Source organism: Anabaena azotica FACHB-119, assembly GCF_014697625.1.
Taxonomy (GTDB): Bacteria; Cyanobacteriota; Cyanobacteriia; order Cyanobacteriales; family Nostocaceae; genus Trichormus; species Trichormus azoticus_A.
Genome location: NZ_JACJSG010000050.1, coordinates 1 through 55,302, shown reverse-complemented (window position 1 = coordinate 55,302; position 55,302 = coordinate 1). Strand labels below are relative to the sequence as shown.

The window sequence follows — 55,302 nt, the reverse complement described above, 5'->3', positions numbered from 1 at the left end:
TTGCTTGGATTTAATCACCTAATTTCTACCATGAACCAATTTAAACCTTTTTTCTCTTCTGGCTAATTTCAGTTATTTACTACTTGCTTATTTCGGAAAGTGACAGAAGAGGGCTAAAGTCCTTACTACAAACAATTATTTATCAGATTCCTGCTCAACTTCACGCATCACCCGCTTCACAGCATCTGTCCATTCAACGTGTTGCTTACCTTCTTTTGCTGATTTTTCTTTTGATTGTTCAGCTTCTTGTTTTTCTTTCTCACTCAGTCGTTCCCACACTTCTTTGGGTAGATAACGTTTAGTTACTTTACCATCACGGGCGCGTGTTTCTCCTTCTTCAGTTTGCCAATCTTGCTCAGACCATTTTTCTAAAGATTTGGCAGAATCATCTTTTTCTGAGTCTTTATAACCGCCACCTTGTTTTTCATATTCTCGCACTAACATCTGACTTTTCCGCGCCGACCATTGTCCGGGTTTACCGCCTTTATCTGATTCTTTGATTTCTTCTTTTATTTCTTCACGTAATTCTGGGTCGGTGTATTTTTCTTCCGGTTTTTTCTTCGTCATCTGCTATTTTCCCTCTAAATGTTGTAGGTGATTGGCAATTTATCAACACTTTTTCAAGGTAGAGGCTTTTACTAATACTTCCGTCTGTCAATTGGCAGAATTAGGTTATATAGCATATTTTGGGTAGATGAGGTACAAGCGTAAAACCCAAAACCATGTAGAGACGTTACATGTAACGTCTCTACAGTATTTCACGAATAGCGAAACTACTGTGTATAGGATTGATATTTAATTAGGACTGACGCAACTGGCATATTTTTTCTGTAGGGTGTGTGACGCTGCGAAAATATCTGAACGTAGTCACCAGACTTGTAGCGTCACGCACCAACCACCAATTGTGACACTTGCCTAAGTCCTGTTAATTTGCCAATATCAGTATTTTTGGTGCTGCACTGTCCACCCTACATTTAAGTAAATCTAATTTTCATGAAATTGCAAAATCTGTCATTTTTCTACCTTCCGATGATTTGAATGCTAAGACAATATGGTCTTTAGGAATGCCTTCAGCAACTAGCTCATCGGCAATTCCTTCTTCTGTACCATCATGCTGTATCCAAAGCTTATTATTAATTATATCAATGTGTAATAATGTGCCGTAGATGCGATAACCATTCTGCCAACCAGCTTCTACTAATAAATAATGATGATGCTCCCTATCAAACACAAGTTCAACATCAACTTGGTCGTCATTGTTGATAAAATCGGCATATTCTTTTAATTTTCTCTCAACAACATTACGATAATTTATAATTATTGAATCCATTTGACAACTTTTTACTTATTAAGGTAATAATAGCTAAAAGATGTAATCTTCATTCAATAGAGTTCATCGGCTTTTTGTTCAAACACTATTTTTCGCCTATCTTCACAAATCAAGACTGAACCTTTACACTTTTTTAAAAAGCTTAACATTATGTCAACTTTGGAAGAAATATTAAATCAATACTGTAAACAAGATAATTCTGGACTGCTTCTCTTAAGTATGCCTACTGGTTTTGGTAAAACATATAGTGTTATAAACTTTATAAATTCTAATTATAAGGAATTTGCCAAACAAAAGAGAAAGATTTTATTTATTACCAATCTCAAGAAAAACCTACCTATTGACGAACTCAAAAAACGTTTCATCGAAAATGGGAATGAGGAGGATTTTGAAAGATATGTTCTTTTTATTGACTCTAATGCGGATACAGTTATTAACAATCTACTAAATATAGATGACCAAATCCCTGATAAGTTTAAAAAAGAAACATATTTACAGCTTAAAAAAGATATAGAACTACTTCAAAACTATGAAATTCCTAGCACTTTTAAAGAAAGAATTAAAATAGATATTCGTAAAAGTCTTGAACCAGCATTCCGAGATTTGATAAAAAAAACATTAGCGGCAGAGTTTTCAACAAAAAAAGCACGTCTATCGGCTATAAAGACTAATCAAGATTATCAATGGATTGAAAAACTTTATCCCGCAGTCTTCACAGATGAAAAAACTATCTTATTTCTTAGTGTAGATAAGTTCCTTGGTCAAAATACAACGCTTGTAGAATCATCATATTACTTTTATGAGCGACTGATAAATGAATCAGTGATTTTTATTGATGAGTTTGATACTACCAAAAACGCTGTACTCGAAAATATTATTGAGTCGGGATTACGGCATCGAGTAGATATTATTGATTTATTTTTGAATATCCATAATCATCTGATGCAAACGGAATGTCCTGAATTACTTGTTCAAGAATCAAACTGGCGAAAGAAAAACTCTTCAGGCAAAAATTGTCCATCTCTACGAGAGCAGATTGAATCATTGCGGGACAAGGCTAATTATATATTCAAAAAGTATGAATTACAGCATATTTGTAAATCTCACAAAGACTTTTCAACTAAAGAAAGAAACTTTCTCTTTTATGATTACAAATTTCATAATGTGCTGGATCGTCATCAACGTGTGGAGATTATAGGAGATATCAATAGCCGTACTAATTGGATTAAAGCTTTTGAAATTAAACAGGAAAAGACAGGCATTGACATACAGGAAATGCTGAGGGAAATTACAGGTTATTTATCTTATTTTCAGAACAGGATTAAGTTTTTTGCAAATAACTATCGCCATTTAAAAGATGAAGATAAAGGGGGTCAAGAAAATTTTCCACTTAAATTAGCTATTCAGACAGTTCTTAATAATTTTCACCTTAAGGATGTCGATTTTTTAACCAATAAAATTCTTGAAGATGATTTACCTTATGGCTTGCAACCTTATCAAGGTACAATCCAAAGTCAGAATTTTTATGATACAGGCTTTCGTTACTATGATATCGTCGATAGTGATGAGCATGATACATTATCAAAAATATATATGTTCAACTTCAGCCGTACACCAGAATCCTTTTTGGCTGGAGTTTGTTCAAAGGCTCTGGTAGTGGGGATTTCAGCTACCGCAGGGCTTCCTACAAATATTGGCAACTATGACCTTGATTATCTAAAATCACGTCTAGGAGATTCATTTATACGTCTTAAAGACGATGCTATTGTTAAACTGAAAAACGAATATAATGAAACAACTCAGCGATACAATCAAGTCTCTATAAAAACTAAGTTTGTTGGGGCAAATTCACAGGAAGAAGCAGTCAAACAGCTTGAAGAGCTTTTGAATGATAGAGAAGCAGCCCAGGCTTTATGGAATGAGCTTTGTCATAAAATTACGGATGATGATGAGAAAAGTATTGAATTTTCATTTTGTCGTTATGTAAGAGCTTTAACAGCATGGAAATATTTCCTAGATAATCCTGATTGTCATGGGTTCCTTTGTTTCTTCAATAAACTACCAAAGCCCTCAGATCCAAAATTCGACCTGCATATATTGCATAAGTATGCAGAAATGTTATTGGATGATAATAAAGGTAATATTGATGATTCCGTAGCTGATACATTCTTTGTACTTAGTGGAAATAGCTTTGAGGAAAATAAAGATAAACTTCTAAATGACTTAAAAAATAATAAACGCCGATTTATTATTTCTGCATACCAAACGATTGGAGTTGGACAAAATTTACAATTTCCTATTCCTTCTGGTATGGAACCAATACATATTAATAGCTTTACCAAGCATTCAAATATGGATATTAATGGGATATATTTAGATAACCCAACGAATATTATTGTTAATATCTTTAGTAACAATATAGATGATGATGAGTTTATAAAATATATTTTTCAATTGGAATTCATTCGGGAAAATGGAAATTTTTCCCTAAACCAGTTTAAGAGTAAGTTGGATGAAGCTTTTCATAGATATATAGGAAGATATAGACCGAGACGAAAAGCTAATGACTTCATCAACGCATACGATACAAAGGCTTACTCACTCTACTTAAATAAAATCATTATTCAAGCATTAGGGCGAATATGTCGTACAAATATGAAGGCTCCAACAATTCATATTCTGGCTGACGCTTCTATCCGAAAACATTTAACAGGGTTTTCTCTACCAAAAGATGTAATTCCTATTCGAGAGTATGCTGCTCTCCTTGAATCAGCAGGTGAATCTAAGCAGTCTGATGATTTAATAGAAGCACAAAATCGTGCATCCCATAAAAGTAATCAAACTGCTGCTTCCATACGTCGTCAACTGAGTACGCCTTGGACGAATCAAAGTGTAAAGAAGTGGCAAGAACTAAGGGAACAGGTTCTTCAGCAACCTGCGATCGCAAAAGATTCAGAATGCAATCTAAACTGGAATAATATTTACCTGCATTTGCCACAACCTGCTGATTCATATCATTTTTCACATGAAAATGACTATAATGAAATCGAAATTTTCTTTACTGATGACTATGGTAAAAGAGAAGTTCAAGAAGTAAGTGAAAGAACTGCTCGTCTATCAGAGTTGATGAAAATCGACAAGTTTTATAAATTGTTTACTGATTCTGGCTGGGCAACAACATTTCCTAAATCTCAACTGATGTTAACTCCTCCCATGTTCAACAATATTTATAAAGGTGCATTAGGTGAAGTATGTGGAAAATATATTTTTCAAAACATCTTAAAGATTCCTTTATTAGAATTGAATGTGGATGAGTTTGAACGCTTTGACTTTAAAACAGAGCAAAATATTTATATAGACTTCAAGTTATGGAATGATCGGGTTGCAGTAAAAGCTGATGAAATAATTGAGAAAATCTGTGAGAAAATGGCGGTTGTTGGAGCAGAAAGGGTTTTTGTGATCAACATTCTCGGTAGCTCCAACACTACCTTTCGTCCGATTTCATCATTTGATGGACAAATTGTAGAGGTTCCCTATCTGTGTAAAAATGATAAAATCGATGACTCAGCACTTAATTTTATTGTTGAAAAATTTATAACATGAGCATTCTGACAAATCGGCTGAAGATAAATTTTCATATTGACGCTATTGAACGAGACTTTACTTTTATCCGCTTAAAGCGAGACAATAATTGCAAGTGGTGGGGGGCTGAAGAACTAGATCGTATTATAGGCGAAGATTATAAAGCCATGTCTGTTGGATATGCTCAATACGCCTATGCTATGTTTGATAAAAAATCAAACGATACTTACGCATTACGTCAAAAACTGGGAACAGATCCTAAATTTGAGACTGTATCTGCAGTTGAGGTAAAACCCCAGGCTTTTTATACTGGCGATGATGAATGTATATGTGAGGTAACACTTGCCCGCTTATTAATAAATTCTCTGGGTTCATCACGATCTAGATTTAAACAGCTACATTTTTCAAATCTGACTGGAGCATTACTTAAAGTCCCTTCATTGACAAATAAGCTCTATGATACGATTGGTGTTGCTGAAATAACTCTTAGCCGTGATGAGAGGCAAAAAAATGAGTTTTTATTGGATGTTCGTGTAACCTCTTATCGAAAAAAGGTTTCTATACTAGCAGAATATCAAGGCACACCAGAATTAAAAAAGATTCTTAAAAGACCTGAATATGTGTTTCATAGCGGCACAGGGACTTTAAGAAGGTGGCTTCCATCTGACGGTGAAAAATCAGACCCTACACAATCTTACATACAATGCGGTCAACCAGGTAAAAAGATTCATACTAATTTCCTTGAGTTTGGTAGTATAAAGGATTTTGAGAAGAGCAGAGCAGGTATTTTGTATCAAGTTTGCAATAGTATTCAAGAGTATTTATCTGAATACATGAGCGTTAGTTTTTCTACTGTTGAAATTGACGATAGCGTTGAACTCAAAAACACTATACTTACAACTCCAAAACAACTCCACGCCAAACTTGATAATCAGGCAATAAATATAGTAGATAGAGTTAATGATGAAGACTCTGATAATTTAGTAACTACCCTGAAAAACTTTCTTCTTCCTTATATTACTGATGTAAATCTAATTACTGTTGGTAAACGTGATAAACAAGGCGCTCTAAATTTTAGAATTATACATGATGCCGAATTTTATGAAAAAACGGGGCAAAAAGACGAATATCTGCCTTCGACAGATAAATTCCAGCGACAACATTTAACAATTGAATCAACTAGAAGTGTTTCTAAGCCTATTGTGAAAACAATTATCAAGGAACAGCTTATCAAGCGTGATATTAGTTCTGGAAGATTGAGTTTGTTTGATTGGGGTAAACTTCAACTGAAAGGAATTTGGACTTTTGCTGCTTGGGATGAGGATAAAAGTCATGTAATTTTTATGGAAATTCAACCAGATGGTAGTTTTAAATTTTACGAAATAGATGGTGAAGATATATTATTTAACTGGCAAAAGTTTGAAAAATATAGCAAGTATATGACAGAGATTCGCTCTGGAGATAAAATCAAGACATTGGAAGGTCTTGTTGTTTCTGATGCTGGTGATATAAATCAGATATTCCTAACCAATGAAAGAAGCATTCCTGACCTTTCTAAGATAGAAGCTATTCTGAGGGAAGTTGAAACTGAACTTCCTGAAAACAAGCGAAGTGGAAATGCACTGGCTGATCTATTAGAAGAATTTTTGCAAGAACCATCTGAACTTGATATTGAAAAATTTCAATCATTATCATCGGAACTGAGGAAAATTGGTAAACAAATTATATCAAAAGGAGATTTGAAGTCTTTAATAGCACAATATTTAGGAACAAAAAGGAAGAACGGAGACAAGATCATTGATGTTAGTACCACAAGTGAGGCTATTCGTTTTAGAGATTATCTTCTTGATAAACATCAAATTCGTTTGAAGTTACCCCAAGATAACCAAAGCAAAGAAGATTTATTTGACGCTTCTCTCAATATAAAATATTTTGGTGAAACCGAAAAAGAAGCTTATTACTTTGTTGGCGACCGAAGAGAAAATGTACAATGGCATTTCAAAGATGCTTGTCTTATCCGTAAAATTGTTGCGGTGGATAAATCTAAATTAATATTTAGACAACTTCTTAAAACTATGGATGTTGATTTTGTCCGCACTGGACAAAGTACGGTAATTCCTTTTCCTTTTAAATACATTAGAGAGTATAAGAAATTTAGTGATGCTAAGTGATGAAATGAATTGATTCTAATAATAAAATTCAAAAAATGACTAACATCAAACTCATCAGTGAATATAAAAGCTTTGAGGGAAAACTCGGCTTTTATTCTCATGCTTCTTCTAGTTGTAACGGTGATATGCGCTTCGCTGTTTATCAACCACCACAAGCAGCAGAAAAACCTGTACCCGTGCTTTATTTTCTCTCTGGGTTGACTTGTACGGAAGAGAACTTCATGGTGAAAGCTGGGGCGCAGCGTTACGCGGCTGAGTACGGGTTAATGTTGGTTGCGCCTGATACTAGCCCGCGTAATACTGGTATTCTAGGGGAAGATGATGAGTGGGACTTTGGGACGGGTGCGGGTTTTTATGTGGATGCGACGGTGGAACCTTGGCGATCGCACTACCAAATGTATAGTTATATTGTGCAAGAATTGCCTGCGTTGATAACCGCTAATTTTCCCATACAACCAGACAAACAAGGTATTTTCGGTCATTCTATGGGTGGACATGGGGCGCTGGTATGTGCTATGCGAAACCCCCATCTTTTTAAATCTGTTTCGGCTTTTGCACCTATTGTTGCACCTATACGTTGTCCTTGGGGTCAAAAAGCTTTTAGTCGTTATTTAGGTAATAATCAAGCAAGTTGGCGTGATTATGATGCTAGTGAATTAGTGCAGAAGTTGGGTTATCACAGTCAAATTCTCATTGATCAAGGTACGGATGATCAGTTTTTGGCTGACCAATTGTTCACAGATATATTCGCGCAAGCCTGTACAGCAGTTAACCAACCGCTTAACTTACGTTATCAAATAGGCTATGACCACAGCTATTATTTTATTGCCAGTTTTGTAGAAGACCACATTCGCCATCATGCGATCGCGCTTGCTGCTAATTCGTAATATGGCGTTGCTGAATCAAGATATGAATTTGTCTCACGCAAAGGCGCAAAGGCACAAAGTTACAAAGAACAAGGAAGTTCATTTTACCATTTCATATCCAATTCAGCAACGCCCGTAATATCATCTCGTGGGGGTTGGTAATGGGTAATAGTAGAAAACAATTACCCATTACCTCAATCCCAAATCAGACTATGCAATCACATAAATTTGATTAACAGTGAGTGCGGCTTGGTTGGATAGTTGCGCTAATTTGACTTGTGCTGCACCACCTAAACCATCGGCATCAAAGAACAGATTACCCGTAAATTGGTCATAAATAAAGCGATCGCCTACTGCCGTAGCCTCAGTTCCCAGTCGGAATGCACTATCAAGCGTACCCACATCTTGATTAAGCCCAAATTCAGCCTGAGAAATGACAATTTTGTCATCAGTGATTGTGAAGTCATTGATAGTATCAAAATCACCAACTACAGGCAACCTCACGTAAAAACTATCTTGACCAGCACCACCAATTAATGTATCTCGACCTTTACCGCCTATAAGTATGTCATCACCTAGACCACCATCAAGCTTATCATCCCCATCGCCACCAAATAAGCTATCATTACCATCGTCACCAGAGACGTTATCAGACCCTACGCCGCCATTGAAAGTATCATCACCACCACCCAAATCAACCACAGAGTTAGCATAGCTACCCTGTAAAGTAATGACATCGTTACCATCTTGGGCTGTATTGCTGACAGGTTCATCACCCTTTAAATTAATAAAGAAGCGGAAATTATTCATCGTCACGGTAATCGAGTCATTACCCTGACCACCTGTAATTTTGCCATCTGAACGGGGTGCATCGTTGGGGTTGCTGTTGTTGTCCCAACTAGAGGCAAATGTGATGTTGATTTTATCGTCTCCCAGACCACCGTGAGCGGCAAAAACACCATCGGGGTCGATAATTATATCATCACCGTCGCCAGCAAATAGGCGATCGCTATTACCTAAGCCACCGTTAATATTATCATTGCCGCCACTACCATCAATATAGTCGTTGCCCTCTCCACCATTAATGGTTTCATTGCGGTTAGTGCCAACGAGGTTGTCACCGTTAACAGTACCATTAATTACCTCGTAATTAGACACAGGTACAGCCCATAGGCGATAACCATCCACACTATCTGCTACGAAGTACAGCTTATCATCAGCATAGGTAAACTCCCTGGGATTGGAAGATGCAGCACCGGGATTAATTGTATCTGTCACCACACTAATGTTACCAAAAGAATCAATCCTCCATAATTCTTTTCCATAAGTAGGGTTATCAGCAGAAAAATACAATTCGCCATTCACATCAAATGGGATGCTGATAGAAGTAAACCCATAATCTGATAAATTATTTACCAACAGCACAGCATTACCATTGCGCTCATCAATCTTCCATACTTGCGGATTGCCACTACCGTCGTTAGCATAGAAGTAAAGTGTCCCACCGACGTTAGTTAAGGTATTGGGGTTAGAGGACGCAATACCAGGATTAATATCGCTGACAAGCACAGCTTGGCCTGTCTGGTCAATTTTCCACAACTCTTGACCTGTTGTGCCATCATTGGCAATGAAGTAAAGTACACCATTAACATTAATTAGATTGGTTGGTGAAGAAGACTCCGCACCTGGATTAATATCACTGACAAGCACAGCTTGACCTGTCTGGTCAATTTTCCACAACTCCTGACCTGTTGTGCCGTTATTAGCGCTGAAGTAAAGGGTATTATTAAAGATGAATGGTTGTAGAAACGAAGAAGAACCAGCACCAGGATTAATATCTGCTACTTGTACTGGGTTCCCTGTGGTGGGGTCAATTTTCCACAACTCCTGACCTGTTATGCCGTCATTGGCGCTGAAATAATATGTACCATTAACATCAATTCCCGATGCTAAGTCCACATTGATTTGACTTAGCCTTACTGGTTCGCCTGTGTTGGGGTCAATTTTCCACAACTCCTGACCAAGAGAACCATTGCTAGTGAAATACAGCGTATTATTTATGGCATATAGTTGAATCTCGGAATTGGGATCAAGGTCATCTGTTAGCAGTATTTGGTCGCCTGTGTTGGGGTCATCTTTCCATAGAGATTTTTGCAGAATTTGTGTATATTCTCCATCTTCGTTGACTTCGTAAGTTATTTTGCTAGTTACGTAGTAAACTATGCCATTGACTTGAGTGAAGCTGGTAATGTTGGTGACAGTGTTAATTTCGTCAAGAATAGTGGTTATTAGTTCAAAGTTGCCAGTGCGATCGTCAATTCTCCACAAAGTCGGGTCAATACCATATTGACTATAATTATAAGTTACAAAGACATCAGCAAGACTTACTGGTGGTTCCTCATATTGGTCAGCGAAAAAAGATACAGTTGTCCCTGTTGAGAGTCCAGTAGAGACATCAATTTGAGTAATTGAACCAAAACCAAAACGACCTATACTAACTACATAAGGTCTATTGTTAAAGATAGTCGTGTAAGTATAAGTCCTGCTGTAATCATCTTCATTAATTCTGACTGCTACAGCTTCATCTGTGGTATTGTCAACCTTCCATAAATTAGGACTTCTTCCACCACCAGGCGGCCCGCTTAGTATACCTACAAAAAAGTACAAAGTATTATTGACCTGGAATAAACTACCAATGTCGCTAGAAGCTGATGCTACATTTATGCCTCGGACAGGATACGGCTCAGAAATATTCAGATTAACAGTAGCTGTACTTATACCTCCTTTGCCATCACTCACGGTATAAGTCAGGCTGTCTAAACCAGAATATCCGCTATTAGGAATGTAAGTGTAAGTGCCGTCATTGTTATTAATTAAAGTACCGTGACTTGGTTGAGTTAAATTAATTAGAGATAGACTATCACCATCTGCATCTACATCGTTAGATAAAAGGCTGGCAATACTGATAGTAATGGGTGTGTTGGTTGCTGTGATGATTGTATCATCTCCTAATAATGGATTGTCATTAGACAAATCATTCACAGGCAAAGCTGCCAACTCTGTACCATTGTTATATCTAAAGTAAAGAGTACCATTGACGTAGATGAGAGAATCTAGATAAGAATATTCCATTGCTGAATTGATATTTGTCAGCCTTGAAACTTTGCCAGTTTGATTGTCCAGTTGCCAAATTTGATTGCCATTGCTACCATCATCAGCAGTAAAGTAAAGTTTGCCATCAGCATTAATCAAGTTGCGGGGATTGGCAGATTGAAAACCCGGATTGATATCTTTGACTAATACTGCATTGCCACTAGCATCAATTTTCCACAATTCATACCCATTAATGCCATTATCAGCAGTAAAGTAAAGTGTGCCATCAACGTTAGTCAAGTTGCCGGGATTAGAATATCCAGTACCGGGATTGATGTCTTTGACTAAGACTGCATTGCCACTAGCATCGATTTTCCGCAATTCATACCCATTAATGCCGTCATTAGCAACAAAGTAGATTGTACCGTCAATATTAGTAAAGTCGCGGGTATTGAAAAGCGGAGAACCTGTGTTGATATCTTTAACCAATACTGCATTGCCAGTAGTAATATTTAGTTGCCACAACTCAAAACCATTGTTGCTATTAAATGCTGTAAAATAAATTGTGCCATTTACATTGAGCAGACTTGAGGAAACAACAGAACCAAAACTGCTCTCTGTAATCTTTACTGCGTTATCAGTAGCAATATCTAGTCGCCAAAACTCAAACCCACCGTTTTCTTTATTTCTGATAAAATAAGTTGTGCCATTCTCATTAATTATCTGAGAAATATTGAGTAAATCTGTGACTTGCACCGCATAGCCTGTATCATTATCAATCTTCCATAGTTTTGTCTCATAGCTGTTAGATTTGTCATCCGATGCAATAAAATAAAGCGTGCCATTAATATTAGTTAGGTCAGAAATATTGACAAGCTCAGAAGAGGAATTAATATCTTTGACTGCCTCCACCTTGCCGCTATTACTGTCAATTTGTAATAACTTAGGCGCTACACCATAATCGTAGGCAGTGTAACTTGTTAGGTAAAGTTTATTATTAAATTTGATAAAATAGAAGCCTTCTAAGTATAAATATCCAAAATCTGGGGGAAAGTCTGCTACTTTAACTAATTGATTTGTATGGTTATCAATTTTTAAAAGTAAAGCTTTACCGCTATCTGTATTAGCAATAAAGTAAAGTTCACCATCAACATTTCCTAAAAATGTACTGGAGGCATATTTTAAAATTGGGTTGATTGTGGTGATTGAGTAAGGCTGTTTTGACGACGCTACAGGAAATTGATCCACTGTGAGGTTGACAATGGCTGTACTGGTGTTTCCCTGCTCATCTTTAATGGTATATGTAAATTGGTCTACACCATAGTAATCTTCATTAGGAATGTATGTGTAACTGCCATCATTCTTCTGAATTAATTTGCCTTGTTTAGGTTGAGTAATAGCAGTAATTGATAACTCATCCCCGTCTAAGTCTGCATCATTTCTTAAAAGTGTGTTTGAGTTGATAATAATTGATGTATTCTGATTAATGTTAAAGCTGTCGTTTGCTGCATAGGGAGTCCGATGAGAGAGAATATCAGCTATAGGAACAGCCCAAATTTCTGTACCGTGGGTGCTATCAGTTGCAGAAACATAAAGCTTGCCGTCTATGTTGCCTAAAATATTAGGAAAGGAACTACCAGAACCTAGATTAATATCTGTGATTCTGATGGCTTTACCTGTACTATTGTCAATTCTCCACAATTCGTAGCCGTTGTTATCAGACGCGGTAAAATAAACGATGCCATCGATGTTTTTTACTTGATTAAAATTAAGATATGTAGACCCCGGATAGATACCTGTAACTCTAGCGCTACTACCAGTAGTCCCGTCAATTCTCCATAACTCTCGGTTATTACTATTGTTGTTGTACACTGAAAAGTAAATTGTGCCATCAACATTAGCGAGGATGTCAGCCTGAGAATACCCAGACCCTAAGTTAATTCCTGTTATGGGTATAACTTCGTCGGTATTGTTGTCAAGCTTCCACCAGCTAGTACTATTGGCATCAGTTATTGTAAAGAAAAGCGTGCCATTCAGGTTTCTTAAATTATTAAGACCACCATTCCTAGACCCCAGCCTAGTAGTATCAGTTATCTCTACTGCCTTACCTGTAGCGTTGTCGATTTTCCATAAGCCATTGCTATCTGTATCTTTACTAGCAATAAAGTAAAGGACATCATTAACGTTGGTGAGGTTATTAGCATATAATATCTCCTCAATTAGTACAGGGTTGCCAGTAGAGGTGTCAACTTTCCACAATTTACTATATGTGTTGTTATATGTGGAGATAAAGTAAACTGTGCCGTTGGCGGAAGTTAAAGACTGGGGATAGGAATACTCAGCACCCGGATTAAAATTTGTTACCTTGACAGCGTTACCATTAGAATCGTCAATCTTCCATAACTCATAGCCATTTCCATCGTTAGCTATGAAGTAAAGTTTGCCATTGACGTTGGTGAAGTTTTGCGGAAAGGAACTTCCAGAACCGGGATTGATATCTGCAACCTGCACTGCTTTGCCGGTAGCGTTGTCTATTTTCCAAACTTCATCACCAGATACGCCATCGCCATATCTAAAGTAAAGCGTGCCATCGACGTTGGTTAGTTCATAGAAGGCATTATACTCTCTATATTTATCCGTAACCCGTACTGGTTGATCTGTTGTGCGATCAATTTTCCAAATCTGATAGCCTACACCATCATTAGCGACAAAGTAAAGTGTGCCATTGACGTTTACTGGTTGTGAGAGAGAAGCATTACCAGTCCCCGGATTAATATCTGCAAGTAAGTAGGGAATTTTAGACATAATTAGCTTTAAAACCTTTAATTGAGAAATCGGATCAAAAAATTTCCCAGGCAATTGATCAAGTAATTATTTTCCAGATATTTCGCTGTGCGAATTTGCTGAATTAATATTTTAATCAGCTAAAAATTTGCTAATAACTCTCTGTGAGAATTAAAAGCTTACCTTATCAATTACTCTTGGATGATGACAATACCTATCATAATTATTTGTTAATTTTGTATAAAAAAACCGATAGCTTAATATTTTTTGTTAATTTCTGGTTTGTGTAAAATTTTAATTTCTAACTTATGAATAGCGATAATTTTTCATCTATCTTTAGGAAGATTTGCGATAAATTTTATATCGATCAAAAAGAGTTCAATTCGTAATTAACAAGTAAAAAAGCCCTCCGTGAACACTGGGGGCTTTTTGTTACGCCGATCGCTAGATCCTAGTGTGAAGTAAAATTCAGGCTGAGGGACTAGTAGCGATCGCCATTATAACGATAGTCATCATCTCGGTAGCGACGGTCATCATCTCGGTAGCGACGGTCATCATCTCGGTAGCGACGGTCATCATCCCGGTAGCGGCGGTAACTCCGATAGCGGCGGTTACTTCGATAGCGACGGTCATTATCCCGGTAGCGACGGTCAAGGAGAGGAGGAGGTAGTGGGCGGTCTAAATCATACCCGGAAATTCCTGATGGTGGGATAGGTGGGGGTGCAATAGGAGGTTCAGCATGAGCCTTGGGCGTAATAGCCAAGACGGAAACAGATGCGATCGCACCGAGGATCACAACAGAAGTAAGACGCTTAATCATAGAGTCTAGAGTCGTCCTTGGTAATTCATACAGGTTTATTCAATTTACGCAAGACAGATTCCACATTACTTTTAATCAAGTCTATCAATCTTCAGTAGCCAGCAGAGTTGTCTTGAGTGCAGGCAGTTTCCTTGTCTGTCAGTGTGATTTTGCTAATGATGTCTTGGATATTAGTATTATATCGTTATATTAGTTAATGTTTATTTGCAAAAGATAAATAAATTCAAATTGAATCAATTAGATTGATATAAAAAAACATCAAAAATACTCAGGAATAATGGTAATCTCTACAAGACATAGAAATAAACATCATTGATATTGGGTAAGTTTTGATGTCAAGAAAACCCCTCAAATTCAGGTGGTAGTTAATTACTGGAGACTCAACACAAATCAACCTGAAGAGCATGATCTGGGGGGAAATGATGAATGAAAGAGACGTTTACTAATGCTGTGTTGTCGTCTATACAGCAGGTCAATATTCTTCCTATTCCCCAGCCGCAAATCCTTAATTTCCCAAGCGGAGAATTTTATGTATCATAAGAGTGCAAATACAGCAGCGTTACATTTAAGTGCAAAATTACCTTTTTCCCTCAAGCGCCTAGCAGATTTAGCTTATAACTATTGGTGGAGTTGGAGCGGCGATCGCCTAGCATTATTTCAAGCCATTGATCCCCAAGAATGGGAACGCTGCGGACATAACCCAGTAGCGATTTTGGAGTCGGTCAGTTACGAACGCCTCACCCAATTAGCAGAAGACCCCTTTTATCTCAAGCAAATCTCCGCTTTAGCCGAGGAATTTGACCAATACATCAACCAAAAAGATACATGGGTGAGCCGAGTTGCACCACAAGTAACCCATGAAAACCCCATAGCTTATTTTTGTGCAGAATTTGGCATTCATGAATCTCTGCCAATTTACTCTGGTGGCTTGGGGATTTTAGCCGGGGATCACCTAAAATCGTCATCAGATTTGGGTGTCCCGATGGTTGGTGTTGGCTTGCTGTACCGCCAAGGTTATTTTCGTCAGCGCTTAAGCCGTCACGGTTGGCAAGAAGATTACTATATTGATAATCCCTTCCACCGGATGCCCATTGAACTAATTAAAAATGAGCAAGGGGAACCGCTAACAATTCAGTTGGAGATTCGCCAGCGCCAAGTCAAAGTGCAGATATGGCGGGTGCAAGTAGGGCGAGTCAGTTTATATTTACTAGATAGCGATCGCCAAGACAATGATCCCATCGACCGTTGGCTAACCGGACACTTGTATGGCGGTAACATAGAAACCCGCATCGCCCAAGAAGTAGTCTTAGGAATTGGCGGTGTCCGCGCCTTGCAAGCCTTGGGAATCAAACCTTCCGTCTATCACCTCAACGAAGGTCACGCCGCCTTTAGTACCCTAGAAGTTGCCCGTTTAGAAATCGAACGCACAGGTAAATCCTTCTACGACATCGAAGCCACCGTGCGGAATAGTTGCGTATTCACCACCCATACACCCGTTCCCGCCGGACATGATGTCTTCTCCCCCGACTTAATAGACTCCTTCTTCGCCCACTACTGGCCGCAACTGCGCCTCTCCCGCGAACAATTTTTAGCATTAGGTGCAAGACGACTGGGTGATCCTTGGGAACCCTTTGGGATGACAGTATTAGCCCTGCGGATGTCTCGCGCTTGTAACGGTGTGAGTGAATTGCACGGTCAGGTATCCCGCAAGATGTGGACTGTTCTTTATCCCCAAAGGACGGAAGATAAAGTCCCCATCGGCTATATTACCAATGGCGTACACGCCCCCACTTGGACAGCCCCACTATTAGCCGACTTGTACGACCAATACTTGGGTGCAGACTGGCGAACCCGCGCGGTTGACCCGCAAATGTGGGCGAAGGTAGAGGAAATTCCCGATGAGGAACTATGGTCAAGACACCTAATTCTCAAGGAAAGACTAGTTGCCTATACTCGTTATAAAGTCAGGAAGGCCAGGGAACAACGGGGTGAAGACTCCAGATTGATTCAAGCGGCTGATAGTTTACTTGACCCCAAAATCCTGACAATTGGCTTTGCGAGACGCTTCAGCCCCTACAAACGCGGGGATCTAATCTTACGTGATGCACAACGGGCGCTGCGGATTTTTAGCAACGCGGAACGTCCAGTGCAGATAGTATTTGCCGGGAAAGCGCACCCAGCAGATGAGGAAGGTAAGCGGATTATTCAACGCTTGATGGAATGGTGTCATAATTCCGGTATTATCAACCGCGTCGCCTTTATTGAAGACTACGACATTCACACCGGACAGAAACTAGTGCAAGGGGTGGATGTGTGGTTAAATAATCCCCGTCGTCCCCTGGAAGCATCTGGTACAAGTGGGCAGAAAGTCTGCTTTAATGGTGGGATAAATTGCAGTGTGCTTGACGGTTGGTGGTGCGAAGGTTATCAAGCCACGCCAGAAGGTAAAGGGATCAATGGTTGGGCTATTGGGGAAGATGCCAATACTAGCGACCAGGAATTACAAGACCGGATTGATTCGCGATCGCTGTATCAGTTGTTAGAAGAGGAAATTGTACCTCTATACTACGACCAAGATGCACAAGGTATTCCTCACCGTTGGGTGCAAATGATGAAGGCATCGATTAAGACGAATGCGCCGTTATTTAATACGGACAGGATGATTGCAGATTACGTTTCCCAGGTATATGTGCCGGAAATAGCAACTATTGTCCAGCCAATTTTGGCTAAGGTGCTGCTTTGACAGGTGACAGTTGACAGTTATCAGTTATCAGTTATCAGGTTATTTTCACTGTTCACTGTCCACTGATAACTGTCCACTGTCCACTGTCCACTGTCCACTGTCCCCAGTTGTCAATAAATTTTTTCCTCAAAATTACGAAAGAAAATACACAAATAAAAATTAATTTTTACAGAAACTCTAGGTACAATACATAAGCTGCTTCCTTTTTCCTCAACATCATGGGTAACACTTTTGGACATCTGTTTCGCATCACTACTTTTGGTGAATCACACGGTGGAGGTGTGGGGGTTGTGATTGATGGTTGTCCCCCACGGCTGGAAATTTCTGCTGAGGAGATTCAACTGGAGTTAGACAGAAGAAAGCCAGGACAGAGTAAGATAACAACGCCTCGTAAAGAAGCTGACACCTGCGAGATTTTGTCTGGGGTATTTGAAGGTAAAACTCTGGGGACACCAATCTCGATTTTGGTGCGGAATAAAGATACTCGTCCGCAAGATTACGATGAGATGGCGCAAAAGTATCGTCCTTCTCATGCTGATGCCACGTATGATGCTAAATACGGGATTCGTAATTGGCAGGGTGGGGGCAGATCCTCGGCGCGTGAGACAATTGGCAGAGTAGCCGCAGGTGCGATCGCTAAAAAAATTCTCCGTCAAGTTGCTAATGTAGAAGTTATTGGTTACGTCAAACGCATCAAAGATTTAGAAGGTGTTGTTGATCCCAATACCGTCACCCTAGAACAAGTGGAAAGCAACATCGTGCGCTGTCCCGATGGGGAATTGGCAGAACGCATGATTGATTTAATTGAACAAACTGGCAGACAAGGTGATTCTATTGGCGGTGTGGTAGAATGCGTAGCGCGGAACGTACCTAAAGGTTTAGGTGAGCCAGTATTCGATAAATTAGAAGCAGATATTGCCAAAGCTGTCATGTCTCTCCCTGCAAGCAAAGGCTTTGAAATTGGTTCAGGTTTTGCTGGGACTTTGTTAACAGGATTTGAGCATAACGACGAGTATTATATTGATGAAAACGGAGAAATTCGCACAGTCACCAACCGTTCTGGGGGAATTCAAGGTGGTATTTCCAACGGCGAAAATATCATTTTGCGAGTAGCTTTTAAACCAACAGCCACAATTAGAAAAGAACAAAAAACCGTCAACCGTGAAGGTGAAGAAACCTTACTCGCCGCCAAAGGTAGACATGATCCCTGTGTTTTGCCTCGTGCAGTTCCAATGGTAGAAGCAATGGTAGCTTTGGTACTTTGCGACCACTTACTACGCCATCACGGTCAATGTAAGGTGCTGTAGGAATCGGATTTAATTAGAAAAAATAGTTTTCTTCCGGGGTGGGTGTTTAACTCACCCTTTTTTTGGGTAGATTAATTGTAGTAAAGAACACTTATATAAGTCTGCCAGTACTTACACTTAATATGAAGCCAGAATCTCAAAACCGCTTACAACACTTTGCCGACCTCAAGTCCAAATATCAAGCCAGTGAATATCAAGATTCATCATCTCATAGTCTACTATATTGCCTACTACGAAAAGTTGAATTAGGTATGAAATTAACGGATTTAGAATCTAATTGGTTGAGAGAGTCTAAGTTAGACAATACTTTAAAAATCATCCAGGAACAACAGCAACATAAACAGCAAGAACTTATCAATATAGGAGTAGAATTTTCTCAGTTAAAATCTAAATACAAAGCTAAAAACTCTCATCACCCTTGGCAATCTAGTAATTTGTATTACATCCTGCTAAAATTGGATTGTGGAAATTTGCTGACTGATTCAGAAAGTCTATGGTTGAAAGCAAATGGTTTACATGAAACAGATATAATTGCCCAAGAAATCAAACAATTTACCCAGCTTAAACATAAATACAAAGTTCATCAATATCAAAACTCCCATCCTGATGACACATTATATAAAATACTGAAAAAATTAGATGTAAATGAACGGTTAAATCATTCTGAGTATAATTGGTTGTTAAATAACCCACTTTTGCAGACATCAGAAATATTTAAACAACAAGAGTCAGCAAGACTAGCTGAATTTACTGCCCTCAAAATTAAATATCATATCACCAAATACCAAGATGAATCTATATCCGATACATTATATAAAATTCTCCTCAAAATCGATGCTGAATTAAAGTTAATTGATGAAGAAATGAACTGGCTAAAACAGCAAGGCTTTATCGAAACAATTAATATTCTTCAAGAACTGGAACAAGCACAAGAATTTGCCATACTCAAAGTTAAATATAAAGCAGAAAAATATGCTGATTCATCTCCAAAAAGCCATCTATATAAAGTTCTGAAAATACTTGAAGCAGGAAATCAGCTAGGTGAGCAGGATATTAACTTCTTAAAAAAACGCCAGCTAACTAAAACTATAGAAATTGCCAATCAGCAATATATTTACCTGCTCAAATCAAAAATAAATTTAGGGCAATTGTTTAATGATGCAGAAATTGCATGGTTAAATAAGAATGGGCATGAAGATATAATTAATATAGCTCAAAGAAAACACTTTGTCACCTTAAAAAAGAAATATAGATTAGTAGATCCTTCGCTGCCAATTGAGCCATTTTATGAAATCATGCTAAAAATAGAAAAAGGAGAAAGACTAGACCCTGTATTAGTTATTCGACTAATAGAAGAGGAGATGTTATTTTATGCGGGAGAAATAGTTCTTGCACATTATAAACTAGAAGCAGAGTTTTATGAAAAAGAATGGCAACGCACTGGAAATAAATGGCATATTCCCACAGCCAGTAGCTATTGGCGTAAAGCAAATCAACCAGAACAGTCTTTAAAAATTACTAGTTTGAATTTAGAAAAAATAAAAGAAAGTAAACTTAAATCAGCCATTTTAGTTACTAGAGGTGGTGCATTTAGAGATTTGATGAAATTAAATGATGCTGAAAATTGTGCTAAAAAAGCTATGGAATATCAGCCAGAGAGTTATCAACCCTATACTTTAATGGGAGCCATTGATTATAACCGTGGTAATTATGAAAAAGGTGATTATTGGTTTGAGCAAGCAAGACAACGTGGGGCTAAAACTGAAGATATAGATAATGAGATAAAACGAGTCATCCGCAGTACAAAAGATGAGGAAAAACGACATGAGGCGGCAGAATATTTATTCCGTAAAGATGCAAACCGATATTGTTGGGCTAAAGTTTATCTCAAGAAAGTCCCAGATAACGTTAGATAAACTGGGCTGCATTATTAGTAGTTAGTAGGGTGCGTCAGTATGAGGATTTTCTTGGTATAGCCAGAGTCTCTCGTAAGTAGCGCACCCTACATTCTGATAACTAAAATGTGCAATCAATTTGAAAAAAATTGAACGCAGATAAACGCAGATAAACGCAGATGGGCAAGATGAGGATTTTTCGCTAATGTACAAGTTAGTAGGGTGCGTCAGTATGAGGATTTTCTTGTTACAGCCAGGGTTTCTCGTAAGTAGCGCACCCTACATTCTGATAACTGATAACTGATTTAAACCTGTTCCCTGTCCCCTGTCCCCTGTCCCCTACTATAATTAACTCTTTTAGTAGGTAACTTATTTCCGCAACGTTTACAAAAATCTGCATCCTGATCATGGAATTTTAAACCACAACTCAAGCAAGCCGTTTCTATCTGATTTGTAGTTTTTACTAGACGCTTAATTAAATCCCCTACTTGCCAAGGAATTAAGGCTACACCTGTCAAAATCATCAACACAGTTAATAATCTACCTAACTCGGAAATGGGAGTTACATCACCAAATCCGACAGTTGTCATAGTAACTATGGAGAAATAAAAAGCATCTAAAAAAGTGCCATAAGCTTGTGAGTTTACCGGATGCTCTACTTGATATATTAACCCAGAATAAACAAAGATGATGGTAAATAAAGTAAACAGTATGCGAATGAAAATTACCCCATCTTCAGAACTGATACTGCCGAATAAAAACTTACTATCAATAAATCTAATTAATCGTAAAATTCTAAACCAACGTAATATGAGAATAAAACTGATATTTACCCAACCTATGAAGAAAGGCAAAATCGCCATTAAGTCAATAATTGAATAAAAGTTAAATATATATTGCAGCTTATTTTCTGAACTCCAAAGCCGCAGGGCATATTCTACTGCAAAAATTATTAATATAACTGTGTCTATTGTATCTAACTGTAAGCGGATAGAGTCAGGTATATTGTATGTTTGTGCTACGAAAATACCTGACGATAATAAAATTAAGGCAGCAATTATCAAATTAATTGCTTTACCCAATGGCGTTTCTAGGTCTGTTAAGTAAAATTCAGTTTTCTTTCTACTTAGTAACATATTTCGCTGTAATAAGTTAAATATGGTATTTTTACTGAGTGTTGCTGAATTACCAAGCTACTATGAATCCAGAATATTTCATGAGCCTAGCATTAGAAGAGGCAAAGAAAGGAGATGCTCCATATGGTGCAGTAATTGTCAAAGATAATCAAGTCGTTGCAACCGCACATAATACTGTCGGTCGGGATAGTGATCCTTCTGCTCATGCAGAAATTAATGTGATTCGGCGTTTAACTGCTCAAATCAAAAGCTTTTCGTTAGAAGGTTATACCATATATACGACTGGTGAACCTTGTCCTATGTGTGCAGCAGCTTGTGTGTGGACAGGAATTGCAGAGATTGTATACGGTGCTTCAATCGAAGATTTGATACAAGCTAATCAAGGACAGATTCAAATATCTTGTGAAGAAATAATTGCGAAATCTTTTAGAAATATCAAAGTGACAAAGGGTGTTTTGAGACGGGAGTGTTTGGATTTGTTTCAGTAACTTATAGTAATAGCTAAATTATCAGGTGGCAAATGTCAAAAATCATTGGTTTAGATGGAATGACTGTATTACTAACTATTCATCGGGTTCATTGAAATAATCTAAATAGGTATTGGCAATAATGGCGGCTTGAGTGCGATCGCGCAAACTCAGCCGATTTAAAATATTAGTCACATGATTTTTCACAGTCCCCTCAGAAATATACAATTGCTGGGCAATTTCTCGGTTACTCGCACCGATAGCAATTAATCTTAAAACTTCTTTTTCTCTGGGGGTGAGTTCAGTTAAATTAGGAGGCGCGGGTGGTGTGTGGTTTGGTGTAGCCTGAAACTGCGTTAAAAGTTTCTTGACTATCCCTGGGCCTAGTTGAGTATACCCCTTATAAACTGCACGAATCGCCACAGCTAATTCTTCTGATGGTGTATCTTTGAGTAAATAACCCATTGCCCCATTTTGAATAGCAGCTTTGACATATTCATCATCATCAAAAGTTGTCAGCACCAAAATCTTCACGCTAGGGAAATTTTGTTGAATGTGTTGTGTAGCTGCAACTCCATCCATAATTGGCATTCTAATATCCATTAAGACTACATCTGGATGAAATTGAGAAATCAAATCGATGGCGACTTTACCATTTTCTGCTTCACCGACGATTTCCAAATCCGGCTCTAGCTCTAATAATGCCTTTAATCCTTGACGGATCAATTGCTGATCGTCTACCAACAAAACTTTAATCATGCCAATTTACTTAAGGGAATATCAACGGTAATTTGACAACCGCCACCAATGGCGCTGTTGATTGTGAATTGACCTCCTAAAGCTAGGGTGCGATCGCGCATACTTTGCAATCCAAAACCTGTAGTATTTTGGTGGATATCAAACCCTCTTCCATTATCCTGAATTATCAGCAATAAACTACCTCTACTTAAAGAAATTTCTAAATTAACTCTTGTAGCTTTAGCGTGCTTAGATATATTTGTTAACGATTCCTGTATAATTCGATAGATTGCTGTATTTACTTCCATAGGTAATTGACAGTCAACATTCAAGAAACAAGTTAAGACAATTCCCGTATTGCCTTGAAACTCTTGTGCCAAAATCCCAATTCCCTGTTCTAAAGACTTCCCTTGCAATGGATGAGAACGCATGGTGGAAACAGAATTGCGGACATCTTGCAAAGCTTTAGAACCAAGCTCTTTGGCTCTAGCTAAAAAATATTGGGCTTTATCTGGATTAGATTGTGACAATTTTAATGCAGTTTCTAATTGTAAATTCAAAGCAGTGAGGGAATGCCCTAAAGAGTCATGAATTTCCCGTGCAATGCGATTACGTTCTTCTAAGGTTGCTTGATTTTCAATACGTAGAGCATATAAACGCAGTTTCTCATTAGCAACAGCTAACTCCTCTCGACTTTTCCTCTCCGATAATAAACTATTCATTAATAGTAATACAAAAATTAAGCTGAGTCCAAATACTAAGGTCAAGCTCCAAGTAAAAAAGCGGAAACGCTCTTGTGCTTGTACTGGTAACGGAGGGCGGGGTAATCTATTAACTAATGTAAATAAAAATAAACTGAACGAGAAAAAGGTGACAATTAAACGTCCGGGTAACGGAAAAATTAAACAACTCCGAGTCACCAAAATAATGTAGAGGAAGGGAAATAATCTAGCTGCTCTACCTTCAAATAACCCACTTATAAAGATTAAAAATATTTCACAAGCTGTATAAACTACTTTACTGACGTTGTTACTTGTGGGTAATCGTAATCCCATTAAACCGAAAATTGTTAAGCTTAATATTGTTAGTTCGGGGAACCTACTAGAAAACTTTGGCGAAGGATATGGCAAAACCGATGTGAAAATAGATATTGCTAGCAATATCCATTCTAAATAGAGTAAGAAGCGGAAAGGATGATTGTGTATTTTAATGTGTTGTGCCATATTTAATAATTGAAAATCTCATAATTAATCAGTGGTTAGTGGTTGTTTGCCAGTTATTTTTGATGAAAGTTTATTACCCCATCCTCTGGTGGTTAGTTTGCCAACATATGCCACTGACAACACCCAGTTTTCTATATTTACTTTATTTGGTACACAATCACCAGTCACTTGAATCAGGGTGGAAGTATGACTTTAGTCATGGGTGTATTCATGACTTTCTCCTCATGTGAACAGTTAAGCAAAATACCTAAGATGGTGACATTCCAGAGGAAAAAGAACCAAGGTAATCAATGCAACTCAAGCCGTTATCTCTATTAGTTGGAGCGCTGGCTCTCACCGTAAGCGCAACTCCCTTTGCTGTCCATGCACAAACAAATTCTGCTTCTGCACAAGTAGTTGCACAAGCTGGAAAGAAAGGCCCTTGGGAAAGTTTGGGACTAAGCAACGAACAGAAGACCAGAATACAACAAATTATGAGTAACAGCCGCACTCAGGTTGAAGCGGTTTTCACCCCAGAACAAAAGGCTAAGTTACAAGCAGCACGTCAAGCACGTCAAGCGCAGCGTCAGCAAAACCAGCTTCCACAAGCTGATGAAGGCCGCAAAATCATGGCTGACTTGAATTTGACTGACTCTCAAAAGACTAGAATTCGGTCAATTCGTGAATCAACAAAACAGCAAATTGAAGCAATTTTAACTCCTCAACAGCGCACAAAATTACAAGAACTAGAGGCAAATGCTCGTCAGCGTTGGCAGCAAAGACGCAATAATCAAGGTACACCTTAAAGCCAATGATGCAACCTCTGATTCATGGATAACCAGAATTGCTTTGATCTTGATCTTTAGCTAACAAATATTTTTGGCGATCGCCTGTGGCGGCGCAAAGCTCATCGCTCACAGTTAACAAACTTCTTGCAGAAGATGAGGAAAGGGGAAAAGTTCTACCCCTTTCTTTTACCTAAATTAGGGATTGGGGATTGGGAAGAATGTTTTAATGCCCTTTCCCTTTCCCCTTTCTGTGGACTCAGCAGTGAATTATTTATTTCAGGCTTCAGAATCCCGGTATCTTGGAGATACTGGGATTTTCGTTTCTTACGATTCATTATGTCTGAAGAATTTACCATTGGTAGTAAAGTCCGTGTTGTGGCGTTACCGCCCTACGTCAAAACAGCAGATCCTATGCCCATGTTACGCCCCCCTGATGTGATTCAACTGGGCGAAGAAGGAATAGTTCTTGACCGTCGCCCCGGCGGATATTGGGGTGTACGCTTTGCTAGAGGTGCATTTCTCATGGATAGCCAATATATTCAAAGCGTGAATCAGCCAGCAGAAAATCCTGATGGTTAGGGTGTAAGCAGGGTGGTTTCATACAGAAAAAGAAAAATTTATAAGTTCTGATTTCTGGTGTTGTAGCAGAGATTTTGACCCCTCTCCAAACCTCTCACGCCAGTTTGCTCAAGTCGGGAAACCCGCCCACGCAACTGGCTCCCCCACGGGGGGAGAGGCTTTGAAACAGATAAGTTTTTTTCTCTGATTGTATGAAACCACCTTGCTTCCCTAGAAGGGAAGGGGGAGAAATTAAAGCCTCTCTCCTTGCAGGGGAGAGGTTTGGAGAGGGGTTTTCCAGATCCGGTGAAAAGTCAGAAACACCTATACCCTTAATTTTTTTATTGTTAGTCTTGATATCTGTTGTAGCTAAGAATTGTAAACTTGTGTAAAGTTACTATTTTTGCTTACATGATGATTTCCCGCCGTAAATTCCTACACATCTTGCTTGTCAGCTGTTTTGCTGTCATGAGTTGGTTAAATTTTGCCCCTACTGCTCATGCACTTGGGGGCAAACTTCCTGCTATAAATCAACCTGCACCCGATTTTACATTGCCAACCAATACAGGCGATGGTCAGCTTTCTCTGTCTGATTTGCGTGGTAAGTGGGTAGTTCTTTATTTCTATCCCAAGGACTTTACAGAAGGTTGCACAATTGAAGCCCGTCGTTTTCAGCAAGATTTACCCAAGTATCTAGAAAAAAATGCTCAGATTATCGGTGTCAGTGCTGATGATATCGATTCTCACGCCGAGTTTTGTGATTCTGAGGGGCTAAAATTCCCTTTGCTGGCTGATACTACTGGCGCGGTGAGTAAGGCTTATGGTTCTTGGATCGGTTTTGTATCTATGCGTCATAGTTTCATCATCGACCCTCAAGGCATTCTCCGCGACACTTTTGTTAAAGTTAATCCATCTGTTCACAGTGCAGAAGTTTTAGCGCGGCTTGAGAAGTTGCAGTCGTAGGGGGTGGGGAAAGGGGAAAGGGGAAGGGGGAAAGGGGAAAGGCTACTAATGTGCTTCCTCATCCCCCTCATCTCCCTCATCTCCCTATTCCCCTCCTGGGAGGGGTTAGGGGTGGGTTACTCCCTCATCTCCCTCATCCCCCTCATCTCCCTCATCTCCCTCATCTCCCCCTAGCGCCTAGACAAACTTGCTCATAACGCTTACCTGCTATCTCCCAGGTGAACTCGGTTTCTACTAGTTGTCTGCCATTTTGGGATAATTGCGATCGCATCTGGGGATTCTCGAATAGTTGGGTAATGGCGTTGACATATTCTGCTGGTTGGTTCGCCCTCAATGCTGCTAAAGGTGTATCGACGGCTAGTCCTTCTAAACCGCGATCGCTAGCTACTACTGGTACACCTGCGGCCATTGCTTCTAAGGTTTTGTTTTTAATGCCAAAGCCTGTACGCATAGGAACAACACAGACAGTTGCTTTATGTAAATAATCTACCATAGAAGGGACACGCCCAGTAACAGTAATTCCTGGTTGATTTTGCAGTGCTAAAACTTCCGGTGTAGGACTAGAACCAACAATATCAAAAGTAGTATCTGGATAATATTTTTGCAGTTCAGGTAATACTTGATTAGTAAAAAAGCACACAGCGTCAATATTTGCTAAATTATCCATTGCCCCAACAAAAACTATTTTATGCCCTTGTGGATCAGTGGAACGCTCAGGAAAAATTCCTAAATCAACACCATTAGGAATAATTGCCATCTCGGTTTTTGGAGAGAATTGTTGTAATTGCTTTTTATCTTCTTCTGTAGTGACTACTATTGTAGAAAACTTAGAGCAATACTTTTGTTCATAGCGACGTAAAAGAGGTAAATTAATTTTATCTCTCAAGACATTATCCGAAACACCTGTTGTTAATTGATTCAGGCAAGAACCATAAACTGAACTATGAACATTAACTATGGTTTTGAGATGTTTCTGGAAATGGGGACGTACATAAATTTCATTGACGCTATGTTCACAAGTAATTACATCATATTTGCGCTTCTCTACAGCTTGATCAACCCACTCTTGTATCTCGGTTGAGTAACGGTTGACTACGCTTGGTGGTGTTCCTTGTCGTAAAAATTGACTAAATCGCTGTATTTTTTTGATTAATCCTACATTTGTACCAGCATCTGGCGGACGTTCAAACAAGACTAAATTATCTACACAATCCTTTAAGCCAGCAATTTCTGCGTCTGTGACATGGCGATCGCGTTGAGTTAGCAAGGTAACGGAATGATTGTTTTGCAGATGCTTGAGTAAATGAAATGTCCTAACTTGCGTTCCTCCCCTTGTAGGTGGATAGGGAAAGGTTGCAGAAAGCATTAATACATTCATAATTCTTTAAATCACATAATTATATCTATACGATGACCTAATTGCCGAGGAGATGCCATCAGATTTTTCGGGCTTTTTGCCGCAAAATTTACTGTAAGTTCATGATGACCCCCTTATTTTTACCTACAAACATAAGGCAATATATATTTATCGTCAGTAACTTGATCAGTGAAGTAGAATTTAGCAAGACAAAATTAGTCAATATTCGCTCCTTTGTCAAGGATGCTGTACTTGACAAGTTTCGTCTTCAATCACCTGAAGATTAGTCTTAGCCGAGATATCTCCTATAAGGCATTTTCTTTTATGTGTAATTTATAACATTTGAGATAAAAAATTGTGGTTAAAGTTACTGTCTGTATACCTACCTATAATCGCGCAAATTTGTTACCTTACGCAGTCAATAGCGTATTAGCCCAAACTTATGCAGATTTTGAATTAATTATCTGTGATGATGGTTCTACTGATAATACTCCTCAAATTGTCGGTCAGTGGAATGATTCAAGAATTCGTTATATCAAACAACCTGTAAACGGTGGTCGTAGCCGTAATATGCGTTCTGGTTTTGAAGCGGCTCGTGGAACTTACTTCATCAAATTTGATGATGATGATGCCTTGAGTGCCGAATTTCTGGAAAAAACAGTGGCTGTGTTAGATGCAGACTCTAGCATAGATTTTGTTTGCACAAACCACTGGATTATTAATCAAAATCATGAAAGGGTGGAATCAGCAACAATTGAAAATTCTCGCAAGTGGGGGAAAGATAAACTCCAACGCGGTGTAATTCCTAACTTGATGCGGGAAACTTTTTTAAATCAAAGCTTACAAGTAGGCTCAACTCTATTTCGTCGAGCTTGTTTACAAGAAGTTGATTTTATGAGTCCACAAGCTGACGGCTGTGAGGATTTTGACTTACTAGTAAGGTTAGCGATCGCAGGTAAACAAGGATATTTTCTCCCAGAGTTTCTCATGGAATATCGTTTTCATGGGGGACAAACAAGTTTGAAACAAAACTTGCACTTTCTATCTGCCAAAGTTTTTTGTATTAGCAGTTATAAATTCCCTGATGAGGAGTTAGAAAAACTGCGATTACAAAAATTAGCAGGTACGCAGCGTGCTTTAGGTTTAAGGCTGATTGAAAAAGGAGATGCTGTGGAGGGAAGAAAACTCTTGCTGCAATCAACTCAAGTATTAGGGAAAGGGCGTAAACTTATGTTAGGATTACTTTTATCTTACTTACCCATCTATCTGCGAAAATTCGCTTTACAAGTTTTTCGGCAACTGCGTCCTAAAGATTACACTGAGCAAGTGCGGGAAACATCTGGTTAATTTTTTTAATTTTCTAGTCATCAATTACAGGAGTTGGCGAGTAAGTGAGGTACGAAAGATCAGATTTCAACTCACGTATCAAGATTGTGTAAATCTTGCCTCCGGCTTCAAAGTTTGTAGCCTTGTCCTTCAGGCAAAAGAAAACTGCTGTATTTGTAGTAAATCACTCCAACGATAAATCTATGGATGAAGTTGAAGCAGTCGAACTAGGAAGTAATGCAAATAGGACTTACGCAACTGGCAGATTTTTTCTGTAGGGTGTGTGACGCTGCGATAATATTTGAACGTAGTCATGAGACTTGTAACGTCACGCACCAACCACCAATTGTGACACTTGCGTAAGTCCTGAGTTAGTTTGATTATGACACTTGCGTAAGTCCTAATTATAAGAATTATAGAGAATTAGATAAACTTAGTTTTTGTGATTGAATAACTATAAATTGCTTTTTTTAGCAAAAAACTGCGGAATTTATTCAGTCTGTCAAGTGCGATCGCTCACTTTGTTATAGCGATTGAGCAAAAACAGAGATACTATATAAAAATGTGTGTCATTTATTGCCATTTGAGTTAAAGTAGTCGTGGCGTAGATGCTGTATAAATTACCAGTATGGATACAAATGAATTAAAGTTCCTCTTAAAGTTATTAGGATTTCCCAATTACCGAGCAGGACTCAGTGCCTTTAGTAGTTTTAAAGGTAGAGATAAAGTTTGTCGAGAATTAGGCGATCGCGAACTGGTAGACTATTCGCGGGAGATTGCCACAGTCAAGATTTTACCAGCAGGTCAAGCGTTACTTGAACTCGAACCCGGTCAGTTACCCATCACCGACAAAGAAATTAAGGTATTAGAGAAAATCAGTAAATCTACTGGCAAAATTGAACCCAGCAAAATCACCTCGCTAAAAGCTGCTGAACGAGACACGATATTAAAAACCCTGAGTGAACGGGGATTAATTAATGTAGAAGAAAAACTTCAAAGGAATAAAGCTGAGGTGTGGCTAACTGAAAGAGGAATCGAGTTTTTGCGAGATGACTACAACCCAGTAGGTAAAGCAAACATTAGCTTAGATTTGCTGAACAATTATCTGCGATTTTTACGTAAGACTTTGCGAATTAAGTCAGAGCCAGTATCCCCAATACCACTTATTAATGTTGAATCATCTGTTGAAAAAATGGACAATATCACAGATGAAGAAATTTTACAGATTATTGAAAAATTAGATAAGGAATTGGGTACAGACAATTACTTACCAATTTTTCACCTACGGCAAAAGTTACAACCGCCATTATCACGCGATGAATTAGACCAAGCACTGAATCGCTTGTACAAAAATGATTTCATCGAACTGAGAACACTTGTACACGCTCAAGATTATACCGAAGAGCAAGTGAACGCGGGAATTGTTCAGCGTTCAGGAAGTCCACTATTTTTTATTAAACTTATCAAGAATTAAAGAGCAATTCTATGGCATCTATCGATGAGATTATTCTCAGGAGTATCAACCCCTTTGATAATTTTCGCTCCGTCAATTTTTGGCACAAACAACAACAGCCAGAACCAACTGTTGATTCTATTCATCAAGAGGCGATTAAAACAATTGAATTAACACTTGATCAAGTTGCTCAAGACCATTGTACACGTACTGTAATACTTGATGGAGATGGTGGTTCCGGCAAGACTTATCTGTTGGGTAGGCTCAAAAACCAGTTAAATCATAAGGCATTTTTTGTTTATATTCCTCCATTTCCTCAGATTGATAGTATTTGGCGGCATATTTTACGCTATACAGTTGATAGTTTAGTACAAATACCCAAGGGACAAAAAGATTCTCAACTTTTACTCTGGTTAGAAAATGCTTTATCCTCCATCAAACAACGCAGTGTTAAGGAACGCATTTTCAAGGATGATGTATTTGATTTATTGAGAAGCGATCGCAGCAAGTTTATTAATAAACTGAAAAATATATACACGCAAGCGGGTATCTATAATGCAGAGAATTTTTTTGGAGTGCTACATGATTTAACTAATTCTGAACTGTATTCTTTAGCTTGTGAATGGTTACGCGGTGATGATTTAAGTGAAGAGTCCTTGCAACAATTAAAGCTTAAAAAATCAATTGAGACAGAAGAAGCAGCTAGAGAAGTATTAGCAAACTTTAGTAGAATTGCTGGTGATACACAACCAATTGTGCTTTGCTTTGATCAGTTAAATAATATCGCTCGTCTTCCAGATGGTTCGCTAGCTCTGCAAAAAATATTTGATGTCAATACCAAAATTCACGATGAGGATAAAAACTTTCTCATTATTATCAGTATCAACACAGATATATGGTTCAAGCAAGCGAAACAAATGGATTTGACTGATAAAGCTAGAATAGAAAGACAAGTTTCTCTCAGACCAATCAATTTAGAACAAGCAGAATTACTACTAGCATCTCGTCTTTACTTTCTTCATAGTCAAGCTAGTTCTCAACAAAAATCGGCGATTTATCCTTTAAAACGCAAATATATAGAAGAAGAATTTACATCGGGAAAAACTGACCCAAGAAATGCAATTCTTCTTGGCAGGGATATATTTCAATCATACAAGGAATGGTTGGTTAACAGTAATGGACAAGCAGAATTTAAATATGACAATAACAAATCTGGTGGAGGAGAAGAAGAACATTTAAAGCTATTAGCTTCATTTAAATTAAAATGGCAAGATGAATTTTAGGACTTACGCATTGACAGAGAAGCCAAAATAACAGGTATAGTTTTCAAGGCTTAGAGCTAAATTCTTCCACAATATTTTGGCGATCACAAGCAATCAAGTGTGATTGACAAAAGCCTGAAACAACCTATTTACTGTGATACACAAGATAGTTATTTTGTACAGTGCGTAAGTCCTAAATTTAATAAGATTCAGCAACAAATTACAAAATTTCGTCATTTGTCTTCACCAGAGCTTATTAAACTTTTGCAAGAAGCTTTAAATGCTTTACAAATTAAAGGTATTAAAGTTCCGTTATTTACAGGGACTAAATATGCAAGTTACTCACTAGGGTATCAATTAAATAATTCATCTGTAAATATGGGGTTAGTTTGGACAGAAGAAGCGAATATGACTAACTTCTTCTATGTCATGGAAGCTTGTAAAAAAGCAGTCAAGAAAGACCCTTCCTTGACTCTATTCCTTATTAGAGCAGAAAGTTTAGGTGAGCCTAAAAACAAAGGACATAAACTATACTTAGAAATTTTTACTCAATCTTCTCATCGTCACATTAAGCCAAATCTCGCTTCTGTTCACTATCTAGAAACTTACTATTCTTTAGTTAGAGATGCGCGTGAGGGAGATTTAGTTGTTGGAAACCAGACACTTAACTTAAAGAGTTTACAAAGCCTGATTCGGGAGTCTCATATTCTAGATGAATGTCTTTTATTAAAACAATTAAATATAGTTGAAGGAAAAGTAGCACCTACTCCAGAACTACCGATAAAAGATTTTGTTTTAAACCTAGTTACAACCCAATACTTATTAGGTAAAAACACTTTGATTCAAAATGCACAGAGTAAGTTTCCCACAGCTAGCGAGTCTCAAATCGTAGCATCAATTCAACAACTATGTCAGGAGAATAAAATTAAAATACTTGACCCTGAAGCTAAAGCAGAAGCGCAATTAATTTGCCTAGTTCCTAAACAGTCACTTATTAAACAGTAGTAAATGCAATACCTGACACAAGCGGCAGAAATTATCGATGTCATATCCCAATTAGCGACAGCTAAAACACTTTGGTTAGACACAGAAATAGCTCATTGGTATACCTCATCTCCTAAATTGTCGCTGATTCAGGTATTGGCTGAACCAACAGACATAACAGGTGCAACAGCTTATATCCTTGATGTACTGAATAAACCTGATTTGGCAAAATACTTTATTAACCAAATCATGGTTAATTCTCAAATTGCAAAAGTTTTTCATAATGCTAGCTTTGATATTAAATATTTAGGTGGACAACTAGCTAAAAATGTTATCTGTACTTTACAACTAGCCAGAAAAATTAGTCGTAAATATCTACAAACTTCTAATTTAAAATTAAAAACTTTAGCAGTCGAACTATGCCATTTCTCCAACGTAGATACAGAAGAACAATCAAGCGACTGGGGAAAACGTCCCCTCAGCCAAAAGCAGTTACAATATGCGGCGATGGATACAGTTTATCTGGCGGCTGTGCATCGTCGTTTATTAGAAATATCTAATCCTTATGCTGTCGATAATATTCTTATACCAAACAATGGGTTAAATCAGCTAAATAAACAAATGGAAAATCCATCTTTAAGTGTGACTAAAGTCCGAGTTGCTTTTGAATGTCCTCGACTATTCTATCTTAATCATAAATTCGCTGATAAAGCAATATTCTTACCACAAAATACAGCTATTGGTATCGGTAATCCATTTCATCAGTTAGCAGATAAATTTGTTAATTTAGCTATTGTTGAGCCAGAGTTTAAAAATTTATTTAAACCAGCAACATCACAAATAAATATAGATGAAATTACCTCAGCAATTCAACAAAAATTTTATCAGCTAGAATTTTTTCCCTACCTACAAACAGCAATTCAAAAAGATGGAAGCCAGGCGCAGGCACTCTTACAAGTTTGGCAGGGATTACAAGGATTAATTAAACACTTTACACAATTGCTATTAGTTAATCGAAAATACTGCCATGCAGACAAACTTATTAGTAACACTTTTTTATTAACAGAACGTAGCATTGAACATTACTTTAATTTACCTGATGGAACTCAGCAAAAAGTTAGAGGTGAATTTGATTGTTTAGTTTTTAATTTTGAGTTAAATCGGCTGTGTGTGGTGGAGTTTAAAACCTATCAACCTGTAGACCCTTCCGCACAATTGGCGCAGGTTGCACTATACAGTTATATGTTACATCAAAATAAGAAAGTTCCTGTTGATTCAGCAGTTTACTGTGTATTACCTGAGTTTAAAGAGTATCATTATTCCTGGGAAGACCTAGAAAATACAGTACATCAATTAATCCCTCACAAATTGTTACAGATGCAGCAATGGTTGGCTTGGAAATCACCAAATTCTAACCCACCTCCGCGAACAACTCAGCCTCATCTATGTGAAATTTGTCCCCAGCAACAAAAGTGTCAGATTTTTTTTGGTGAAGTAATATCTGACCCTCCCCAACCCCCCTTAGAAAGGGAGAAGGAATTGATTAATATTGATGCTTCTACAAACGATTTAAAGGATACATCTAAAGTAAATGTTCAGCCATCACCCAATGCTGAAAAAATAGGGGAAGGTTTAATTAATACCTTACAATCTTTTGGTGTTGGTGTTGAGTATATGGGTGCGGCTGTTGGGCCGAGTTTTATTAGAGTGAAGCTAAAACCAAATTTGGGTGTGAAAGTAAATACACTGCTGAGATTATCAAATGACTTGCAAGTGCAATTAGGGTTAGCAGACAAACCTTTAATTACTCCCCAAGCTGGTTATGTCAGCATTGACTTACCGCGTCCAGATAAACAGGTTGCTAGTTTTGGAAATTACATTCAACTGCAAAAGTTATCTGCAACAGCACCGATAAAAATCGCTATTGGGGTAAACCTTGAAGGAGAATTGATAGAGGCTGATTTATCTGATCCTAATACCTGTCACTTTTTAGTGGGTGGGACAACTGGTAGCGGTAAAAGCGAATTTTTGCGATCGCTCCTCCTCAGTTTACTATATCGTTATTCGCCGCAACATCTCAAAATCGCTCTAGTTGACCCCAAGCGAGTTACCTTTCCAGAGTTTGAACGGATGGCTTGGTTATATTCGCCAGTCGTTAAAGATAGCGATCGCGCTACAGAACTTATGGAAGAATTAGTTATAGAAATGGAATCCCGTTACCAGCAGTTTGAAAAAGCTAGCTGTGCTGATTTAACTAGCTATAATCAGCGTTCCCAGAAACCTTTACCCCGTATTGCCTGTATCTTTGATGAATATGCCGACTTTATGGCAGAAAAAGAAGTTCGCAAAGCCTTAGAACAAAGTATCAAACGTTTAGGAGCAATGGCAAGGGCTGCGGGGATTCATCTAATTATTGCTACTCAACGCCCAGAAGCCGGTGTTGTCACTCCCATCATTCGTTCCAACCTACCTGGAAGAGTTGCATTGCGAACTGCAAGCGAAGCCGACTCAAAAATTGTTCTAGGGGGAACCGAAACATCCGCCGCTTACTTATTAGGCAAAGGTGATTTACTTTACCAACTTGGCCCCCAACTGCATCGCTTACAAAGCTTGTTTGCTAAAACTATCCAAATACCATCAATCTAGACAATTGCCCTTGTTGACTACCTCTGTTTGCATCTGTGCGTGAAAATAATTACTACTCTCACCACACTGCTATAATGTGGCAGCCTCAATCAATATAATATTGCTAGGATAAATTGTACTACTAACTATTTAAACATAGAAAATATGTACATCCAAATTAAACCAGAACTAGAGCAATTTATCCAAGCACAGCTTGCAAGCGGTAGATTCGCTAGTGCTGATGAAGTCATCAATGAAGCGTTTAAACTGCTACAAGAAAGGGAAAAGCGAATTGAAGAACTACGACACAAAATTGCTGTAGGAACTGAACAAATTGCTAATGGACAGGTAACTGATGGTGAAGTTGTATTTACTAAACTACAAGAAAAAATTCGTTTGATTACTGAGGAGTCTTCTGAATGAGTAATTATTCATTCTCCGATGCAGCAATTCAAGACCTCAGTGAAATTTGTGAATATATTGCCTTTTATGGTTGTTTTTTTGATAAATTTGAGCCTCAATATATTTGATATTTAAGCGCTGTAGAGACGTTGCATGCAACGTCTCTACATTGTTTATTCGGCGCAACTTCATGGAGATAGGACTTACGCAACTGGCATATTTTTTCTGTAGGGTGTGTGACTGGCGATAATATTTGAACGTAGTAATGAGACTTGTAGCGTCACGCACCAACCACCAATTGTGACACTTGCGTAAGTCCAGGGAGAATTGGTATTACCTGCAAAATATAGGTATGATTCGCTATAAATATGAAATTTAACAGAATTGTTAATTGTTCAGAATGGGTGTACCCTACCAAATGGAAACGCGCTAACACAGGAAATCACAAATGGGATATGTAATCGCTACAGCAAACATGAAAGGTGGCGTAGGTAAAACTACTCTCACCGTTAACTTAGCCACCTGTTTGGCGAAAAATTATGGTAAACGGGTGCTAGTGTTAGATTTAGATACACAAATCAGCGCCACACTCAGCTTGATGTCGCCTATAGATTTTGCCAAAAGGCGCAAACAAAGGCTCACATTTAGATATTTAACTGACGATGTTATTAATCCAGACCCCAACGCCAAGCTGACGATTAACGATATTATTCAAACTAATGTTTGTAATCTACCTGGATTAAATTTACTCCCAGGAGATATCGATTTATACGACGAGTTCATAGTTTCAGAAATGCTACATAAACAAACAGTAGCTTTAGGTGAACAAGACTTTGAAACTGTCTGGAATCGCTTTGAAAGAGTCTTAATTAATAACATCTTAAAGCCAGTGCGCGACGAATATGATTTTATTCTTTTAGATTGCGCCCCTGGCTATAATTTAATGACTCGTAGCGCTTTAGCCGCCAGTGATTTTTACTTGTTACCTGCCAAACCAGAACCCTTATCTGTGGTGGGGATTCAACTTTTAGAAAGACGCATCGGTCAGTTAAAAGAAAGTCATGAACAAGAAGCGAAGATAAATATTAAAATGCTAGGAATTGTCTTTAGTATGTGCAACACTAATTTACTCACTGGTAGATATTACAAACAAGTAATGCACCGAGTTGTGGAAGATTTTGGTGTAGAACAAATTTGTAAGGCACAAATTCCCATTGATATCAGCGTTGCTAAAGCAGTAGATAGTTTTATGCCGGCTGTGTTGAATGCACCACAGTCAGCCGGTTCTAAGGCATTTTTGCAGTTGACTCAGGAGTTGTTGCAGAAATTGTAGGAGACTGGGGACTGGGGACTCTCACAAGTGTAGGTTTTTAATATAGCAGTGAGTAAGGACTATAAAACTAACGAGAAAATCATTGTTTCATCCACCCCTACACCCCTACACCCCTACACCCTTACACCCCAAACCAAGGTTTTTGGAACACCAGTAAAAAACCTACACCTGTCAGGACTGGGGACTGGGGACTGGGAAGGATAAAACATACCCTAAAGTTAGTAAAATTCTTGTGGGGTGGGCCGAACAGCCATTGGTGTCAAGTTCCCAAAAAAATATTCATACGGACGCACCCTACTAACTACGCCAGACAAGCTACATCAAGAAACGGTATAACTTTCAAGCCTGTCACCTGTCACCTGTTCCCTGTCCCCTGTTATTAGGTACAAATTTCTCTCATTGAGGAAAGCAAATATAAAAGGTTGTACCGCGATCGCGCTCCAGAATAATCTTACCTTTAAGCTGCCTGACTAAGTTTCTCACAATTCTTAAACCTAAAGAGTTGGCATTTTCCCAATCTAATGTTTCAGGAATGCCAACACCGCTATCTCGCACCATTAAAACTAATTCGTTTTCTGGTGTTTCTTGGAGAGAAATTCTAATATTGCCTTGCTGTTGTTTACCAAAAGCGTATTTTAAACTATTAGAAACCAACTCGTTAATTATCAAGCCGCAAGGAATAGCATTATCTAGAATCAATTTAATGCCATTGGTTTCTAGATGGAGAACAATATTTTTTTGACTGACTCCGTAGCAGCGAAATAAACTATCTGTCAAACTTTTGATGTAGTTGCCAAAATTGATTTGATGAATATCTGCTGATTGATAAAGTTGTTCGTGAATCAAAGCCATTGACTGTACCCGATTTTGTGATTCAGTAAACAACAATAAAGTTGCTTCATCAAAAGAACGCCGAGACTGCATCCTCAACAGGCTAGAAATAATTTGCAGGTTGTTTTTGACTCGATGATGAATTTCTTTGAGTAAGGTTTCTTTCTCATCTAGCGATCGCTGAATTTGTTCTAGCACTTTTTTGCGTTCGCTAATATCAGACAAGCGCACCAAATTAATTACCTGTCCGGCGGCGCTAATTTGTTTAGCAGCTAAACTCCCCCAAAAGAAATTACCTTTACGGGTGGTATATTCCAATTCTCGAACCAAATAGGATTTTTGATTTAATTCACACATCAGTTCATCCCATTCTTGCACAGAGAATGGATGCCGTAGCAGTGTATTTCCCGAAATATTAATTAATTGGTCTTTGTTTGCCACCTCAAACAATTCTACTGCGCGACGATTACAATCGAAAATCAATTGATTATCACTATCTACCAAGAAAAGAGCATCTGCTGATTCATTAAAAATGGCTTCTCGCAAATCCCGATGGTGAATAACTTCTGACTCAATTTGTTTACGAACAGTGATATCTGTTAGGGTTCCTATATAACCGATAATCGTGCCACTGGGGTTGATTTCCGGGACTATCTGAATGTAAAACCAAGCGATATTCCCATCTGGACGTAGATATTTCACTTCACACCGACAGGTTTCATGTATGTCAAATTTTTTTCCACGAGGATCAGAACAGTCCATCAACAACTGAATGCGGTCTTGTTCATAGATATTTTCTAGCCATCCTTTCCCCAACGCGGCTTGTGTTGGTCTAGCTGTCATCACACTCCAGCGTTCGTTGACGTAAATACAATTACTCGCAGCATCCAGCCGAAAAATACCCACTGGGGCAGCTTCTGTCAAGGTAGCATAACGGTTTTCACTATCGCGCAAAGCCGCTTCTGCTTGTTTGCGCTCGGTAATATCATAGTTAATTCCCACCATGCGCTCTGGTTCACCCTGTTGATTGTGTTGAACGATCGCCGAAGCTTTGATAAAGCGGATACTACCATCATTGAGAATAATCCGAAATTCTGGATCAAATTCTTTAATTCCGCTCAAAGCCTCTTGCAAGCTAGTTTCTGCCATATCCCGGTCATCTGGATGAAGCCTATCTACCCAATCTTGATAGGTTACCACCCGATCAGCTCGATGGAAATCATACAATTCATACATTCGTTCATCCCATTCGGCTTCGTCGATAGTATCCCAGTCCCAAGTGCCGATGTTGGCTGATTTTAGCGCCAAGGTCAACCGATCTGAAAGGTTACGTAATTGCTCTTCAGTTTGTTTACGCTCAGTAATATCGAGGATAGTACCAATTAATTGACATGGTTGACCATCAGTATTGACAATGACTTCACCTCGTGATATTAAGTAACCCAAACTGCCATCGCCACGATGAAAGCGATACTCGATTTCATAAGCTTGCCCTTTGGCGATCGCTTGCTGCACCGCAAAATTACGGTGATGGCGATCCTCTGGATGAATATAATCGAGCATTTGTTGATAACTCGGCGTACCCAAGTCAGGATGGCGGCCAAATATGTGAAATAGCTCTTCTGACCAAATCAACTTTTGCGTTGACAAATCTAGTTCCCAACTACCCAGATGAGCAATTCGTTGCGCCGTAGCCAAGGAAGAGGCATTTCTGCGTAGTTGCGCTTCTATATGTTTTTGTTGGGTGATATCCTTGGCGATGCCCACACTACCAATAGCTTCTCCTTCTTGATTAAACATGGGTTTCAGGGACAGAGCTACAGGGAAGCGCGAACCATCTTTGCGAATAAAACTGCATTCCTCCTCATAGGTTGCTGTCTGAATTTTGGCAATAAATAAATCTCTCAAGGTCATATCCCGGCTCATTTCCCGCATCAGTTCATCACTGCGTTGCTTGAGTTCTTCTGGGTCGTAAAAAGTATCTGCGGTTAACTTGCCAATCACCTCATCGGCGGTGTAACCTAACATCTTTTGGGCTGCAAGGTTAAAAGTTTGAATTATGCCTTGGGAATCGGTAGAAATAATAGCGTAATCAATGCTAGTCAGAATCGCCTGTTGCAATCTTGTAACAGCTAATAACTCTGTTTGAGTTTGCTTGCGTTTAGTAATGTCCGTCACCGAGCCGCTCAGGCGAATAGGAGTGCCTGCTTCGTTCCACAATGCCTGACCCCGGTCTAATATCCATATATAGGAGTCATCTTTGCATCGCATTTGATATTCTTCTTGAAAAAACGGTGTTTTCTGGGCTAAATGGTCAGCGACCGCCTGCATGATGCGATCGTAATCATCGGGATGAATTCGGCTCGACCATGATTCTCGATTTGGAGGCAGTTCATCATTAGTAAAGCCCAGCATTTCATGCCAACGAGCCGAACAGAAAACTTGATTATTTTTTAAGTTTAAATCCCAAATACCATCATTACTGCCTCGCAATGCCAACTGCCAACGTTCTTCACTTTCTTGCAAAGCACTCGTCCGTTCGGCAACTCTCGCTTCCAGTTCTTGATTAAGTTGTTGTAATGCCTGCTCTGCACGAATTTTATCGCTAATATCAACTGCAATACCACCAACCATTAATTGCCTACTCGTATCTGGTAAAAGGAATTTATAGACTAAAAAATCGCCTATTACACCATCTAATTTCGGAACCTTTTCCACGGTTGCCAAAATTTGCTGAGTCTGTGCCACATGGTGAATATTATCAACAAACTGCTGGGCTATTTCTGTTGGATAAATCTCAAATACAGTCTTGCCAATCAAATCTTCTACCTTGTTATATGGTAGTTGGAAGGTATGCAGATAAGTCTTGCTCACATACAGTATCCGACCATTGTCATCAGTAATCCAAGCGGCGGAAGGGCTGTTATTCATAAATGCCTGAAAGCGAGCTTCACTCTCTCTCAAGGCTGCTTCTGCCTGTTTGCCTTCGGTTATGTCAATATCTACACCGCTCATCCGCAGAGGTTGTCCGTTTTGGTCATACAATACTTTGCCTCGACTCAGCGCCCAACGTAGCGTACCATCGGGTTGAAGAAAGCGAAATTCGATTTTGTAATCTTCTCGCTCATAGACGGCACGATAGATGGTTTGTAAAACCTGTTGCCGATCATCTGGGTGTATCATCGCCACCACTGTTTCTATCCGACCATTAAAACTCCCTGGTTCTATGCCAAACACCCTTTCCAGATTTGTAGACCAGCGAATTTCATTTGTTGGAATATTCCAATCCCAATTACCCATACCCGCAGCTTCTAGGGCTAAACTCAAGCGTTCCTCGTTCTCCCGCAGTGCTGCTTCGATTTGTTTGCGTTTGCTGATGTCCTCAATGACGGCGATAAAATATTGGGGAGTGCCTAACCCATTTCGCACTAAAGAAACTGTCAGGTTAATCCATACAGCACCTCCATCCCGATGAATATAGCGTTTTTCCATTGAGTAGGTGGGAATACAACCTACTAACAGATTTTGCACTTGGGCTAAATCAGCCCAAAGATCATCAGGATGGGTAATATCTTGAAATGTGAGAGTCATCAGTTCCGGACTGGGGTAGCCAGTAATGTCGCAAAAACGCTGATTAACGTCGATAAATTGTCCAGTTAGGGAAACATGACCAATGCCTACAGCTGCTTGTTCAAAGGTATGACGAAATCTGGCTTCACTTTCTCGTAAAATTGCTTCTATGCGTTGGCGTTTTGCTATTTCTGCTTGTGCTTGTTCAAAGGCGATCGCTTGCTGAATGGCGATCGCTATTTGCACCGCCAACTGTTCCAACAATTCCAACTCCAGTGATTGCCAATTACGCGCGGCGCTACATTGATGAACTATTAATAATCCCCATAATTTATTGGCTACCAAAATCGTTACAACTAGATTGGCTTTAACTGCAAATTTCTCTAGTAACTGTAAATGACAATTTGTCAGATTGGCTTGATAAATATCGTTAATTGCTGTTTTCCTCCCCTGGAGATAGCCGTTTTCAAATTCTTGTTGAAAACAGCAATCTTCAATTTGCTCTCCAATCACAGATTTCCATTCTGGCAGTACTGATTCTGCTACAATAGTACCATTCATATCTGGTTGAAATTGATAAACTAATACTCGGTCTGCCTTGAGAAATTGCTGTACTTCTTGTGTCGCCGCCGTCAAAATCTCTTCCAAGTTCAAAGACTGATGAATCCGTAAAGCGATCGCTGACATCAGTTGTTGCTGTTGCTGACTTTGTTCTAACTGTCGGCTCAACAGCATCCTTTCTACTGCATAATGAATTGTTCTTTGTAAAATTTCTGGTGTCAAATGATTTTTGGTTAAATAATCCTGAGCGCCATTTTTCATGGCGTTAACTGCGATCGCTTCGTCACCAACACCTGTGAGCATGATCACAGCAGATTGCTGATTATTTAGGTTATTCCTGAGTTGTTGGAGAAATTCTAATCCATCATCATCGGGTAATAAATAATCCAGCAACATAACATCTGCTGTCTGCTGTTGGCACCATGTTAGGGCTTGTTTTACTGTCGTCACCTCTTGAATGTCATATTTATATAATCTATCTTGTTGTAAATACTGACGATAGATATATCTATCTTCGTCGCAGTCATCTATCACCAGAATGGTTAACTTGTGGCAATTTTTCATATATCACACAGATAAAGGCATCGTCTTTCATCAATAAATGGAAATGTTCTCTATGATGAAGCTAAAAAGCTTAATTAAACTGAGTCAAACCTGAATATGCTCTTCAAAAAGCGCTAGTTAACTTTTAAGAACTTAACTACACATAACAATATTCATATAGTTTTATCTCAGTTTTTTAGGATTTAAGTTAAATATGAAATTATCTTATATCATGTCCGCTTAATCACTTATCATATCTTCGGGGTTGGTAATTGGTAATTGGTAATTGCTAATGGTAGAAAACAATTAGCTATTAGCTATTACCCATTACCGACCAAAACAACCATATTATAAGTAATTAGCCGAACTTGATATTAGATAAAAATTTAAAATCCAGAAAAAATCCTAACTTTAATTTAAAATAAAATGTACAGCCTCAGACATAAAATCACATTTATTGTTTTTCCTATGTAAATTCTAATTTAGATTCTTCTAACAAAATTTATGTAATTACACTGTAAAAGGATGTTTTTTTGTTTAAACCTGATAAGTGATTTCCTGGTTTTATCTTAGTGTTGATATACCTTATAAACAACCCTAGTTATCAACAAAACAATTAAAATTTAGATACCATTTTTTAAAGTAACCCAACTAATATATTTACTCTAATGACAAAGATTTTAGTAATTGAAGACCAGGAAGATATTCGCAGTATTATTAAAGAAATACTGACTGCGGAGAACTTTCTTGTTATGGACGCAGAAAACGGACAAGCTGGTATTAAATTTCTCCAAACAGAAATCCCTGATTTAATTATCTGTGATATAGCCATGCCTAAAGTAAGTGGCTATGAAGTAGTGACTTGGGCGCGGGAAAATCCCACAACTGAAGCTATTCCTTTTATATTTTTAACAGCCAAAGGTTCTCAAAATGATATTCGTCAAGCCATAGAATTAGGCGCAGATGATTATCTAATTAAACCCTTTACAAGAGCCGATTTATTAGGAGCAATAAAAGCCAGACTAGAAAAAGAAGAAATCATTAATAGACAAACCCAAAAAAAATTAAAGAAATTAGACAATGAACTTTACTCATTAATGAGTGATGATTTAATCAACCCTCTTAATTACATTATGTCTATATCGAAAAAGCTTATAGATGACTATGAACTTATGGAGCGAGAAGAAATTTTAACAAAAATTAAGGAGATTTATAATTTTAGTGAAAAAATACACAATAAAACTTCCCATTAATTATATAATTCTTACTTGATGTTTGAAACATACGTAGGCCGATGCACTGCCCACCAAAACCATGATACGGTAAGCGGTGCATCGGCCCACAGGTACGAAAATTTTTTCAAAATTCAAATAAGATTCCTATATAAATCTAATCAACTAAAAAATTAATTATGAAACCTATTCAAATTTTGATAGTTGAAGATGAGCAATTAGTTGCTGATGACCTAAGAGAAACTTTAGAACATTTAGGTTATGATGTTCCTGCCTTAGTAGCATCAGGAGAAGAAGCTCTTTCCATAGCAGAAACTTTGCGTCCTGATTTAGTGCTAATGGACATCAGGCTAGAGGGTGAAATCGATGGCATAGAAGCCTCCTTTGAAATCCAGTCTCGCTTAAATTTGCCTGTAGTTTATCTAACTGCTAATGCTGACCGTGCCACACTAGAGCGAGCTAAGGCTTCCCATCCCTTTGGTTACATTTTAAAACCATTTGATGAAAGAATCTTAGCAACGACAATTGAAATTGCCCTGGCTCGACACCAAACAGAAGTTAAAGTTAAAGAAGCACTGATTGCTGCTACAAATAGTCAGCAAATTGCTGAGTCCAATAGCGAAATGAAATCTCAGAACCTTTACATGGCAGCACATGAATTTCGTAACCCTCTGACTACAATTAAGCTGAGTGCTGAAATGTTGAAAGCCTATGGCGAAAACATATCCGAGGAAAAAAAACAAAGTTATATTCACCGGATTGAATCTGCTACTGATAGCTTAACCCATCTTTTAGATAATATACTAACACTCGGCAGGTCTGAAGCTGAAAATTGTGTCTTCAATCTTACACCAATAGAAGTAGTAAGTTTCTGCCAAGAAATAGCTGAATCTCTAGGGTCAATATTGAAAGAGCAGTATGAATTCAGCTTTATAACAAATACTAGAAACTGTATTGCTTATTTAGATGAGCAGTTAGCATGGCATCTATTAAATAATTTACTTTCTAATGCTGTCAAGTATTCACCACAAGGTAGTGTAATTTCCTTAATCCTAACTTGTGACGAAAATACTGTATGTTTTCAAATAAAAGACCAAGGAATAGGTATTCCCTTAGAATTTCAAGAGAAACTATTTGAACCCTTCCAACGTGCTAATAATGTGGCTAAAATTCCTGGCACAGGATTAGGTTTAGCAATTGTGAAACGATGTGTTGATCTGCATCAGGGTACAATATCTGTCGAGAGTATTCCTGGTCAAGGAACAAATTTTGTAGTTACACTACCGTTAAGAACAATTACGTCAATGAATGAAGATAAATAATTCACTTGCCACTAATATAATCACTAAATATAATTAATATAAATTAATCATAAAATTTTATTAATTTTTAGGATTATTATGGCTAAACGCTCTCTTCAAGCTTCAAATGAAGGTATAAGAAAAGCCAAAAAAGCTTTTAATAATAGAGGCTGGACTCAAGACTATCTTGCAAGTCAAATTGGCATCGATAGCCGCCAACCAATTTGGAAGTTTTTTACTGGTAAACCTGTAGCTCGTCATATATTTAACGAAATTTGTTTTAGTCTAGAATTAAATCCAGAAGAGATTATTCAAAAGCCAGAATTTGCACCAGATGAGGATTTATCATTCCCACAGATACTAGAAAGTGATAATTCTCCTGTCAGTGAATCTTTAGTAGTTAAAGTACGTGTTGCTCACTCAAAAAAAATCCAGCATCAATGCGGTAATATCCGGGTGTTAGATGTGGCTCGTACTGTTGAATTACATGAATTATTTGTTGATGTAAACGTAGTAGAAGAAATTACCAGTCAAAGATGGCTAGATATTGCAGATTTACAAATATCTGACGGTGAATATTTAACTAAATCTGTAGTACCGGAAATTAAAACTAAGAAAATTACAGGTTTACAAGCTATAGAGAAGTTTCCTAAGCTTTTCGTACTTGGCAACCCAGGTTCAGGAAAAACTACTTTCTTACAATCAATTGCTATACTTTGTAATCAAGGTAAATTTTTGGCTCAAAGAGTACCAATTTTTGTTAGTTTGAGAGACTTTGCTGAAAATATCAATTCTGATGATAAGAACCCCTTATTAAGCTATTTGATTGCAGAATTTAATATTTGTAAGATAACACAACAAGAACTGGAAGAGTTACTTTATGCAGGTAAAGCTGTAATTTTGCTAGATGGACTAGATGAAGTCGCAGATAAATATCTTGATAAGATTAATCATGTAATTAATACTTTTGTTGATACTTTTTATACTAATACAGTAGTTATCACTTGTCGGACTGCATCCAGGCATCAAAAATTCCAAGGGTTTGCTGAAGTACAGATTGCTGAATTTACCCAAACGCAAATATCAAGTTTTGTTAATAAATGGTTTGCAGCTTTTGCTAAAAATAGTCTCAGTTTTAGAAAAGCATTAGCCTCTAAATTTATTAAAGAGATTGCACTTCCAGAAAATCGCTTGATTCAAGACTTAACATCCACACCCCTCTTACTAAATCTTAGCTGTTTAGTATTCCAATATTTAGGAGAATTTCCTGCTAAACGTTCGGAAATTTATCGCCAAGGAATAGAGTTGTTATTAGTACGTTGGGATGAAGCCAGAGGTATCAAAAGAGATGAAGTTTATCGCCATTTAACTTTAGCTCAAAAAATTAAATTGCTTAGTTATATAGCTGCTATCTCTTTTGAAAAAGGTGATTATTTTTTGGAAGATAATAGAATTTGTCAGTTAATATCTGATTATCTATATTTACTACCTAACGCACCGGATGACATAGAAGATTTACAACTAAATAGTAAAGCTGTACTGAAAGCCATTGAGTTGCAGCATGGATTATTAGTTGAACAAGCTAGAGGTATTTATTCTTTTTCTCATTTAACGTTTCACGAATATTTTACCGCAAGATTTATTGCTAATGGCGACCAAAAAACCTTAGCAAAAGCTGCTAATCATGTGCTTGATAAACGCTGGCGTGAAATAATTCTGCTCACTTCGGAGAATATTAAACCATTTGAAGACTTTTTTCAATTAATGAAGCAACAAGTTGATAATTTAGCTGTTGCCGATCAAGAATTAAATCGATTACTCGCTTGGGTGATGCAAAAGTCTTCAACAGTTAGCTCAAATTATCATCCATCTGCTGTACGGGCTTTTTATTTTACCCTTGTTCTACCTGCTGACCATACTTTATCACGCAACCAAACTCTAGCTGTATCTTTGGATAGGAAGCTTGCAGGAAAACTAGCTGATGATTTAGCTTTAGATTTAGCTTTAATTCATATCCTTGGAGTTAGTTGTTCTCTGACTCCAACGCTCTTTTGTAAGCGCATTTCTGCTATTGAGTTGGCGCTTGATATTAATTCTCTACTACAAGAGCATTCATCTTTATATGAATCTTTGGCAAGTCTTAAACAAGAATTGCCTAGTTCACAACAAGATAGAGATATCTTGAAATCATGGTGGCAATCTAAAGGTGAAGGTTGGATTGCAAGGTTAAAAGAATTGATTTTAATTCACCGTCAGATGGTTTATGATTGGCAATTTAGTGAGGAACAGTTGCAACTAATTCAGCAATACTGGGAGGGAAATAGTTTGTTAGTAAATTGCTTCAAAACTGCTAGTAATGTAACTCCCAAAGTACAAGATTGCTTTGAGAATGCTTTACTTTTACCTTCAGATATAACGGTTTAGAAGGCTAAAATTTGCGATAAATTTGGGTAAAATGAACAGTAGATAAACGCCGTATCCTTTGGGAACCAAAGGAATGAGCAAGATTTTCGCTCTTTAGTAGGGTGGGCATTGCCCACCAGAACAATTTCCGAAAATGTATGTTAAAAATAAATGGTAATTACTGGTAATTTTTTCAAGCTAAATCTTAATAATTTTACTATGAAAATTACAAATATAACGTGAGTTCGACAAGCGTTGTTTTGACCTCTCCCCTAACCCCTCTCCTACGAGGAGAGGGGACGAGGGTGAGGTTTTTCGTTTCTCCTCCCTCTCCTGACGGAGACGCTACGCGAACGCCTTTTAGGAGAGGGAGGTTGGGAGGGAGAGGTTCATCGAACTCACGTAATATAAATGTTTCAATAAAAAAATGGTGGGCATTGCCCACCCTACGACATTAAGAGGTTTTTGAATTTGATTTTTAAGTCAATGATGATGCAAAATTGGAAACAAGTTAAGTAAGAAAAATGCAACTTACCGAAGTTGATTACCTCACGGAAAATGCTTCGCTAAATCTCCGAGTTACGGGTTCCATGATGAAGGTTAAAATTGACTTCTTGCGAGTGACAATTTCACCAGTTGCAGCCATACCTGGAGTAAATCCTACTTCTTGACCGCGAACAGAAACTGAGTGCTGATTGAGTTTAATTCTGGTGGGAAAAACTAAGCCCAACTCTTTATCGACTGTGGCATTGGGGCTGACTTGTACTACTTCACCTTCAACTGTACCAAATTCTTGGAAGGGGAAGGTTGCCATTTTAACTTTTGCTCTCATGCCTTTGCGAATAAATCCAATATCACGGTTGAGAACTTTTACTTCTAGTAATATGTCCTCACCTTCTGGTAGGATTGATAATAACTCTTCACCTGCTTGTACTGGCCCTTTAGTCGCCTTGATTTTATATATTGTGCCAGCAACAGGAGCTTTGATAGTTTCGCCGTCTTTTTGTTTTTTGGCTTGCTCAAACTGTCCAGCAACGTTGGTTAATTCTTCTTTGCGCTTGTTCATCTCGGTTAAGATTTCACTTTGGCGCTCTGATGCTACTCGTTGTGCTTGATTTTTTGCAGCTTGATAGGCTTGTTCGGCTTGGCGGATTTCTTGAGCTTGAGCAGCCATGTCTCTTTCTAAAGATGTAACTTTATCTTCAGCCTCGGTTAGGCGATTTTGGGCGTTGATAACTTCATCTTTGGATCTGGTAATCTCTGCTTGGGCGCGACCCAATCTTTCTTTTGCTTCTAGGTAATCAACTCGCGGAACAGCGCCTGGAGTGATTAAGGTGCGTAAATTTTCCTCTCTATTTTGAGCAATTTTTAGGTTGTCTTGTACTTGGGTACTGATGCTTTTAGCATTGAGTAGGTTAGTTTTGGCGTTAGCAACACTAGTTCTAGCATTGACTACATTCTCTTGTAACCGCAGTAGCCGCACTTTCGCCTGATCAATTAAGGCACGTTGACGACCTGCTTCTGCTTCTGCTGCTGCTTGGCGTGCTTGATAGTCTTTGAGGCGAGCTTTTAAGAGTTCATCCTGTATTTGTGTGCCGGTGGACTGTCCACCCAAGCGTTCGGCTTCTAAACGCCGTAAATCTTCTTGAATAAGTTTAGTGGATTGGCCTAGTCGAGTCACATCAGTTTGTTTCAGGTCTGGGTCACGTTGAATTAATACTTGATCTTTGGTGACGCGATCGCCTTCTTTCACTTTAATTATTTTAATCACTCCATCACCCAATGATGTCACTGGTCTGACTTGGGAGGAAGCAATCAATTCCCCTTGAGCGACGGCTACTTCGTCTATTTCTGATAAACCAGCCCAGGCGATCGCACCAAATACTACTAAGCTAATAGTTCCTGCTAATAATCTAGTGTAAACTGGCGGCAATTCTTTCACCGCCTTACCCAATTCGTAAGATAGTTGGTCTTCTGGTCTAGCAAATTGCTGTTTTGTTTGACGTGCTTGAGCAGCGTTGGCTAATAAGGAATATTTCATAAAGTTTTTGATTTGTCAGTTATCAGTTATCAGTTATCAGTTATCAGTTATCAGTTGTCAGTGGTGATTACAACTGACCACTGACAACTAACTACTGACTAAACAGCTAAATAGCGCCTTAAAAAACTCTCTAAGGTTTCCAAGGGGAAGTTAAAGGTCTGCTCTAACTGAGCTATCTCATCTTTTCTACAGAAAAATTCATTGGACAGTAATGTGCGAAATGTGCCTAAAGCTTGTTTTGCTTCAGGATTAATTAAGCCCAGGATACCCCGCAACCCATCAACTGTAACTAATGGTGAATTGATTACTATGGGCTGTCTATTAAAGATCCGGCTAAAAATTTGGGGAATGTCCTCACGCAATAAAATCTCTGGCCCCCCTACGGAAAATATTTGGTTGAGAGCGCCTGGAACTTTTACTGAATCCACTACTATCCTTGCTAAATCATCTGTACTGACAATTGAGGTACGGTTTTTGGGGTCGCCAATCAACAAATATAACCCTGTTTCCCGAAACCGTTCTGCTAAAGTTAGCAAATTAGATGCTAATCCAGCCGGACGTAAAATAGTGTAATTGATGCCACTAGCCGCTAAATAATTTTCTACAGCTCGTTTAGCTTTGAACACGGGAGCATCTTCATACCCCCGGTTTGCTCCTAATACGGAAATAAAGACAAAGTGCTGCAAGCCGTTGGCTTTAGCTTGGTCGATGAGTTCGATGTTAGCGCGGTAGTCAAGGTTGAGCGCATCGCTATCAGAACCGTGAGCGCTGATAATATATTGCACACCCCGACAAGCTTTGGCAATATCTTTTTCTCGCCGTAAATCACCGATGAAGATTTCGGCTCCTCTGTGTTCTAGTTCGCCATAACGCGAGGTGAGACGAACAAAGGCGCGGACAGAATGCTGTTGTTCGCGTAGCAGTCGCACAACTCGGCGACCGATGTCTCCTGTTGCTCCAGTTACCAAAAACATAGTGATTAAGGATAGGGTTTTTCAGTTATCAGTTATCAGTGAACAGTTATCAGTGAACAGTTAACACAAGCTGATAACTGATAACTGTTAACTGATTTAGTCCCTAGTCTAGAATCTCAGCTTTAAAATTCCACTATGACTGGGGTATGGTCACTCGGTTGAGTTAATTTTCTGGGAGATATATCAATGATGCAGCTTTTTGCTTGTTCGTACAGTATGGGTGTGAGGTAGTGATGGTCTATGCGCCAGCCTTTGTTGCGGGTGAAGGAGGCGGCGCGGTAGTCCCACCAGCTGTAATGTCCGCCTTCGCTGGTGAATTTGCGAAAAGCATCGGCAAATCCCAGTTCTAGGACATCTCGTAAAGCTTGGCGCTCGGCTGGCGATGCCATAATATGATTTGCGGCGTTGACTTTTTCGTGAATGTCTATGTCTTCTAGGGCGATGTTAAAGTCGCCGCATACACAGATGGCGGGTTGTAATAGTAGGAGCGATCGCAAATACTCTCTTAGCACTGTTAACCAGCGTAGTTTATAGTCGTATTTTTCACTGGCGATCGCTGATCCATTGGGTACGTAAAGGTTGACAATCCGCACGCCATCAATTACACCAGTAATTACCCGCTTTTGTTCATCCCACTTTGGGTCTATATCCGGCAAAATCGGCGTAAATCCGCACTTAACATCTACTAGCGGTTGCTGGCTAATTAAGGCTACACCGTTATAGGCTTTCTGCCCCGATATATATAAGTTGTAGCCCAAATCTTCCAGGGGCGATCGCGGAAAATCAGCATCTACAACCTTTGTCTCTTGCAAGCACAGAACATCGACGGGATTTTGTTTTAACCAATCAACAACTTGCTCTAGACGAGTGCGAACCGAGTTAACATTCCAAGTAGCGACTTTCATTAGTTACTGAACAATATGTAAATGAATGATAAATTTTTATCAGCTCGTTCTTATAATTATTTAATCTTTATCAATTTACTACGTATTTTTAGCGTTGCTTCAGAATCAGACTATAAAACATTGATCCCAAACAAGATTTTTAGTAGTGTTAGCTACAAAATCTATCTTTTTGTCTGTTTGGATACAAATTATTCTACATACTTATGATTCCGCAGATAGATGAATCAAGAAAAATTCAGCTATATTCTATAAATAGTCGTCAAGCGGCTAAAGCTAACGGTTTCAAATGTTGAGGGCTTTGACAATACACAGTTAACCTATATTTCCCAGTTAGGTTAATTTAGATGTCAAAATAGTAAGTAATAATGTAATTGCTCATAAGATATTGTTGGTCTTATTTGCGAGGAGCATTTTACCGACAGAACCATCACAATTTATGAAAATCGCTCAAGTTGCTCCCTTATAGGAACGACTTTCACCCCTCAATGATGGAGGGATTGAACTAGTAGTAAGTCACGTTGACTAATTAACTAGTTCGTTGCGGTTATGAGGTAAGATTATTTGCCTTAGCGCGATTCTCAAGCCTTGGCAAAGTTAGAGGACGTTTATTCACTTGCATGGCGCTTAGATAGAAATATCCCAGAGTATGCCTTGTATAAAACCGTAAAACTGAGGCAAGTCTATCAGAATGCGGCGGGATGCGATTCTCATGTAGGGTTTGGTGCATTAACTTGAGCGAGTTTGGTAAGGACTCCTACAGTGCATACTCTGCACGGTAACTTTACCAAAGATCAGCAGAAGGTTTTTAGTCACCATTACCAGTAAGCAGACGTTAGTATTAGCAACGCCAGCGTCAACTTCATCTCAACTATATTAGAACCGTTTATAACGGCATTGAGCCAAAAAATTATCCGTTCATTGACCAACCAAAAGAACCGCCATACTTGGCATTTTTAGGAATATTTTTCCCGAAGAAGCTGAAAAAATGGCTGGGAAGGTAGATGCAGTAGATGCCAATTTTTTTGAACAAGATATTGTTTCCCATATAGATGGTAGACAAATTGAATATTTAGACGAAATTAACCATACACCAAAAACTGAACCTTTAGGCAATGCTGCAATTACTCTCTTACCCATCAAGTAGCGAGAATCTTTTGGGCTAGTGATGATTAAATCAATGGCAATTAGTACAACAGTAATTGGGATGATACCTGATGCTTTGGAACTAGAATGACGTAGTTGTAGAAAGTATGTAGAACACAAATTTAGCGTTAACCAAATGATGAAGCGGTTGATAAATAAATTTTTCTAACCCGCATCAAATTAAATGGTTACGTTTATGCGACTAAAATCCGATTTTAAACAAAAACTTTTTTCATCATTTTTCAACAGAGATTTTTCTTGTAGGAGGACATTGGTATGAGTCTGCGAGCCAATAATTGCCCATGCTGCGGTGGTTCTCTCCTCCGTCATGTTCGTCACGGCGAATTATATTGGTTTTGTCTGTCTTGTCGTCAAGAAGTCCCATTATTAACTAATTATAGCCGTTTACCAAATGTGGATACTCGCAACTCTGGAGGAGTTGTTCAGACAACGGTAGGGGTGGAGTAGGGGACAGTTGACAGTTGACAGTTGACAGTTGACAGTTGACAGTTAACAGTTGACAGTTGACAGTTGTCAGTGATGATGAATATTTTCTCCTCTGCTCCCCTGCTCCCCTGCTCCCCTGCTCCCCATTTTCCAGACATTTGAAGAATCTTCGCCGTTTTACGGCGGGGAGTTGTCAAAATCAGGACTTACGCACCAATGTTATCTGTTAAGACTGGGTGTAAGGGTGTAAGGGTGTAAGGGTGTAGGTTTTGAAGGCTTACCCCCCTACACCCCTCTCTTACAAAGTTCTGATCGCCGGAAGCCGGCGCTCAGACTTTGCGCTATACCCCTATACCCTTGTCCAAACCCTTGATTTTTCGTTTTCATGCGTAAGTCCTAAAAATGTTGTTTTCTTGATTTTGAGTAAATTAGTAGAACTGGTGAACTAAGAAGTAGGGAAACTGTTTTTAATGCTTTGTGGTCAATTTAATAAGTTAATAACTGTCTAAATATTATGGATTGGAGCAACTGGCTATATCTAGGAGCAGGATTACTGCTGGGGATGGGTGTTCGGGGGTTATTGGGGAGGTCTGTGAATTCTAGTTCCCAGCAGTCCGCAGTTACACCGGGGGAGCGAGAGCATAAATCACAACTCCTGCAACAGCTCCAACAAACACAGCTAGCCTATGAAATGGCGCGGGAGATGAGCCAGTTTAAAGGGGGTTTTTTGGCGCGAACTACCCATGAATTGCGATCGCCACTCAATGGTTTAATTGGCTTACATCAGTTAATTTTGTCTGACCTTTGCGAAGATCCAGCAGAAGAGCGGGAATTTATTGCTCAAGCTCATGAAAGAGCCTTGAAACTGCTGCATCTGATGGATGAAATTTTGAATGTAGCTAAGACAGAACATGGTAATAACAGATTAGATATTCAGCCAAAATCTTTAGCTGAGACTTTACAAGAAATCCATAATTTAACTTATATGCTGGCGGTAGATCGCAATTTAAAGTTGCAAATTTTGCCCCCAGACCCAGAAATTTATGTTTTGGCAGACCCCAGATGGCTAAGACAAGTATTATTAAATTTAGTAGACACTGCTATTTCTCAGATGAAAGAAGGCAGTATTTCTATATCCGCAAAGCTAGCACCAACTAGTAAGGATATTTATATTTGCTTGGATTTACCTAATCACGCTCTAGTTAAAAGTGAGGCAATTGATTTACTGACAATTACTGATGAATCTCCCCTAGCCGAGAAACAGAAATCTGGTCTTTCCCCAGCAATGAAAGTATTACTGAGCCAAAAACTTTTAGCCGCAATGGGAGGAAAGTTAGAAATCCTTCCCTTCCCAGAAACCGACGTACAAGAGAAAATGACTAGACTTCGGTTGTCTATTCCCCTAGCGATTCCTGAAACTGAATTTCTGGAGTAGCTAAGTAGCTCATTCTTGACTGATTATCTAGCACCATAGTGGTGCTGTTATTGGCTTGGAAGCCGATTTTTTCATAAAACTTTTGTTGATGAGTAGTCATTAAATATACACGCTCTACCCATCTCATTTTGGGGTGAGCTAAGACAGTTTCAACTAATTTGCTGCCTATGCCATTACCTCTGTAGTCTGGATGAATGACAACATCCCAGATGGTAGCGCGATAGATACCATCGGAAGTTGCTCTAGCAAAACCGATTAAACGTTCCCCATCCCAAACAGAAATCACCGGGTCACTGTTAGCAATAGCTATGCGTAAATCCTCAATACTGCGTCCTTTCGCCCAAAAAGCAGACATATTAAATAGCTCTTGGAGTTGATAAAGGTCTACTTCAGACTGGCGATCGCGAAACTGAATCTGAGGAGAGGTCATGTATAGTTACTCCAGTATGGCTAAGTGCTGATTCCTAAGTATAAACCCGGTTATTTTCAGGCTTTGAGCAATCCACAATATATCCTAACCTCCAAAGCGGTTACAGTATTTTGACTGTTTTTTAGTTTATTTTGCAAAAAATTAAGAAATCTGTATATCTATAGTAGGGAATAGGGGACTGGGGACTGCTTTCAAGGGCAGGTTTTTTGAAGAATCAGATGTTAAGATAAATCGTCGTGACACAAAGCAGGTCATGAGCAAAGATTCGGGTTTAAACAGTTGGATTGCGATCGTTAGCCAA

General features: G+C 38.6%; 35 protein-coding genes and 1 pseudogene. 23 read left to right on the top strand and 13 right to left on the bottom strand.

The genetic code is table 11. The features are described from left to right. Positions 1-135: 135 nt before the first annotated feature. Both H6G83_RS28020 and H6G83_RS28015 read right to left on the bottom strand, forming a co-directional pair. Complete coding sequence (locus tag H6G83_RS28020; protein ID WP_190478159.1) at positions 136-567, bottom strand: hypothetical protein; 432 nt, start codon at positions 565-567, stop codon at positions 136-138. Positions 568-991: 424 nt separating this feature from the next. Next, on the bottom strand, positions 992-1,330 hold the full coding sequence (locus H6G83_RS28015; RefSeq protein ID WP_190478157.1) for a XisI protein: 339 nt from the start codon (positions 1,328-1,330) through the stop codon (positions 992-994). 150 nt (positions 1,331-1,480) lie between these two features. Here H6G83_RS28015 and H6G83_RS28010 point away from each other — a divergent pair, with 150 nt between their 5' ends. Genes H6G83_RS28010 through fghA form a run of 3 tightly spaced genes read left to right on the top strand, consistent with a single transcriptional unit; the run spans position 1,481 to position 7,970 of the window. Beyond that, positions 1,481-4,933, top strand: coding sequence for a hypothetical protein (locus H6G83_RS28010; protein ID WP_190478155.1), 3,453 nt, complete (start codon positions 1,481-1,483; stop codon positions 4,931-4,933). Continuing rightward, positions 4,930-7,083, top strand: a complete 2,154-nt coding sequence (locus tag H6G83_RS28005; protein WP_190478153.1) for a hypothetical protein — start codon at positions 4,930-4,932, stop codon at positions 7,081-7,083. The genes H6G83_RS28010 and H6G83_RS28005 overlap by 4 nt, the downstream gene beginning before the upstream one ends. Positions 7,084-7,118: 35 nt before the next feature. After that, complete coding sequence (gene fghA / locus H6G83_RS28000; RefSeq protein ID WP_190478151.1) at positions 7,119-7,970, top strand: S-formylglutathione hydrolase; 852 nt, start codon at positions 7,119-7,121, stop codon at positions 7,968-7,970. A 189-nt stretch (positions 7,971-8,159) separates the two neighbouring features. Here fghA and H6G83_RS27995 read toward each other — a convergent pair whose 3' ends face one another. Both H6G83_RS27995 and H6G83_RS27990 read right to left on the bottom strand, forming a co-directional pair. Beyond that, positions 8,160-13,847, bottom strand: a complete 5,688-nt coding sequence (locus tag H6G83_RS27995; RefSeq protein ID WP_190478149.1) for a cadherin-like domain-containing protein — start codon at positions 13,845-13,847, stop codon at positions 8,160-8,162. A 460-nt stretch (positions 13,848-14,307) separates the two neighbouring features. After that, positions 14,308-14,646: a hypothetical protein gene (locus H6G83_RS27990; protein WP_190478147.1), complete on the bottom strand. Its 339-nt coding sequence runs from the start codon at positions 14,644-14,646 to the stop codon at positions 14,308-14,310. Between the two features lie 529 nt (positions 14,647-15,175). Between H6G83_RS27990 and glgP the strand changes: the two genes are divergently transcribed. The 3 genes from glgP to H6G83_RS27975 all read left to right on the top strand — a co-directional run bounded on the left by glgP (position 15,176) and on the right by H6G83_RS27975 (position 20,612). Further along, positions 15,176-17,389 (top strand): alpha-glucan family phosphorylase, encoded by a 2,214-nt coding sequence (gene glgP, locus H6G83_RS27985; protein WP_190478145.1) that lies wholly within the window; start codon positions 15,176-15,178, stop codon positions 17,387-17,389. Between the two features lie 218 nt (positions 17,390-17,607). Continuing rightward, positions 17,608-18,696: a chorismate synthase gene (gene aroC, locus H6G83_RS27980; protein WP_190478143.1), complete on the top strand. Its 1,089-nt coding sequence runs from the start codon at positions 17,608-17,610 to the stop codon at positions 18,694-18,696. A 251-nt stretch (positions 18,697-18,947) separates the two neighbouring features. Continuing rightward, the gene (locus H6G83_RS27975) at positions 18,948-20,612 is read left to right on the top strand and encodes a hypothetical protein (protein ID WP_313937219.1); all 1,665 of its coding nucleotides are present in this window, start codon (positions 18,948-18,950) and stop codon (positions 20,610-20,612) included. A gap of 284 nt (positions 20,613-20,896) precedes the next feature. On the opposite strand, the gene H6G83_RS27970 is transcribed toward H6G83_RS27975, so the two are convergent. Beyond that, positions 20,897-21,727, bottom strand: coding sequence for an ion transporter (locus H6G83_RS27970; RefSeq protein WP_190478141.1), 831 nt, complete (start codon positions 21,725-21,727; stop codon positions 20,897-20,899). A gap of 62 nt (positions 21,728-21,789) precedes the next feature. Between H6G83_RS27970 and H6G83_RS27965 the strand changes: the two genes are divergently transcribed. Beyond that, complete coding sequence (locus tag H6G83_RS27965; protein ID WP_190478163.1) at positions 21,790-22,215, top strand: nucleoside deaminase; 426 nt, start codon at positions 21,790-21,792, stop codon at positions 22,213-22,215. A gap of 75 nt (positions 22,216-22,290) precedes the next feature. On the opposite strand, the gene H6G83_RS27960 is transcribed toward H6G83_RS27965, so the two are convergent. Beyond that, positions 22,291-22,953 carry a response regulator gene (locus H6G83_RS27960; RefSeq protein WP_190478139.1) on the bottom strand — a complete coding sequence of 221 codons (663 nt, stop codon included), beginning with the start codon at positions 22,951-22,953 and terminating at the stop codon, positions 22,291-22,293. Next, positions 22,950-24,155, bottom strand: coding sequence for a sensor histidine kinase (locus H6G83_RS27955; RefSeq protein ID WP_190478137.1), 1,206 nt, complete (start codon positions 24,153-24,155; stop codon positions 22,950-22,952). The genes H6G83_RS27960 and H6G83_RS27955 overlap by 4 nt, the downstream gene beginning before the upstream one ends. 290 nt (positions 24,156-24,445) lie before the next feature. Here H6G83_RS27955 and H6G83_RS27950 point away from each other — a divergent pair, with 290 nt between their 5' ends. The 3 genes from H6G83_RS27950 (at position 24,446) to H6G83_RS27940 (ending at position 26,443) form a co-directional block, all read left to right on the top strand. Next, on the top strand, positions 24,446-24,940 hold the full coding sequence (locus H6G83_RS27950) for a Spy/CpxP family protein refolding chaperone (protein WP_190478135.1): 495 nt from the start codon (positions 24,446-24,448) through the stop codon (positions 24,938-24,940). Between the two features lie 318 nt (positions 24,941-25,258). Further along, positions 25,259-25,501, top strand: a complete 243-nt coding sequence (sipA, locus tag H6G83_RS27945; protein WP_190478133.1) for a regulatory protein SipA — start codon at positions 25,259-25,261, stop codon at positions 25,499-25,501. A gap of 393 nt (positions 25,502-25,894) precedes the next feature. Then, entirely contained in the window at positions 25,895-26,443 is a 549-nt protein-coding gene (locus H6G83_RS27940) for a peroxiredoxin (protein ID WP_190478161.1), read from the top strand. A 160-nt stretch (positions 26,444-26,603) separates the two neighbouring features. Here H6G83_RS27940 and H6G83_RS27935 read toward each other — a convergent pair whose 3' ends face one another. After that, positions 26,604-27,821, bottom strand: a complete 1,218-nt coding sequence (locus H6G83_RS27935; RefSeq protein WP_190478131.1) for a glycosyltransferase family 4 protein — start codon at positions 27,819-27,821, stop codon at positions 26,604-26,606. Between the two features lie 336 nt (positions 27,822-28,157). Here H6G83_RS27935 and H6G83_RS27930 point away from each other — a divergent pair, with 336 nt between their 5' ends. From H6G83_RS27930 to H6G83_RS27900, 7 genes are all read left to right on the top strand, one after another. Next, positions 28,158-29,147 carry a glycosyltransferase family 2 protein gene (locus H6G83_RS27930; protein WP_190478129.1) on the top strand — a complete coding sequence of 330 codons (990 nt, stop codon included), beginning with the start codon at positions 28,158-28,160 and terminating at the stop codon, positions 29,145-29,147. 607 nt (positions 29,148-29,754) lie between these two features. Beyond that, positions 29,755-30,600, top strand: coding sequence for a transcription factor RcaD (locus H6G83_RS27925; RefSeq protein ID WP_190478128.1), 846 nt, complete (start codon positions 29,755-29,757; stop codon positions 30,598-30,600). 11 nt (positions 30,601-30,611) lie between these two features. Continuing rightward, the gene (locus H6G83_RS27920) at positions 30,612-31,862 is read left to right on the top strand and encodes an ATP-binding protein (protein ID WP_190478126.1); all 1,251 of its coding nucleotides are present in this window, start codon (positions 30,612-30,614) and stop codon (positions 31,860-31,862) included. Positions 31,863-31,961: 99 nt separating this feature from the next. Next, positions 31,962-32,846: a hypothetical protein gene (locus tag H6G83_RS27915; RefSeq protein ID WP_190478124.1), complete on the top strand. Its 885-nt coding sequence runs from the start codon at positions 31,962-31,964 to the stop codon at positions 32,844-32,846. A 3-nt stretch (positions 32,847-32,849) separates the two neighbouring features. Then, the gene (locus H6G83_RS27910; RefSeq protein ID WP_190478123.1) at positions 32,850-35,471 is read left to right on the top strand and encodes a DNA translocase FtsK; all 2,622 of its coding nucleotides are present in this window, start codon (positions 32,850-32,852) and stop codon (positions 35,469-35,471) included. A gap of 144 nt (positions 35,472-35,615) precedes the next feature. Then, entirely contained in the window at positions 35,616-35,873 is a 258-nt protein-coding gene (locus H6G83_RS27905) for a type II toxin-antitoxin system ParD family antitoxin (RefSeq protein ID WP_190478121.1), read from the top strand. Between the two features lie 427 nt (positions 35,874-36,300). Then, positions 36,301-37,185 carry a ParA family protein gene (locus H6G83_RS27900; protein ID WP_190478120.1) on the top strand — a complete coding sequence of 295 codons (885 nt, stop codon included), beginning with the start codon at positions 36,301-36,303 and terminating at the stop codon, positions 37,183-37,185. Between the two features lie 396 nt (positions 37,186-37,581). On the opposite strand, the gene H6G83_RS27895 is transcribed toward H6G83_RS27900, so the two are convergent. Next, a complete protein-coding gene (locus tag H6G83_RS27895) occupies positions 37,582-42,711 on the bottom strand; it encodes a PAS domain S-box protein (protein ID WP_190478118.1) in 5,130 nt (1,709 codons plus the stop codon). A 647-nt stretch (positions 42,712-43,358) separates the two neighbouring features. Here H6G83_RS27895 and H6G83_RS27890 point away from each other — a divergent pair. From H6G83_RS27890 to H6G83_RS27880, 3 genes are all read left to right on the top strand, one after another. After that, positions 43,359-43,943, top strand: a complete 585-nt coding sequence (locus H6G83_RS27890; protein WP_190478116.1) for a response regulator — start codon at positions 43,359-43,361, stop codon at positions 43,941-43,943. 158 nt (positions 43,944-44,101) lie between these two features. After that, positions 44,102-45,244, top strand: a complete 1,143-nt coding sequence (locus tag H6G83_RS27885; RefSeq protein ID WP_190478114.1) for a hybrid sensor histidine kinase/response regulator — start codon at positions 44,102-44,104, stop codon at positions 45,242-45,244. A 78-nt stretch (positions 45,245-45,322) separates the two neighbouring features. Beyond that, positions 45,323-47,647, top strand: coding sequence for an NACHT domain-containing protein (locus tag H6G83_RS27880; RefSeq protein ID WP_190478112.1), 2,325 nt, complete (start codon positions 45,323-45,325; stop codon positions 47,645-47,647). Positions 47,648-48,170: 523 nt separating this feature from the next. Here H6G83_RS27880 and H6G83_RS27875 read toward each other — a convergent pair. The 3 genes from H6G83_RS27875 to xth all read right to left on the bottom strand — a co-directional run bounded on the left by H6G83_RS27875 (position 48,171) and on the right by xth (position 51,546). After that, positions 48,171-49,667, bottom strand: a complete 1,497-nt coding sequence (locus H6G83_RS27875; protein WP_190478110.1) for an HlyD family efflux transporter periplasmic adaptor subunit — start codon at positions 49,665-49,667, stop codon at positions 48,171-48,173. A gap of 98 nt (positions 49,668-49,765) precedes the next feature. After that, entirely contained in the window at positions 49,766-50,641 is an 876-nt protein-coding gene (locus H6G83_RS27870) for an SDR family oxidoreductase (RefSeq protein ID WP_190478107.1), read from the bottom strand. A gap of 122 nt (positions 50,642-50,763) precedes the next feature. Continuing rightward, positions 50,764-51,546, bottom strand: a complete 783-nt coding sequence (gene xth, locus H6G83_RS27865; RefSeq protein WP_190478105.1) for an exodeoxyribonuclease III — start codon at positions 51,544-51,546, stop codon at positions 50,764-50,766. A 496-nt stretch (positions 51,547-52,042) separates the two neighbouring features. Between xth and H6G83_RS27860 the strand changes: the two are divergent. From H6G83_RS27860 to H6G83_RS27850, 3 genes and pseudogenes are all read left to right on the top strand, one after another. Continuing rightward, positions 52,043-52,908: pseudogene (locus tag H6G83_RS27860) on the top strand (glycosyltransferase family 4 protein). 57 nt (positions 52,909-52,965) lie between these two features. Beyond that, positions 52,966-53,157: a hypothetical protein gene (locus tag H6G83_RS27855; protein WP_190478103.1), complete on the top strand. Its 192-nt coding sequence runs from the start codon at positions 52,966-52,968 to the stop codon at positions 53,155-53,157. A 493-nt stretch (positions 53,158-53,650) separates the two neighbouring features. Next, positions 53,651-54,571, top strand: coding sequence for a sensor histidine kinase (locus H6G83_RS27850; protein ID WP_190478101.1), 921 nt, complete (start codon positions 53,651-53,653; stop codon positions 54,569-54,571). Here H6G83_RS27850 and H6G83_RS27845 read toward each other — a convergent pair. After that, positions 54,531-55,001 carry a GNAT family N-acetyltransferase gene (locus H6G83_RS27845; RefSeq protein WP_190478099.1) on the bottom strand — a complete coding sequence of 157 codons (471 nt, stop codon included), beginning with the start codon at positions 54,999-55,001 and terminating at the stop codon, positions 54,531-54,533. The two genes, H6G83_RS27850 and H6G83_RS27845, sit on opposite strands and share 41 nt — an antisense overlap. Positions 55,002-55,302 lie beyond the last annotated feature (301 nt).

Excerpts from the sequence above, each read along its gene's own strand:
- H6G83_RS27900 (WP_190478120.1), top strand. The coding sequence starts at position 36,301 with ATGGGATATGTAATCGCTACAGCAAACATGAAAGGTGGCGTAGGTAAA.
- aroC (WP_190478143.1), top strand. The coding sequence starts at position 17,608 with ATGGGTAACACTTTTGGACATCTGTTTCGCATCACTACTTTTGGTGAA.
- H6G83_RS27880 (WP_190478112.1), top strand. The coding sequence starts at position 45,323 with ATGGCTAAACGCTCTCTTCAAGCTTCAAATGAAGGTATAAGAAAAGCC.
- H6G83_RS28010 (WP_190478155.1), top strand. The coding sequence starts at position 1,481 with ATGTCAACTTTGGAAGAAATATTAAATCAATACTGTAAACAAGATAAT.
- H6G83_RS27875 (WP_190478110.1), bottom strand. The coding sequence starts at position 49,667 with ATGAAATATTCCTTATTAGCCAACGCTGCTCAAGCACGTCAAACAAAA.
- H6G83_RS27935 (WP_190478131.1), bottom strand. The coding sequence starts at position 27,821 with ATGAATGTATTAATGCTTTCTGCAACCTTTCCCTATCCACCTACAAGG.
- H6G83_RS27850 (WP_190478101.1), top strand. The coding sequence starts at position 53,651 with ATGGATTGGAGCAACTGGCTATATCTAGGAGCAGGATTACTGCTGGGG.
- H6G83_RS27910 (WP_190478123.1), top strand. The coding sequence starts at position 32,850 with ATGCAATACCTGACACAAGCGGCAGAAATTATCGATGTCATATCCCAA.
- H6G83_RS28015 (WP_190478157.1), bottom strand. The coding sequence starts at position 1,330 with ATGGATTCAATAATTATAAATTATCGTAATGTTGTTGAGAGAAAATTA.
- H6G83_RS28020 (WP_190478159.1), bottom strand. The coding sequence starts at position 567 with ATGACGAAGAAAAAACCGGAAGAAAAATACACCGACCCAGAATTACGT.
- H6G83_RS27940 (WP_190478161.1), top strand. The coding sequence starts at position 25,895 with ATGATTTCCCGCCGTAAATTCCTACACATCTTGCTTGTCAGCTGTTTT.
- H6G83_RS27955 (WP_190478137.1), bottom strand. The coding sequence starts at position 24,155 with ATGGCACAACACATTAAAATACACAATCATCCTTTCCGCTTCTTACTC.
- H6G83_RS27890 (WP_190478116.1), top strand. The coding sequence starts at position 43,359 with ATGACAAAGATTTTAGTAATTGAAGACCAGGAAGATATTCGCAGTATT.
- fghA (WP_190478151.1), top strand. The coding sequence starts at position 7,119 with ATGACTAACATCAAACTCATCAGTGAATATAAAAGCTTTGAGGGAAAA.
- H6G83_RS27970 (WP_190478141.1), bottom strand. The coding sequence starts at position 21,727 with ATGTTACTAAGTAGAAAGAAAACTGAATTTTACTTAACAGACCTAGAA.
- H6G83_RS27845 (WP_190478099.1), bottom strand. The coding sequence starts at position 55,001 with ATGACCTCTCCTCAGATTCAGTTTCGCGATCGCCAGTCTGAAGTAGAC.
- H6G83_RS27950 (WP_190478135.1), top strand. The coding sequence starts at position 24,446 with ATGCAACTCAAGCCGTTATCTCTATTAGTTGGAGCGCTGGCTCTCACC.
- H6G83_RS27920 (WP_190478126.1), top strand. The coding sequence starts at position 30,612 with ATGGCATCTATCGATGAGATTATTCTCAGGAGTATCAACCCCTTTGAT.
- H6G83_RS27885 (WP_190478114.1), top strand. The coding sequence starts at position 44,102 with ATGAAACCTATTCAAATTTTGATAGTTGAAGATGAGCAATTAGTTGCT.
- sipA (WP_190478133.1), top strand. The coding sequence starts at position 25,259 with ATGTCTGAAGAATTTACCATTGGTAGTAAAGTCCGTGTTGTGGCGTTA.
- H6G83_RS27960 (WP_190478139.1), bottom strand. The coding sequence starts at position 22,953 with ATGATTAAAGTTTTGTTGGTAGACGATCAGCAATTGATCCGTCAAGGA.
- H6G83_RS27895 (WP_190478118.1), bottom strand. The coding sequence starts at position 42,711 with ATGAAAAATTGCCACAAGTTAACCATTCTGGTGATAGATGACTGCGAC.
- H6G83_RS27870 (WP_190478107.1), bottom strand. The coding sequence starts at position 50,641 with ATGTTTTTGGTAACTGGAGCAACAGGAGACATCGGTCGCCGAGTTGTG.
- H6G83_RS27855 (WP_190478103.1), top strand. The coding sequence starts at position 52,966 with ATGAGTCTGCGAGCCAATAATTGCCCATGCTGCGGTGGTTCTCTCCTC.
- glgP (WP_190478145.1), top strand. The coding sequence starts at position 15,176 with ATGTATCATAAGAGTGCAAATACAGCAGCGTTACATTTAAGTGCAAAA.
- H6G83_RS27990 (WP_190478147.1), bottom strand. The coding sequence starts at position 14,646 with ATGATTAAGCGTCTTACTTCTGTTGTGATCCTCGGTGCGATCGCATCT.
- H6G83_RS27965 (WP_190478163.1), top strand. The coding sequence starts at position 21,790 with ATGAATCCAGAATATTTCATGAGCCTAGCATTAGAAGAGGCAAAGAAA.
- H6G83_RS27995 (WP_190478149.1), bottom strand. The coding sequence starts at position 13,847 with ATGTCTAAAATTCCCTACTTACTTGCAGATATTAATCCGGGGACTGGT.
- H6G83_RS28005 (WP_190478153.1), top strand. The coding sequence starts at position 4,930 with ATGAGCATTCTGACAAATCGGCTGAAGATAAATTTTCATATTGACGCT.
- H6G83_RS27905 (WP_190478121.1), top strand. The coding sequence starts at position 35,616 with ATGTACATCCAAATTAAACCAGAACTAGAGCAATTTATCCAAGCACAG.
- H6G83_RS27975 (WP_313937219.1), top strand. The coding sequence starts at position 18,948 with ATGAAATTAACGGATTTAGAATCTAATTGGTTGAGAGAGTCTAAGTTA.
- H6G83_RS27925 (WP_190478128.1), top strand. The coding sequence starts at position 29,755 with ATGGATACAAATGAATTAAAGTTCCTCTTAAAGTTATTAGGATTTCCC.
- xth (WP_190478105.1), bottom strand. The coding sequence starts at position 51,546 with ATGAAAGTCGCTACTTGGAATGTTAACTCGGTTCGCACTCGTCTAGAG.